The following is a 57,671-nucleotide window of genomic DNA, read 5'->3' on the forward strand; positions in this document are numbered from 1 at the left end:
GCAGACGTAGAAGTACAGTTGGATGAGTTTAAGAAGTCGCATTCCTAAAGCTAGGAAAACTTGCTTCTACGTGTTTTAGCCCATGATTCGCATTATTAATAAATACCCGAGATTCTTCCAGTTGACCAAGCACTCGACGATTTCCGTCGGTGTCTCTGCAGGACACGATATTAGCTTTTGCCAATCTACGGTCGACTTCGATGACCTCAAAGTCAGGGTGTTCAGCCGCTCGGAAGCTCAGATTTTTCAGGTCGAAATGCTGGCGTAAAAGTTTTCCATCAGTGCTGCCGGAAAAGTCATAAACGTATTCGCCAGCCACTACGCGGCCGTACTCGTTCATGACTAGTGATACCCCCTCGTCGTCAATTTCCCTGACCACGTAGGATTCACCATCAATCCGTTCGATGGCCAGCACATGATCGTATTTCGAGCTGACTTCTTCCAAAGTTATTGTTTCATCCAGCATTAATTTGTCGTACGCTGCTTCGGCCGGTGTGTAACCAGGTATTGTACGGAAAAAATCCTTTGCTTCGACGGGTTGCGCGCTCACCTCAATAAGGAGAGTCTTCAAAACTTTTTCGTTGCTGACGTGAATAGTGCCGTCAACGATCGATAGGGGAACCCCCTTAAATGTTAGCTCCGTGGTCGCGCCTGATGTTACGGGAGTTTCGGAAGGAGTTGGAATCAGGTTATCGTCCTGACAGGACTGTAACAGTCCTACTAAAAGTAGGAAAGCAGAGAGAGAGAGTCTCATAATATTAGGTTGTTTTTCTAGACTACAAATAGTTTTGTCGCAGTCCAGCATGAGGAAAAAATTCGAGGTGACAATCGTCAACTTTTGAGGGTGAAACAGAAGATTTAGTATGTAAATATACTCTAATATTAGTTGAATTGGTGAAAAATTTTATCGTTTCCACGATAAAAACTTTAATAATATATTGTGTTATGCGCGTTCAAACTGCTTTACTGGATACGGTTTTTTTAGGTATATCACGAAGGATCTTTAACATTCAAAAAAAATCAGGGTAAATAAAAATTAGAGTTCTTCGCACGAAACCTCGTTGAACGGGCTAGAGGAAGTTTGAGAATAACTAGTGAGAAACTACCGTAGCCCCTAGCGTTGTTAGCGAAAAGAACCGACTAGGTAATTTGATAAGTAAGCGACTATTTTCCTTCCTTTCTTGAATTTGGAGTCCGTAAGTTGTCTGGATGTGATACCGGGAGCTACTGTATAAGTGGGGACACCGACGTTAATCAGACTAAGAAATCCGCCCCCACCCCTTAACCGCCCGCATGTACTTCTCCAAATGCACCGCCAAAGCCAAATGCTCCGGCAACGCAAGCTTCGGGTCGACCTCCAGAATTTCCTTAGCCTTCTCCCGCGCCACCCCCAAAATAATACCGTCCTGCGCCAAATCCGCCAGCCGCATTTGGAGCACGCCGGATTGCCGCGTTCCGTCCAGCATCCCCGGCCCACGGAGGCGGAGGTCGGCCTCGGCGATCTTGAAACCGTCCGTTGTGCCAACCATCGTATCGATCCGTTGCCGGCTCTCCTTGCTCAGTTTGACGCTGGAGAGTAAAATACAGAACGACTCCTCCGCCCCCCGCCCGACGCGCCCGCGTAGCTGGTGTAACTGACTGAGGCCGAACCGCTCCGTGTGGACGATCGTCATGATCGTTGCGTTGGGCACGTTTACGCCAACCTCGATGACCGTGGTGGCCATCATGATTTGTGTCTCCCCGGCCTTGAACCGGGCCATCTCGAAATCCTTAGCGTCCGGCTTCATCCGCCCGTGGACGACGCTGATCTGGTAGTCCGGCACGGGGAAGCGCTGGACCATCTCTTCGTAAGCTTCTTCGAGGGCCAGGAGGTCGAGGTTCTCGTTTTCTTCGATGAGGGGGTAGACGATGTAGGCTTGCCGGCCCTTGGCAATTTCGTCCCGGATACGGCCGAAAACCCGTTCCCGGCGGTGGTTAGTGAAGTGGACGGTCTTGATCGGCGTCCGCCCCGGCGGAAGCTCGTCGATGACGCTGACGTCGAGATCGCCGTAGGCCGTCATGGCGAGCGTGCGGGGGATGGGCGTGGCCGTCATGACCAGCACGTGCGGTGGGTAAGGCTTGTTCTTGACCCAGAGTTTGGCCCGTTGTTTGACCCCAAAACGGTGCTGCTCGTCGATGATGGCCAAGCCGAGGTTCTTGAAAACCACCGTCGGCTCGATCAGTGCGTGGGTGCCGAGGAGGATGTCGATCTCTCCTTCTTCCAGTTGCTCCAGCAGTGCTCGCCGTGCTTTACCCTTCACGCTACCCGAGAGAAAGGCAACCTTGATGTCCATTCCTTCCAGATATTCCTGGATGCCTTCGTAATGTTGGTACGCTAGGATCTCCGTCGGCGCCATCATGCAGGCCTGGAAGCCGTTGTCAAGGGCCATGAGCATCGACATCAACCCCACCATCGTTTTACCCGAGCCGACGTCGCCCTGTAGTAACCGGTTCATCTGCACGCCGCGCCCGAGGTCGGTCCTGATTTCCCGGAGAACTCTCTTTTGCGCGCCCGTCAGCTCGAAGGGGATTTTCTCCTCGAAGAACTCCGTAAAAATCGTTCCGATGCTCCCGAAAGAGTAGCCGGCAATCTGATTTTCCCGGACGAGCTTGAGTTGTAGTAAGCGAAGTTGAAGTAAGAACAGCTCCTCGAACTTCATCCGGCGGATGGCCCCGTCCAGACTTTTTTGGTCCGGTGGCAAGTGGAGGTTCTTGAGCGCAAGCCCTCTGCTCATCAACCGTAAACCCTGCACCAGCGACCGCGGCAAAATCTCTGGCAAATCCGCCGGCTTCAATTTATCAAACAGAGCCTTGATCAACTTGCGCCGCCCCCGCGCGTCGAGTGCCCGTTTGTTGAGCTTTTCCGTGCTGGCGTAGACGGGCTCGAAGGTCGCCTGGTCGAGATTACCCACCCGCGCGGCCAGCTCCATTTCCGGGTGGGTGATGCTGAGGCGGTTGTTGAACTGCTCGACTTTGCCGTAGACGATGTACTCCTCGCCGATTTTGTACATACGGTAGAGCAGGTGGATGCCGCGGAACCAAACGAGCTCCAGTGCCGCGCCGCTCTCGTCGCGCAGCCGCCCGGTCATGCGCTTGCCCCGGCCTTCCCCGACCTGGTTCATCGTGACGAGCTTGCCCTTAATTTGTAGCGCCTCCCCGTTGGGGATGATGTCGATGATGGCGTGAAACTTCGTGCGGTCGACGTACCGAAAGGGGTAAGCGTAGAGGAGATCGCCGAGGGTGAATAGTTGCAATTCCTCGGCCAGCAGGTTCGCTTTCGCCGGCCCGACCCCGTGGAGGGTGGCGATGGGCTTATCCAGCAGAGAAACCTTGGAAGTAGCGGGGGTGATCACGGTGTAGCGGTTGTTTCAAACAAACGGCGTGAAAATACGAACGGTTTTCAAATAATTACGGGTAAAACGACGATGACTTCAGTCATCGGCCGCGGGGTTATCCCACCGACCGACGGCTGAAGCCATCATCGTCCGTTGCAAAATTTATCTACCGAATGTTTCCGCCGGACAAAGACTTGTAGAGCATGCCTTTCTGCATGGTCTCGTTCAGTTCCATTCCGTTCAAAATCGAAAGTTCCTGTAGGCGATCCTGGGGGATGCGCTGTCCGATCAAAGCCTGCTGTATTGTTTGCGTCCGATCGTTCGTGACAATTTTGATCCGCTCCGGCTGGCGGTTCAATTTGCTCTGGTCGGTTAACTGCGCGAAGCTCTGGATCGTGTATTCTATGTCGCGCTGGTAGCGGCGGAAATCAGCCTCCGCGGCCATGCCGACAATCATGTAAATATTGCCGCCGTAGCTGATGAAGCTAGCTTCTACCGCGATCGGTGGTGACTGTTGCCGCTGACCCTGCTGGGCCTGTTGCTGTGCCGTTCCGATCACGGTGTAGGCGGGTAAACCATTGATGTTGTTGCCACTCTGCTGCGCAACGCTGATGTTGTTGCCCTGAATGAACTCCTGGGCGGCGGCCCGTGGGTCCGTCCCCTGGGCGAGTTTCATTTGCATGACGGCCTTCTGGTCCGGCGCCACCATCTGCACTTGCGACGGTGCGTTGAGCAGTTGCCACTGGCGGGGGATGTTGAACTGAAACTTCAGCTGCGGGTGGTAGAAAGCGCCGTTCTCTTCGTAACCCGCGTTGGGGTCTTCCCCGTAAAGCATTCCGTCGATGCGGCGTAAGTAGCTCTCGCGGCCGACTTCAAAATTTTTGCCCGGTTGAGCGGCCTTGCGCTCCGCCGCCATTTCGAGTACTTTTCGTTCCCGGTCGAGGGGGTCGGGGTGGGTGCTACTGAAGGATGGGGCGCGGTTCTCCGCTCCGCCGCTGAGGCGATCCAACGTACCGAAAAAGCCGGCCATCTCCGTGGCGTCGTAACCGACGGCGGTGCTGTACCGGACGCCTAATTGATCAGATTGGCTCTCGGCGTCGCGGCCGTACTTCAGGAACAACATCTGCATACCCTGCATCAGGCTTTCTCCCTGGGCGGCGATTTCCGGTGAAGCGATCATGCCACCGATCAACGCGATCTGGCCCAGCGTCTGCCTGCTCTGCTGCTGTACCGTGTGGCGAGCCGTGACGTGGCCAATCTCGTGGCCAAGCACGCCGGCGAACTGCGCCTCGTTGTTGAAGTGAGCCATGATGCCGCGCGTGAAGTAGACGAATCCACCAGGGACGGCGAAGGCGTTCACTACCGAGTTGTCCACCAACCGGAACGTCCAGGGCAGGTTCGGGCGCTCCGACTGCGCGGCCATTTCATTGCCTTTTTCAACGAGAAAAGCCTGGAGCTTGGGGTCATCGTAAATGCCCATCTCCGCCACGACCTGCGGGTCGTACTGCTGGCCCATCTGAATCTCCTTTTGCTCGGAGATGATGCTGAACTGTTTTTTGCCAGTAACTGGGTTCGTCGCGCAACTTGGCAGCGCGAAAAGTGGAATTAGGAGGAAGAGCAGGTGGCTGAATCGAAGCTTGAAGGGTCGTTGCATTGGTCGTTGGTTGTGCTTGTATAGAAGTCTTATTTGTCGGGACATGTTTACCCCGCCATTTTTACCAACGCTTTACGGGGCCACCCCGGGCCTTACGAAAAAGCTAATTTACCGGCCACCCCGCTTTTGGCGTTCGTAGTCCATCACCGCGCGGCCGAGTTGGCCGAAGAAGGGGAGGCCGATCTCTTCGTATTCGTACTTTCCGTCGTTATATATCTGGTTCTCGTTGACGTGGATGGTGCCGACGAGGATAAATTCCGCGCCGGTTGCTTCGTCGGTGATGTAAGCCGCGTCGGTCAGGTAGCCGTAGGCCCAGCCGACTTTGTTGAGGATACGTACGCCATCGGGGATTACCGTCTCGTCGGGCTGGTCGCCGTACATCCAGAATTTCACGTAGGCGTCGGGCTTGTCGTAGCGGGGGGAGGTGCTTTCGCGGGGGCGCTCGGACATGGCGCGGCGAAGAAGGGCGTAGTCAGTTTGAGTGAGGTTGAAACGCTGGTCGGGGGTAAAGGCTTCGGGCACGGTTACGCGGGCGACGATGTCGTGGAGGTGGCGGAGGGAGAAGTAATTTTTGTGGCTAAAATCGAAGGGTTCGTTGATCAGTTCGCCATCGTTAGTGGTGTACCCGGCTCCTTTGAATTGATTTTGCACCCGCGCTAACGCCCGATAACACGTGTCTTGCCGCTCACCGATTTGGTAAGGTACCTTGACCCCATCAACGAACTTTACCGGGTTTAACCAAGCGTGTGTTTCCGTATCGAAACCACCCACGCCGACCCGGTGGATTTGCCGCGTGCCGTGGATGCCGACTTTAGCGAGTGACTCATTGATGTAGGTCGGGCCGAGGAACTCGAACAGCCGGTTATACGCGTCGTTATCGCTGACCAGAAAGATTTTCCGGACGTAATTCTCCACGTTCGGGTAGCCGGACGCACTGCTGGTATCCGCTGCAACGGAAGTTTGGGGCGCGGACGCCGGTGCCGTGCCGGTGCCGTGAAAAAGCAGGGTTTGTGGGCTTAGCCCGGTAACGCCAAGCTCGTTAATCTTTTGCAGCGCCAGGATGGCCGCCGGCATCTTGACCGTGCTCGCGGGGTAGAAGTAGCGCGTCGAGTCAGCCCCCCAGCGGTGGGTCGTAAACGTCACCGAACCGTCGTCGTGGCGGTGGATCTCGGAGTAAAGGACTTGAACTTCGTACTTGGCGGGGTTGGTGGCCCAGGGGCCGAAGGTGTTTTGACTATCGTGGAGGATGCGCTCTAGTGTATTCTGCCCCGGGAGCGGGGCGTAAGAGCACAGAATCAGCAGAAAAAATAAATGTCGCATACAGAAAGGTAAGGCACCGCTGGGGAACGGGTGAACAGCCCGCAAACGACCAAACGCAAAAAGGGGAGAACGCTGCGTTAGCGCCTCCCCTAGAGAATTCTTTATTGCAATTTATCAGTAGCGGCTTAAACAGCTTACTCTAACTTAAACTTAACCGGCAAATTAAATTTCACCCGCACGGGCTTGCCGTCGAGGCGACCGGCCGTCCAGTAAATTTCTTCCGATTGCATCAGGCGGACGACGCGCAGCGCTTCTTCGCCAGTGCCGGAACCGGGGTTGCGCTCGATCTTCTCGCCGGTGACGCGCCCATCTTTTTCAACTACGAAACTGATGACAGCCATACCCTCAGTATTAGCATCCTTTGCTTTTTCCGGATACCTGACGCGGTCGTAAATAAATTCTAGCATAAGCTGATCGGCGCAGGCTTTGCGGTCTAGGTAAGCGCCTTTGTCGTCACAGCCGGGCCAGAGGGGCATCTGATCGACGGCTTTGTGGATGTCATTATCGTTAGCTTCCACGGCGGGCGTGCTGTTAACTATGGGGTTGGCCGCGGGTTGTGGGTCCAGCGAAACGGCTGAGTCATTCACTTGCGGCAAAAAGCCGAGGGCGAGCATACAGAGTGCCAGGGCGATACTGAGGTAGAGGTAGGGGGAATTGGTGAATTTCATGGACGGTTGGGCGTTTGTGGACGGTAGATGCAAGTGAAACGCTTTTTGGTGGGTTAGGATTTGAAATTTTCCGTTTTAACGCTGGTGGGCGGAAATAAGTAGCTCATTTCGTCTGGTGATCGGAGGGAGAAGTGGGTAACGACCTGCCGGGCAACATTCCTGCGTCCAGGTATTCGAACCCCTTCAGTTTTGCGCAGACCATCCGCCACAGCGTTCCGTAGGGAATCACCTCGGAAAAAGTAGCGTAATAGTTCTCGTCCACCTCGGTTTCCTCAAGTCCTTTGAGGTAGGCTTTGGCGTACCGGTGGGTGCGGACGGCGTGGAAATCCGCCCTGGGTATTTGCACTAAAGACTTACAAAAGTAGTAGGCCCGCGGAGTACTCTTTGCGCCTAAATAGCGCTGGACGTACTTTTCGAACGCTTCCACCCGGTCGATGACCTGACCGTGGCGGCGGCGTACGAGCGCAAAGCAAAATTCCAGGAGGTAGACGTGGAGGTTCAGCGTATCCTTTTGGCGGGCGATGAGGTAGGTATCATTGCGCAGTTTGGCCAAGCGGAACTTGCTGCCAAAAGCGTTTTCAAGGCCCGGAACCATCTCGGTGAGTAGTTTTAGGTAAGCTTCCAGCAGCATCCACTCCTGGTAGGCCTGGGCCGAAACACTCTTCTTGAGTTTGCGTGCGTTGAGTTGCTGATAGCGTTCAATGGCTTCCGCGTACCGCTCGGCGTGAAGGGCAATTAGGATGCCGTGCTCCTGAAAACGATAGTAATTCGCGGAGCCGGGTTCGAGTTTAGACAGCAGGTTGTCCAGCCTGCCCAGCGCGCGGTCAAAATCCTGAAGTTGAGCATAAACGGTGATCTGGCCGATATAGAAAACGCTGATCTGAATGAATAGCGCGCCCTCCCCGGTGTTGAGGCGAGCAATGGCGGCTTTGGCATTCTCAATTACTGCCGTTGAATTTTTACTCAACTGATAGTAGGCCTGCAACACCACGTGACCCATGTAGACGACATTGTGAAACTTAAAGTTGGCAATAATTTCCTTTGTCTTTTCTACGTGAGGTTCGAGGAAGCGGACGATTTCCTGATTAGGAGAATCGCGGTACATCTCAATGGTATCCGCATAAAGGTCGATGAGCCACTGCTTAGCATTGTTTGCTTCCCGGTGGGCGTAATAGCGGGCTCGGAATTTCTTGCGTTTGGTATGATTTTTTTGCGCACCTAGCCCGTAAAGCGTGGCGAGTTTGCCAGCCGACTCCTCCATGATGGTCAACATTTGGTGTTTGGTCGCGTGCTTGTACACGCGTTTAAAGACCTCTACGCTCAGCTCACTGGAAGATTTTTTTAAGGAGAGAATTTGCGCGATGGCTTGCTCTCGGTACAGCGTTTTAATCGTAGCCTCTTTGGTAGAATAATCCGGCTGCAGGTCTTCCATGACCACGAGCAGGTTGAGTAGGCGGTATTTGAATTTATGCTTGAGTTTTTGGTACGGTTTGTGGGTGCCGTCGAATCCTTTACCGTAGAGAGCCGCGGCGGCGCGGTCGTCGTCGTACCGATCTTTTTCCAGGATGAGATCGAAGAACCGCTGGAGGAGGGTTCGCTCGGCGGGGTCGTCGGCGTGGCCACCGCCCAAGTATTCCAGCGCCCGGCTGGACTTGAGGAGGTCGTAAATCTCATAAATGGCCTCCATGCGTAAGGGTTTGACTAGCCGTAAAGATAAGGTTCGGGTCGCGTGCTCGTGACGTCCGGCCCCGGTCCGACCGGTTGTGATCCGTCGTTGCCACGAGTAGCTTTTTCGTGCGTTAGGAAGGACGTTTTATTCAGGGGTGCGTCTTATCCACACAATTATTCAGAAATAGTCGCGGCTTCACGGCGCGGTCGCGGGTGCCTTGTTTTTTAGAGACGGCGGGATATTACCTTATCACTGATTACGGGGCAAGGTAGCTGAACGGCAACAGTGAGCGCCGGTAGCTGGACCACAGGATGGTGCACAGTCGCGTTTCCCAAATTTGTTAGCCAGTGCGGAAGCGTTCGGCTGCCGATTTATGCGATAAACCAGGATGATCTGACGGGGAAGAAGCGATTACTAATGAACGTATTTTTCTGTAAACCAGTAATTTGCGAATAAAAGTAGTGATTTAGTATCAAAAATCAGCGGAGATTTGGTGGTGGGCCGTGACCGGAATCTCGGGAATTAGCGGCGCTACATTTGTCTTATCGAAAGGGGGGCATGGCCGCTCGGACGTGACTGGCAGTCGGAGGAAAAGCACAATCGAGAATTACCTACTGACAGTGAGCCCTTCCCATTATGACCCCTATTCATACACAAACAATTACAAACTCTAACTTAACCTCACCACCGATGAAAAAATTAGCGACTAACGCCTTACTGAGTGCACTGGTGTTGTTCCTAGTCCTTAGTGCCTACGATCTCCTCGATAATTATTTAGGCAGCGAGCCATACCAAGTAAATTATCTGCGAAACACATTCGTTGCCTTTTTCGTGGCGCTGCTGGGAAACTGAATAACTGACCTTACGCAACCAGATTATGCCACATAAACACAAAAAACACACAAGAATAAGCAAACGGTGCTTCGGCGTAGCCGTGCACCGATTTTTGTGCTTTTGTGTTTATGTGGCGAAATAATCTGCGTAACATCAGTGAATAAACTTAACTCGCTTTTGCGTAGTAGGGGTGGATTGTGAACCCCGACCCGGATGAAGGGTGGACCAAAGGTGGCGAGATTCATCGGTTAAAGAAAAATCAATAAATAAATACTTCAGGGCTCACTAATGTACCACAGCCATCAATTTAAACCATACCGAGTAATGTCACCACTCGTTGACACTTCTACTAAATAAAATATTTACGTGAATCATACTGTAAAAAAATACGGCAAAATCTGGGCGCTAATCAGCACGGGCCTTCTCTTAATCGGACAATTGGTGAGTGCGTTTACGGATTTATCTAGCTCCGCCGTTTTCGACACTTTCGGAAAGGCATTTCTTGGTGGGGTAGGTATCATTGCTATAGTCTCTATTTTCTCAAAGAAATAGCTAAAAGCTCATAAAACTAGGGATTCACCCGCAGCGGTGTCAAATTTGATCACGATACAAGTGCTAGTAAATTAATCTCCTAGCCTAACACTAGAAAATAACTAACATGAAATTCATAATCTTTTCACTTCTCTTTGTACTCAGTACCCTGCTTGGCTACTTGTACGTGTAATTTAAATTTATTATTTGTCGTAGCGTCACGTTAAGCTGGTTTAATTGGTGTACCCAGTCAGATTCTGCTGAGATCAACGCTATGCGAAAATAGCACAAGTAGATGTCGAATGTATGATCTGTTCCGCAATAAGGTTTTTGCCGCTCTTACCTTATTTACCGCCGAAAATCAACCCGATAAGTGATATGTACTGATCGCGTAGCTTTTTCCGCCCGACACTATTCTTCGAACCAACAAAATGAACGATGAAAAATTACATAAACCCTTTCGTCACCACCCTAATGATCTTCTCGTTTGGATTGCTGGTCGCGAGTGAAATATTTGATGAAAATATACTCTTTAAAGCGGGACTCGCTTGTAATACCGTAGCCATAACGGTATACGCGATTGCTGACTGGCGAACGTCGAAAAGTACTTCTGAAGGAGCAAAAACTCCATGACCATCCCCCGCTAATTAACGTGTTCGCCCATTATGGGTCGTTCAGAAATTTAACCCCCCCCCTTAAATTCAATCGATATGTCCAATCAAACTACCCCCAATAAAATGTCACCCCTAGCCATACTGGGGTACGTTGTCGTTGCGCTCATGTTCTTTTATTTCTGTTACCAGTCGGGTGGCCGGGTAGGGGAGTATTTTTATAATTTATCGGTAAAAATCTAATTTCGCTCTCGATGTAGAGGCGGGTTGGCCCGGTTGCTTTTCGCGGGCTATCACGTCGCGCTTCATTGTACTTTCCGCAGATGGCTATTCAAGCGCCTGAGTTTTGATGAAGCGTTTTGTTCACCCATCATCAACTCCGCACCCGCGACGTGGAGTAAGTCTCTTACTTAGTCGAGACGGCCGCGCCCCCATCCGTGAAAAACCACCTGAGTTAAAACCAACACCGGCCGCCCCACCCAAAAGCGAAGCGGCCGGTGCCGATAAAATTCATCCCGCTGTTTAGACGAGGAACGGAGCGATCACCAAAGAGACCACCGCCATCAACTTCAGTAAGATATTGAGCGACGGACCGGAAGTATCCTTGAACGGATCACCGACCGTGTCACCAACAACGGCGGCCTTGTGTGGCTCGGAGCCTTTGTGGTAGATCGTGCCCTGTACGGACGCGCCCTCCTCAAACATCTTTTTGGCGTTATCCCAGGCGCCACCGGCGTTAGACTGGAAGATCGCCATCATGACACCGGCGGAAGTTACCCCGGCGAGTAAGCCACCGAGCATCTGCGCGCCCATGGCGGGTTCGGCACCGAAAAGCTGTGGCGCGAAACCGACAACGACGGGGGCGAGAACGGCGATTAAACCAGGCATCACCATCTCGCGGATGGACGCCTGGGTAGAGATTTCTACACACTTCTCGTAGTCCGCTTTGCCGTCGGCGGCGTTGAAAATAGCAAGATCGGCGGGAGAATACTTGGTGGTGTCGTGTCCGGCCCGCTTCATCATTGCGAGCGCGGCTTTCAACTCGGGAATCTCGTTAAACTGGCGGCGGACTTCCTGAATCATGTCGTTGGCGGCGCGGCCCACGGCTTCCATCGAGAAAGCAGAGAACAGGAACGGAAGCATGGCACCGAGGAAGAGCCCGGCCATTACGAAGGGGTTCGCGACGTCGATACTCGTGATGCGGGCCGTCTGCATGAAGGCGGCGAAAAGCACCAGCGCGGTCAGCGCGGCCGAACCGATCGCAAAACCTTTGCCGATGGCGGCGGTGGTGTTACCGACGGCGTCGAGCTTATCCGTACGTTCACGTACCTCTTTCGGCAGACCGGCCATCTCGGCGATGCCACCGGCGTTGTCACAAATAGGACCGTAAGCGTCGATGGCCAGCTGAATGCCCGTGTTGGCAAGCATACCGACGGCGGCAATACCGATGCCGTAAAGACCGGCGAAGTAGTAAGAACCGATGATGGCCGTACAAAGCACGAGAATTGGATAGGCCGTAGAGCGCATCCCGACGGCGAGGCCGGCGATCAGGTTAGTGGCGGCACCGGTCAGCGACTGGTCCACGATACCCTGCACCGGCTTGGTGCCCGTGCCCGTATAAAATTCCGTGATGTAGCCGATGCCCAAACCGGCAACGAGGCCGAGGAGGATGGCGTAGAAGACGCCCATGTCGGTGTAAGTCGTGAGGTCACCGTTGCTGTTGACGGCCGACCAGGTGTCGGGCATTAGCGTGGTGACGGCGAAGAACGTGCCGATCAGCATGATGACGGCCGCGATCAGTTCTCCAGTGTTGAGGGCTTTCTGTGGGTCGCCACCTTCTTTTACGCGAACGAAGAACGTGCCGATGATGCTCGCGATGATGCCGATGCCGGCCACGACTAGTGGAAGCAGGACGCCGTTGAGGCCGTTCAGGTCGGTTTCGTAAAAAGCGGGCATGACCATGAACGCCGCGCCGATGACCATCGTACCGATGATGGAGCCTACGTAGGATTCGAAAAGGTCGGCGCCCATACCGGCTACGTCGCCCACGTTGTCACCAACGTTATCGGCAATCGTGGCGGGGTTGAGGGGGTGGTCTTCGGGGATGCCGGCTTCGACTTTACCCACAAGGTCGGCACCAACGTCGGCCGCCTTCGTGTAGATTCCGCCACCAACCCGTGCGAACAGGGCGATGGAAGAGGCACCGAAGGAGAAACCAGTGATGACGGTAATGACCCGCAGCATAGCAGTTTGCGCAGCTTCGGCGGTCGTCGCGTCGGTGATCAGAATGTCGCCGGCAAACTGTCCTTTGAAGAGTAGGAAGAGGGAGCCGAGGCCCAACAGTCCGAGACCAACCACCCCGAGGCCCATCACGGAACCGCCATCGAAGGCAACGCCGAGGGCCTTACCGAGGCTGGTTCGGGCGGCTTGAGTCGTACGAATATTGGCTTTCGTAGCTACGTCCATGCCGATGAAACCCGCCAGGGCGGAACAAATGGCACCGAGTACGAAGGCAACGGCGATCATGATGCTGGAGGTGCCGGGGTCCGCCGTGACGGCCAGGATGACGGCAACGACGGCGACGAAAATGGCGAGGACTTTGTACTCCGCCTTCAAAAAGGCCATGGCACCGTCGTAAATGTTTTTGCCGATGCGTTGCATCAACTCATTGCCGGGGTCTAGTTTCGATACGCCGGCGCGTTTGATGAACATAAAAATGAGGGCGAGCACACCCAGGAGGGGTACGGCAACTAGTATAGTATTAACCATAAACGTGAATAAAATTACTTGTGAGAAGAGGATTAAGTCTTCAAGTACAAGCGAACTAGATGGCCGTGGGAGTACGAACTAAAGTTGGTGTATGATCGACTGATTGGGTAATCCCTACGCTTCAAAAGGTCGTTGACCCGAAAATACCCTCCAAAAGTAACAATCCTGCGCCGCTAAGCAAACAGCGTGCTCGATTTGCGAAATCTTAATCGGGAAAACGAAACCACCACCAGAAGCCCTAAAACCAAATTACTGACCGGAACAAACCTACTTCCGCGCAACGAACGCCACGCACGCCCAGGTGACGGCGTTGCCCCGCTTGTCCATCGGTTCGTGGAGGACAAGTGGGTCGACCCAGTCAAGAATTTCCCAGCCGGATTGCCGCAGGTGATTGAACATTTTGACGGGCGGGTGGGCTGCGTGCCAGCCGTCCGGCGTTAGGAAATTGAGCGGGGTGACGGTAATTAGGCGACCACCGGGGCGGAGGACGCGGTGAAATTCGGGAAAGGCGGCGAAGGGGTCAAGCAGGCGGTCGATCAAAAAAGTGTTGACCAGCACGTCGAGGGAAGCATCGGCAAAAGGTAGGTCTTCGGCCCGGGCCAGGGCGAAAGATAAATTAGCGAGTGGGATTGTCGATAGGGTAGGCAGACCAAACCCGTAGCGCGTCAAGTTCAAAGGTATCCGGTCACCCTTTACCCAGTAATCATTTGCCTGGCGAAGCATCTGGTAACTCAGGTCGATGCCGTGCACCGACCAGTCCGGGTGCCGCCCCGCCACCTCACCCGCCAGGCGGCCCACGCTGCAACCTACGTCGGCTACCGTCAGGCCCTTGCCGTCAGGCAACCAGTGCAGCAGATAATTCAGTAAATCTTGAAAGGGGTAGCCGCCGTGCAGCTCGTCGGCCAGGTGGAGGGCGGTTTGTCGGGTAACGAGTTCGTTGTAGCGCTCGTAGACGTCGTCGGTGAATTCCTGCTCCGTCTTAGCGTAGTGGAATGGTATCTCCCGCCGCGTGGAAATGGGCTTCCTCATCGAGTAGTGAAATCACGGGTCCGTTACTGATAATCTCCTGAGTAGTATTTCGCTAACTACTTTCCGGCCGATATACTATCTCCAGCGCGGAAAGAGCAAAGACTATCTGTTACAGTTTTACCCGCGCCGGGACGGCGCATTGTCCGGGCACGGCAAGGGGCAACACGTTACTGAATCAAGCACTAAAAGAAGTCCCACAACCACAAGTATCCGTAGCGTTGGGGTTGTTGAACGTAAAGCCCCGGTTGTTGAGCCCCGTGGCCCAGTCGATCTCCATGCCGAGCAAATAAAGCGCGTGGCCGGGTTTCATTAGTACCGTCTCGCCGCCGATGGAAAAATGCTTATCGTCTTCTTCCGGCAAGTCGAAACCTAGTTGGTACTCGAAACCGGAGCAGCCGCCGCCGCGGACGCCGATGCGCAGGAAATGATCTTCCGCCACCCCGAGCTCGGCCCGCAGGCTGGTGAGGTGCTCCAACGCCGAAGGCGTGAGGGTGATGGGGCTGGTGGCGGATTTCTTGACGGCAATTTGGGTATCGGCGCTCATAAGTTGCTAATTGTGGGGGTAAAACTACGGGCTTTGCGGGAAAAGAGGCTTGGTTTAAACGCAAAACTATCCGCAGCTCGGTACAGTACCTTTACGGCCGGTTAACAACCTGCACGCAATTCTGGTTGTGTGCCCGGTAAACCGAAAATATGCCTCCCGGTAAAACCAGCCCCAAGACCTTATTATATATGGACGTCACGATCCTGACCCTCTTGCTCGCTTTTTTCGTGTTCGCCACCGTAGCTACCCTCGCCTGGCTCGTTAGCCGCACGCTCGGTACCGTCACCGAAACCCTCGCCGAACTGCGGGAAACCACCCGCCGGCAAGCCGCCCGGGATAACCAACCGGAAGCAGATAAAGATGCGGCAAATGCCCTTCGTCTGCAGGCCTGCGAACGGTTCACGTTAATGACCGAGCGGATCGCCGTACCGAATTTGCTCCTCCGGATCCCCCCGGCATCCGGCGCCAGCGCCAAAGAATATACTACCACGCTGTTGCTGACCATCCGCGAAGAATTCGAGTACAACGTGACGCAACAGATCTACGTCAGCGACGCACTCTGGTCGGTCCTCCTCCAGGCGCGCGATAACGTGAGCCAGCTTATCCTGCGCGCGGCCGAGGGGGCCGAATCCGGAACCCAGGTTGCCTCCCGCTTGCGCCTGATGAGTGCCAACCAACCGGCCGACGCGATTGCGCTCGCGCAGTCGGCCGTGCGCCGGGAAGCGACCCAGGTGCTGCTCTGAGGGCATTAGTAATCCGCTTTCGCGTTCCGGAGCTATTCACGACTTCACCGTGGCTTTTACGCCCGCCCACCCCCGCGCCGGACTTTTTCGGTTCCGTACTTCACTCGCCTGACGACAACGTTCCTCACCCTCGAAGTGTCTCCATCGGCACAACCCCGTTCCTCCGGCCCCTATGCTGAAAAAGCTCGATTGGTACATCATCGGTAAATTCTTACGGACCTTTTTCTTCACGGTCCTGATCTTCTCCATGGTGAGCGTGATCATCGACTTTAGCGAGAAGGTGGAGCGGTTCATCGAGAGCGACATCACGAAGATGGAGATCGCCTTCGAGTACTTTCCCAATTTCGTGCTCTACATCCTCGGCTTCCTGTGGCCGATGCTCTGCTTGATCGCAGTCATCTTTTTTACCGGGCGGATGGCGGCTAATTCGGAGATCATTAGCATCCTGAACGCCGGGGTGAGCTTTCGGCGCTTCCTGCGGCCCTTTATGGTGACGGCGGGGTTCCTGTCGCTGATCTACTTGGTCGGTATTCACTTCGTCATCCCAATGGGTAACGCGAACCGCACGGCGATCGAGCGGGAGCACTTCGGGCGGAACCGGGACGAGGGCAAGACGGCGAACGTACATTTCTTCGTGGCGCCGAACACCAAGGTGTTCATGACGCACTTTAGCAAGCTGGACAGCACGGCCCGCAACTTTCGCATCGAATACCTCGAGGACGGCGAGCTCAGGCGACTCACTAAAGCACGCACGGCGGAATTCCGCCCCGGCGACCCGGCGCTCGAAAACGACCCCGACGTCTGGCGGCTCACGAACTACGAGTCGCGGACGTTCGACGGCATCAACGAAACCCTGGAGTTGGACGCTTACGGCCACCTCGATACCGTCCTGAACCTCTCACCGGCTGATTTCGTGGCCTACAAAGAAGAGCAGGCGACGATGACAACGCCGCGGCTGATCCGGTACATGCGTAAGCAACAGGCGCGCGGCGCGGGTAACGTCCGTAGGTTCCAGGTGGAGTTGGCGCGGCGGACGGCCGAGCCGTTCACGCTGTTCATCCTCACGCTCATTGGCGTGTCGGTAGCGGGGCGGAAGGTGCGTGGCGGGATGGGCTTGCAGTTGGCGATCGGTATTTTTATCGGGGCGCTATTTGTCTTCGTCAGCCGGTTTGCGTCCACGATCAGTGCTTCGGTCGACATGCCGGTTTGGTTGGGCATGTGGGCGCCGAATATCGTCTTCTTTATCGCGGCGCTTTACTTCGTCTCCCGGGCGCAGCGCTGAGGGGCGCGCCATAAAATCTTTGCTCTTTTCCCGTATCCACTGCACCCGCGTCCGCGCCACTATTGCGGTCCTTATTAAAACAGGTGGCGCGGTCGCGGGTGCCGGGTTGAGGGGCGCGGAAGCCGAACCCAATACCGTCCTGACGTAAATCGAAGCGGCAAAAGCACGATAAGGCACTGCTGCGCGAATGAATACTTGCCGGCCGGATTTCATACTAAATGGCCGCTACAAGGGCCGTTTGAGCGCGCAATAAGTACGGGGGTAGACAAAAAGAGCTTAATTTCATTTATTTCTGAAAGTATAATTTGCGGGTAATTTGGCTGGTTGATTTGCAAACCGTTGAATTTCAGGTAGGTAGGTCGAAAATCGTGATTTTGGCAGCGACGGCCAAAGAACCCAACGGGTTCGAAAACTTGCATTACATCTAACTTTCCCGTAATTTTGGTTAGACAAAAAATCATAATAACCAACACACACCCCCACAAGCTGACCTTATGTCACAACTAGAATTTTTTACCGAGTTCGATCAACTCACCACCCGCCTCAACTCCTTCGCTTACAACCTGACGAAGAACTCCGAGGACGCCAAAGATCTTTACCAGGAGACCGCCTTTCGCGCCGTTACTAACCGCGATAAATTCAACCCCGGCACCAATCTGAAGGCCTGGCTCTTCACCATCATGAAGAACATTTTCATCAACAATTACCGGAAGAAAATGAAGGCCAACACCATCATGGACAACACCGAAAACTTGTACTACCTGAACTCCGGTCGCACGCAAGTTGAAAACGGAGCCGAAAGTGATATTTTGATCAAAGAGCTAACCGTGCTCATCAACGGTTTGGACGACAGCACGCGCATCCCGTTCCTCATGCACTACCAAGGGTTCAAGTATCAGGAAATCGCCGACCACCTCGAGCTTCCGCTCGGAACGGTCAAGAGTCGTATTTTCTTTGCCCGTAAGGACCTCAAACTCCAGATCGCCGGCCGTTACGGCAAATTACGAGAGACGGCCTGAGCCAGCGCCAAAAGACTGCCCTCGTCCACCCGCATAATGCGTCCGTGTCAAACGAGGACAGTCCTTAAACTTTTAAGATTTATCAGCCGGGGCCACCAAAGCCCCGGCTTTTTTGTGCGAACTTGGGGCCCCTCCCGCCGCAAAAATAAAAGCACCGATGACCGTGGACCGCTGGCACCATTTTCGTGAGAATCTACTGGGCTGGTACCGCCCCGAGCGGCGCCCGATGCCCTGGAAGGAGCATAACGACCCTTACAATATCTGGCTGAGCGAAATTATTCTTCAGCAGACGCGCGTCGAGCAGGGCACGGCCTACTATGAGCGCTTCGCGGCCACTTACCCAACCGTGCGGGACCTCGCCCGCGCGCCGGACGACGAAGTGATGAAGCTTTGGGAAGGGCTGGGCTACTATTCCCGCGCCCGTAACCTCCTCAAAGCAGCCCGGATGGTGGTCGATCAGTACGACGGGGATTTTCCGGATACGTACGTCGGGCTTCTAAAACTACCCGGCGTCGGGCCTTACACGGCGGCGGCCATCGCTAGTTTTGCGTTCGACCGGCAGGTAGCCGTGCTGGACGGCAACGTTTACCGGGTGCTCTCCCGGTACGCCGGCGTGGCGACGCCCACTGATAGCACGGCTGGCAAACATCAGTTTTCCGAGCTAGCTACCCTGGCACTGGGGGAAGCCCCCGCGGCACGGTTTAATCAGGCGATTATGGACTTCGGCGCGCTCGTCTGTACCCCACGGAAAGCAGCCTGCAAAGTCTGCCCCCTGGCGAAAGCGTGCGTGGCGCTGGCGGAAAACCGGGTTTACGACCTGCCCGTCAAAGAGAAAAAGCTCAAGCGGCGCGACCGCCATTTTCACTATTTGGTTATTAAGGACGACAGTGAACGGACGATCATTCAGCAACGCAGCGAAAAGGACATTTGGCAGGATCTCTACCAGTTTCCTTTGTTGGAGACACCCAAAAAAACGCTGGCGTCCGCGGACCTTCCGCTCCACCCCGACTGGCCGGCCTGGCTACCCGCCGGGGAGCTTACCTTCCGTAAGCGAAGCCAGCCGTTTAAGCAACAACTCACCCACCAGACGATCTACGCTACTTTCCACACTTTCCACTGGAAGTTGATGCCCGGGAGCGGGGAGGGGTTTGTCGTTACGCAAAACAAATTGTTGGATAATTTTGCATTTCCGCGGGTGATCGCTAAGTTTATTGAGGATAAGCGCCTACTTTTGGACCTCTTCTGAGCTTGCCCAAAAACTGGTTTCCGGACAAGCCCGGACGAGCGCTTTCACTTTCACCACAGAATACCGACACCATGGTCAACAAAATTACCCTCATCGGCCGTCTCGGCGCAGACCCGGAGATCCGTACCCTCGAAAGCGGCGTAGCCGTCGGTAAATTTGGCCTCGCCACCTCCGAAAACTACAAAGACCGGAGTGGCGAATGGCAGGAACAGACCGAATGGCACGACGTCGTCGTCTGGCGGCAGGCCGCCGAGCGGGCCCAGCGCTCCCTCACGAAGGGCTGCATGGTGTACGTCGAGGGGAAGTTGACGCACCGTAAATGGCAGGATAAGGAAGGCAATAACCGTAAAACCACCGAAGTGGTCGCGAACTATTTCCGGGTTCTCAACAACCCAAACAAGAGCGACGATAACCGGCCTTCTTCCGGGGAGCCCGATAACTATGCTCCGGCAGATCTTCAAACTACTACGACGACGACGCCAGCTAGCCAGCCCACGGCAGCCAGTAGTGAACCGGCTCCGACTGGAGGCGGGGGTAAGAACTTTGACGACGAGGAAGATCTCCCCTTTTAGCGTAGGTGAGCGTGACTGAAAAGAGCCCGGCCGGGTGAAATTCGAGCGTGGATGGTTCGATTCATTCTCCTCCTCCTCCGCGCGAACGGGTGAACGGGGCTTATATTTGTAACCGAACCAATCCCCCGCGGCCGCACCAATTTGGACCTTCCCGGTTTATTCTCCTTTTCCTTCCCCACAGTGTTGCTGTTTAGCATCTCTTCTCCGCTGATATTTGGCGGCTTGGGCATCATTATACTGCTCTTTTTGTCGGGTTTGGTATCCGGTTCCGAGGTAGCCTTTTTCTCGCTCAACGAGAATGATTACGAGGAATTTGCCGCTAATCCTTCACCCGCCACCACGAAGTTGATCGAGCTGAAGGAGTACCCACGTCGGTTGTTAGCCACCATCCTCATTGCTAACAACTTCATCAACATTGCGATCGTCCTGATCTCGGAACTACTCCTGACGGAGATTTTCCAGGATGGGTTTTTTAGGTCCTGGGCGAGTACGCTGTTGACCTGGATCGAAAGCTTACGGGGCCTGGATGGGAACATCCCGCTGGAAAATGTGACCCAGCTGGCGACCGTCATTCGCTTCACCATCACGATCGTGGGCGTTACCTTTTTGCTCGTCCTTTTCGGGGAGGTAGCCCCAAAAGTCTACGCCCGCATGAACCGGGTCCAATTGGCTAAGCTGATGGCCCGCCCGGTCGGGATTATGCTGAGTCTTTTTGCTCCCATATCCGCCGTCCTGGTCAACGGCGCGGCGGTGATCGAACGCCAGTTGGAAAGCCGGAGTAACGATAACTCAACCGTGAGCCAGCAGGACATCGACGAAGCGATCGACCTGACCGTCCAGCAGGAAGAAAATGGGGAGGACGGGCAGCCGCAGGATGTTTACATCCTCAAGCGGATCGTCCTGTTCGCCAACGCTACCGTTCGCCAAATCATGCGTAGCCGCGTCGACGTAGTTGCCGTAGACCAGAGCATCGGTTACCACGAGCTACTCGAGAAGGTCCGCGAACACAGCTACAGCCGCATCCCCGTTTTTGAGGATGATTTCGATAAGGTCCGGGGCATCCTGTACGTAAAGGATCTACTCGGTTACCGGTACGAAGCGGCGGATTTCGACTGGCACGGGCTCATCCGTCAGGAGATCCTTTACGTGCCGGAAAACAAAAAAGTCAGCGAACTACTCAAGCAGTTCCAGCAGGAAAAGATGCACATGGCCATCGTTGTCGACGAGTACGGGGGCACGGAAGGCATCGTCACGCTGGAAGACGTCATGGAAGAAGTCATTGGTGACATTCAGGATGAATTTGACGAGGGCGACGAGATTGTCTTTAACAAGGTCGATGATCTGAACTATGAATTTGACGGTAAGACGCTTCTGAACGATGTCTGCCGCGTGCTGGAAATGAGTACGAGCACGTTCGATGAGGTCAAGGGGGATGCGGAGTCTCTGGCCGGATTGGTGCTGGAGCACGTGGGAAAACTGCCGGAACCTAATCAGGAAATTAAGGTGGGGGAGTATACGCTGAAGGTGCTGTCGGTTACGCCGCGGCGGATTGAGGAAGTGCTGGTTACTTTGCCGGAGAGTCGTTTGGAGGTTGAGGAGAGGTAGGTATTGAGATTTCTGAATAATCTTGAGAATTACTCTACGCGTATAGCTGAATACTGTATCTATTTCTGCCCGTTTTGCCTTTCTTTTTAGAAAAAAAGAAACAAAATTCTTGTCCTTTGAGCCTGACTAGTCAATGTTTTCGTGCTTGAAAGGCTAAAATCTGTAAACTCGCCTTTTCGCTTTGTTTTTCAAGACGGCGCTTTTCGGTTATACCGTCTGGTGATTTTAGTACTCATTTTGTGGTGGCTCATACAGTACAGATTTCTTCACGCCTTTCAAGCACGAAAACATTGGCCAGGCTCAAGGGACGGCTAACAAGTACCAGAAAGCTTGGTAGGTTTCGTATCCCTGATCAACTAAGCATCATCAAATAATACCTTATACATCGTAATCCTAAATATAGAGGTCCTTCCAACTTAAATGGTAAGTAAGTAAATCACAGAAAACTTCTTCCAGAATCCTCTGGCACCCGCGACCGCGCAAATTACTAGCTTGGAAAGATTAGAATTTACGTCAAAACCTCAAGGTGGTGACAAACTACTCCCGCGCAATAAACCAAGCAAAAGTCTTACACTCCTCTATTACGTAGTTGTAATACTTAGTATCCGCATAGTCAGCCCGTAAGCGCCGGAAGTAGGAAAACGGCCTTTCGCCTCCCGGCCGGCCGGTCGCGTAATGATCATTCCGTTCCGTTTTCGCGGCGTAGTAAAGCGCCTCCGCCGCCGCTTCCCGCGTTGGCGCCCGGGTGACGGCGCGCTCGAAATAGTAGCGCGCACGGTCCATCGTGAAGTTTTCGAGGTTGCCGAGGGGCGCGCTGGGGTGGGTGAACACGGCATCCGGCGTCCGCGCCTTAGCGGCCCGGGCGGCGCTGGTTGACGAGCGGAAGGCGTCCGCAAACTTCCAGTTAAAGCTGAAGTACGACATGTTGTAGTGGGCCAGACCGATGTTGAAGTAGTTGCGGGCGGCGAGGGTGTCGTTAGCCGTGCGGCGGGCGTCGTCTTCGAGGGCCAGCAGGCGTTCCAGTAAATCAACTTTGTTGTAGCGCGTCGCGGCGGGGTCCGGTGTGTAGTTGACTTTGTCGCGAAATTGCTTGACGAACGGGACGTACGTGCCGTAGTCGTTCCGCCGGGCGGCGGGGATGCGGAGGAAATACTCCAGCGCGATCTCCCACTGGCCACGCTGCAAATAGTAAAGCCCGGTCAGGTGGTGCAGATCGGCGACGGGGTTCTTGCCGATGCGGTCGGCCAGCAAGCCCCGGTCGAAGGCGTTTCCGTTGAGGCTGTCCGTCATCCCCATCAGTTCGTTGAGCATGCTGATCTGCGGGTTCTTCGCGATGGCGTCGACGCCGTACCGCAGCAAAGCCGCCTTACCGCGCTGACCGCGCTGATTATAGACGACTTCCAACTTGTCGTTCACCATCGGCGTGAGGTAGGGGTAGCGGGCGCGGAGGTCGCTATCCTTTAGTAATTCGTAATAGTGGAGTTCTACCGCGTCGTCCACGTAGTCGAGGGCGAGCAGGTCGGCTACTTCCTGAAAGATATCGAGTTGCGCCAGCAGGCTGTCGTTGTCCGTCCGCTGGCGAAGTTGCGCGTAGGTGATGTCCGCGTAGTAGTAATCGCCGCCGAGCATCTCGACCGTCCCGCGCGCGAAAAGCCAGAGGTCGGGGCGGGCGGCGGTGCCGGCGTCGACGACTGTGTTGATGAACGCCTGGAGCTCGATCAGCCGTTTACCGGCTTCCGCCCGGGGGCGGTTGTGGTAGCGTTCGTTGCGAGCCTTTTTTGGGTTAAAATCCAGCCCCAGCAGGTCCCGTTCGAGTTCCAACAGTTCCCGCATCAGCAACGGTTCCAGCGCCCGGCTGTCCGCGTCGAGGCGGAAGATTTCTTCCATTTCCTGGACGAGGTTCGCCCGCCGGTCCTGCGCGCGCAGCACGTGGAGCATCGCCCGCTCATGATCGTTGGCACAGAGCAGACTGGTCGCCGCCCACTCCTCATCCGAACGGATTTTGAAACTCCGGTGGGCACTTTCCCGACAACTCGCGCAGCGCTCGAAAACACGACTGAACGCGTAAGCGGATTCGGGGTAGTTGCCGAGGGACTGCAAAACGCCGGCGCGGTGGCTTTCGATCCAATCGTAAAGTATGCTCGGGTCAGCCGAAATCTTGGGCATCAGGTAGGCGTGCAGCTCCAAAAAGTAGTCGTACTCCCTGAGGTAGTGCGCCAGCCGGAGCAGCTGGTAAGCGTAGCGAAGCCGAACGTAGTGGCTCTCCGTATTCTTGAAGAAGTCGAGCCCTTCGTCGATGAACGCTTCCATCTCCACCTTGGCCCCGGACTGGGTGGCAAAGGTTTTCTTCTGGCGGACGACGTAGGGTTCTACCCGCTTCGCGTAGAGTAAATACTGCGCGACTTCCCGGCAGCGGTAGTCCACTAAATGTCGCGCGAAAGAATTGCTGCGTAGTTTCCCCGGCAGGTCCCTGGCGGAGGCTTTTTCGTTCGCGCTCAGGTCCATGACGCGCTTTAGTTCGTTGATGGTGTTGCCGTAGAGCAGCCCGCGTACGTCGTCGATTTCCACTTCCTCGCAGTAGCGGTCGTACCATTCCTGCAGGTTGTCGCGCTCGCGAATGTTCTCGGCCAGGAGGCGGGTGTCCTGGTATTCCGCGCTGAAGGCTGCGTAGAACGGGTAGAGCTCGCTGTCGTAGTCGAGCAATTCCGGATTCAGGAATTTATAACCGTAATAGGGTGGGGGGCTGGGGCAATCGGCGGCGAGGGCGGTGGCGATTAGTATTCCGAAAATTAGGAGGACATACTTGGTCATGGGCGCGGTCGTCCCGACTGAGTGCGGGACTTGCTTTGGCTTCGCGGGTGCAGGGTTATTCGGGAAGAAGCAAAGATACGGGGCACGCGGGCGGAGTTATTTACCGAGGGACCAAAGCGTGAGCCGTCACCGATCACTTCTTAATCCGTCTGGCGTTCGCCGCCAAGAAACCTTCCCACCCCTTGAAGCTCGTCCCACCGCCGAGCTTCCCCCGCGTCTGGTAGTAGTGGCACATCGCTGCCCCGAGCGCATCCGTCGCGTCGTTCAGTACCCGGCTCATGTCGAGCGAAAACTCCTGTTCGAGCATCTTGCAAACCTGCTCCTTACTCGCGTTACCGTTGCCGGCGACGGCCTGTTTAATCTTTCGTGGTGCGTATTCCACCACCTTTACGTCGAGATTCATCGCCGCGGCCATGCAAACCCCCTGCGCCCGCCCGAGCTTGAGCATCGACTGGGGGTTCTTACCGAAAAAGGGACTTTCGATGGCCATCACCGACGGTTTGTGCGTCCCAATCACCTGCGTCAGCCGCCGGTGGATGGTGGACAGGCGCTCGGCGTGGTCCTTGAACTGGGCGAGTTTGAGGGTGCCGAGCTCCAGGATTCGTTTGGAGCGCGGGTGAATCTCCACCACGGCGAAACCCAGCACGACCGTGCCCGGGTCGATACCGATGATGCGGTAGGGGGCGGCGTCGGCTTTCTTTTTGGGCTTTGGGGCGGGCAATGTTGTAATTTTGGTTTAAGGTTGAGGGCATCCTGCCCGAACGTGACCGCGGTAGCTATCACGAGAACACTACCGCACGGCCGTTCGGGCAGGATGCCCTCAACCTTTCCCAAGAACCGACTAAAACGCCTAACCAACAAATAATTTGACAAAGGAGGGAAATAAACTTTTTGGTTCCGTCTGGAAAATCTGGGCGCTGCGCTTGCTGGGTGCGGCGTTGGTGTTGGCTTTCGCGTGGCATTTATACCGACTGACGCGGGAACTGGACTGGTCCGATTTCGGCCGTTCCCTCACCCGCTCTGATCGTTGGCCCTATTTCCTATTCGTGCTGGCCCTGATGCCCCTCAACTGGTGGCTGGAAGCGCGGAAGTGGCACCCACTGCTCAGCGCCTTCCTCACCTGGCCTTTTTCCAAAACCTGGCGCGCCACCATCGCCGGCGTCACCCTGAGCGCCGCCACGCCGAACCGAATTGGGGAGATCGGGGGGCGAATGACCGTGGCGACTAAAGAGGAATGGCCGGCAGTAATCGCGAGTAGTATTTTGGGTAGCGCCTGTCAGTGGATCGCTTTTCTCTTACTCGCCTGGCCGGGGCTGATGTGGACGGCAGGTGAGCTCTTGCAGGACCGCATCAACTTCCCCGTAACGTGGCTCTGGCCGGTCGGCCCCGTCTTGTTATTAGCGGGTATCTGGTTGGGTAAACCCGCTTTTGTCGGTCTATTAAAGTTTCTGAACGGTAAATGGGGCTACGACACGACGCAACTGAGCTACGGATTAGAAAAGGTTAACGCCGGGTTAATGATCCGCGCCGGCGCGTACGCGTGCGTGCGGTTCAGCGTCTACTGTGGGCAACTGTATCTCTTGCTACGGTTTTTCGGCTTGGCTTTGCCGGTGGGGAAAACCCTGGCGGGGATTGCTGGCATCTACCTCGTCCAGGCGGGGATTCCCCTGCCGCCGGGGGCTAACCTGGTTACCCGCACGGAGCTGGGTTTGTTACTTTGGGGCGACGGGCCGGAAGTTGCCGCCGCCACGGTACTGGCCTTCGCAACGCTATTTATAGTAAACGTTCTGTTGCCGTCGTTACCTGGTTACTGGTTGATCGTCCAAAAGCACAAATGATGAGATTCTTGCCCGTACTAACCCTGCTTTTTCTGCTGTTGACCGGCTCGTCCGTCGATTTGCGGGCGGGTGAAAGTTGGCGGTTTGGTTCAGAACTATTTCATCTCATCAACCCGGCACCCGCGAAGCCAAAGCAAGTCCCGCACTCAGTCGGGACGACCGCGCCCCCTATCTGGCACCCGCCAATGGCCGCACGCGACGTCTGCACAACCGACAACGACACCTTTCAGCCCGGCGAAATAATTACCTACAAGCTGTACTACAACTGGGGAATGGTGTGGCTGGCCGCGGGTGAAGTCGTGTTCAAGGTGAGTGAACTGCCCGATCAGTACCACATCACCGTGACGGGGAAAACCTACGAAAGCTACGAGTGGTTTTACGCGGTGAACGACCGCTACGAGAGCTACCTCGACAAGAAATCGCTCCTCCCCAAAATCCACATCAAGGACGTCCACGAAGGCGGCTACACCCGCTACGACCGCACGACGTTCGACCAGATCGACCAAACCGCCGTCAGCGCCCGCGGCAAAACGCGCTACGACCTGGCGGACGAACGCATCGACTTCGACGGCTGCATGCACGACCTGATTTCAATCGTCTACTGGGCACGCAACCTCCGGTACGAAGAACTGAACAGGAACCAAGAAATCCCCATTACGATCCTGATGGACCGGAAGATCTACCCCCTCAAAGTCAAATACCTCGGGCCGGAAGCCAAGACCAAAGTCAGGGGCGTCGGCCATTTCCGCACCCAAAAATTCAGCCCGCAGCTCATTGCTGGCGACGTATTCAAGGAGGGTGACGAGATGAAAATTTACGTTTCCGACGATGAGAACAGAATCCCCGTATTGATCGAATCACCGGTGGTGGTGGGGAGCGTAAAGGCGGTTTTGCACAGTTACTCGGGGTTGAAATACTCAATGACGGCTAAGGTGCGCTAGCTTTTTTGCCACAGAAGCACAGAAGCACAGAAGCACAACAAAGTAGTTTAAAACCGATATCCAGAGGCTTTCCGTGCTTCCGTGTTTCTGTGGCTAACGTATGAACTATGAAAAACTTTGCTCCAATCATCGTTGCTGCCATCCTCGCCTTCCTTTTGGGGATAGCCGTCTACGCCTTTTATGCGAGGTCGCAGGAGCAAAGCACGGTGGATGAGAGCACGGTTTTGTTGGAGCAAGTCCGCAAAGTATCCAAGCTCGTTACGGTAGAGGGCGACGTGAACGAGCTGTTCAACCGCACGCAATCGAGGAACTACACCGTCTACCTGCCCCTGCCGACCAAAGTTAGTTTCGATAAGCAAGCCTCCGTCCAGGTAACGGGTAAAATCCTCGTCGGCTACGACCTGAGCAAGATGGACATTGCCATCGACGACGCCGCCAAAACGATCACCCTCAGTAAGCTCCCCGAGCCCGAAATCCTCGCCGTGGACCACGAGATCGTTTACCGGGACCTCAACGAAAGCTGGTTCAACACCTTCACGGCCCAGGATTATTCCGACCTCAACAAGGCCGCCAAGCAACGCCTGCGCGACGGCGCCCTCAACAGCCGCCTGATGGACGAGGCGCGCGAACAAGGAAATTCCGTGCTGGAAACCATCAGCTTTTTGGCCCGGGGTGCCGGCTTTACCGTAATCGTCGAAGGCGCGGAATTAGTGGACTGACGGTCGCTAGCGGCGCGATTACTTAAGAGGGTAGGTATTTGGGGGAGCGTACGGCAATCGTACCTTGCGGATTCATAATCACATCAAGCTACTTCATAACGCGCAACTCCAGACCATGAACGCAAAAATCGGTATCCTCGGCGGTGGCCAACTCGGTAAAATGCTCTGTCAGGCCAGTGCCAGTTGGCACCTGCCCATTTACGTCCTCGACCAGAACCACTCCTTTCCCGCCGCCAACTACGCGACGGTTTTCGAGCGCGGTAACTTTCGTAAGAAAGCCGACGTGCTGGACTTTGGCCGCAAACTCGACGTGCTCACCATCGAGATCGAGCACATCGACACCGAGGCGTTGCGAATTCTGGAAGCAGAAGGCGTCAAGGTTTACCCCCAACCGGATAAGGTTGATTTGATCAAGGATAAAGGCCTACAAAAACAGTTTTACGCCGACCGGGGCATTGCTACGACACCGTTCAAACTGTACGAAGACGCCGCCGCCGTCCGCCGGGCCGTTGCGGACGGGGAGTGGAGTTTGCCGTTCGTCCAGAAGGCCCGCACCGGTGGCTACGACGGCCAGGGCGTGGCGGTAATTCGCGACGAAAACGACCTGGAAAATAAAGTCCTCGACGTTCCCTGCCTGATCGAAGAATTGGCCGACATCGATAAGGAACTGGCCGTCATCGTCGCCCGCTCCCCCAGCGGCGAGATCGCCGTTTTCCCGACCGTCGAGATGGAATTCCACCCCACCGCCAACCTCGTCGAATTTCTGATTTGCCCCGCGGCCATCGATGGAGATACGGACGAGCGGGCGGCGGCGCTGGCCCGAAAAGTAGTCGCCGAGATGGAAGTCGTCGGCCTGTTGGCCGTTGAGTTATTCCTGACTAAGTCCGGTGAGATGCTCGTCAATGAAGTGGCCCCCCGCCCCCACAACTCCGGCCACCACACGATCGAAGCCTGCATGACGAGCCAGTACGAGCAACACCTGCGGGCGATCCTGGATTTGCCGCTCGGCCCCACGGATTTGGTCCGCCCCGCCGCGATGATTAACCTGCTGGGCGCCGAGGGCCACACCGGCCCGGCTGTTTATGACGGGTGGAAAGACCTACTGGCCATTCCGGAAGTTTACCCTCATTTGTACGGTAAGGCGGTGACGCGGCCATTCCGCAAGATGGGCCACATCACGGCGCTGGGCGATACGGTGGCGGAGGCGCGGGCGCGGGTGCAGCGGGCGCGGGATGTTTGCCGGGTGGTTACGGGGTGAGGGAATACACGTAACTTGCCCAAGGTTTAGTGGGCGCGAACGCGGGGCAATTAAGAAGAGAGCAGACGGCAGTAACAATCTGCTTGTAAGTACCTGCTTAACTTCGCTACACGGATCTTTATAAACTTCGGTACATTTCAAAGTGAAACGCAAGCGAATTTAGTAGCTACTAAATTAATTATTGATTCTCGGCAAAACCGGGGTGTACGTCCCGTAGAAACCATATATTTTATATATCGTATGTTCGGCACACCATGAACTCCCCCTTTGACGTCACCCGCCCCGAGGACCGGTGGCAACCTTCCGCAACTCAACTCCGTACTGAAGAAAGCGCCCGTATTTTGCCGCCGCTAGTAGCCGAAACCCGCCGCCGCGTTCACGAATGGCGGAGCTCTGGATATCAGGGTGCATCGACAACGACACTGGCCCTCCTGGAGTACTGGTTTGAAGGCAACCATTACGAACCGGAGACGGACGATACCTTTCAGTTTTACTTCGCACAGCGAGAAAGCTTCGAGACCATTGCCTGGCTCTACGAGACTGCCAAATACCGCGAAAAATACGACATGGTCAGGCTCGCCGGCGATAGCCTCGTCAGCCCCAATCACTTTGAGGAAGACTGGACGCGCTACGTCATCAAGATGGCTACCGGAACGGGAAAGACCAAAGTGCTGGGGCTCGTACTGGTCTGGTCCTATTTCCATAATTTGTACGAAACGGATAGCCCGTTGAGCCGCAATTTTCTGCTCATCGCACCCAACATCATCGTATTAAACCGACTGCTGAAGGATTTTGCGGGGTTGAAGTATTTTTTTGACGATCCTTTTCTTCCCCCAAACGGCCACTACGGTCATAACTGGACGGATGATTTTCAACCCACCCTGCACGTTCAGGACGAAGTCAGGCCAATCTCCGACCGGGGGAATATCTTTTTGACCAACATACACCGGGTTTACATCGATGAGGATCGGCAACCGACCGTCGAGGAGCAGTTTTTGGGATTAAAGGTGAAACCCGACGCGGACAAGGGAAAGGGTTTCGATCTTCGCCAGGTACTGGACAGTGACAAACTGAGCGACATCGTCGTGCTGAACGACGAAGCCCACCACATCCACGATAAAAAGCTTGCTTGGTATAAGGCCATTGAAAGCCTTTACGATCAGTTCCGCCAACGCGGCGTACCGGGCCTCCGGATGCAAGTGGACGTGACGGCCACGCCCAAACACGATGACGGTACTATTTTTATCCAAACGGTAGCGGATTACCCACTCGTCGAAGCCATTAAGCACGGCGTCGTAAAAACACCCGTCCTGCCCAGCCCCGAGAGCCGCAGGCGGGTACGCGAGCGGGACAGCGCCGACTTCGTGGAACGCTACCGCGACCACCTGCAACTCGGTTACATCGAATGGGAAAAACAATTCGACGAAATTGGCCACGACAAGGTGCCGATCCTGTTCATTATGACCATGACGACCAGGGAGGCCGACCAGGCTAAGGAATTCCTGGAGATGAACTACTCAAAAATGCGGGGCCGCGTGCTGAGCATCCATACTAACAAGGACGGAAGTATCAGCGAATCCAAAAGCACTAAAAACCAGGCCGTGCTGGAGGGGCTCCGCACGGCGGCCGACCAGATCGACCGCGCCGATAGTCCGTTCCGCGCCGTCACGTCCGTCATGATGCTGCGCGAAGGGTGGGACGTGCGTAACGTAACTACTATCGTCGGGCTGCGTCCTTACAGTTCAAAATCTAAGATTTTACCCGAGCTGGCCATCGGGCGGGGCTTGCGTAAAATGTATCTGATCGGCGTTCCGGAGTCGCTCGTTGTCGTCGGGACGGAGCACTTCATCAACTTTATCGAGGAGTTGCAGCATCAGGGCGTGGAGTTTCGCCATGCCGATCTGGGTGCGCGCGGTACCCGGGCCCAGGCTCCGCTGCTAATTGAAATCGACCGGGAAAAATCACCGGAGCAACTGCATGAACTAGACATTCCGCTGCCCATTCTCGAGCCGCGCATCGTCCGGGATTATAGCCGGCTGAGCGAGTTGGACGTGAGCGCGGCAAGCCACCAAATAGCCCAGCTCCACGATTATGTGGGCGACGTGCGCGAAATCATTTTCAATAATTTCCACGGAGAATTTAATCACTTGACGGAGCTACCGGACTTCGTGCCCAACTGGCGTAACGTACTGAGTTTTATCACGCAGGGCATCCTGAAAAGCAACCGACTATTTAGTGGCTTCGATCTGCTGTACCCAGAAGTCGAAGCGTTCGCCCGTCGTCAACTATTTGCTAAAATCGTCGACCCGGAAAACGAGCAAGTACTAAAAAACCTGGCCAACCCCGGCGTCAAAAAGATCATCTACGACGTATTCAACTCGGCGATTAGCGGCCTAATTATCAAGGATAAAGAAACCACGGAGATCGCCGGCTACACCACCTTGCTCGACACCCGCCCCATCGCCAAAGCTTTCGAGCAGTTCATCACCTCCAAAAAGTCTGTTTTCGGCAAAACGATCGGTGACAATGAGATGGAAAAGTCTTTCGCCGCGCTTTGCGAGCACGACTTTGACGACGTGAAAGCCTACGCCAAGAATACGATAGGCCAGGGCGGCGTCAACTTTCACGTCGAATATCAAAACGAAAAAGGTGGCATCAGCCGCTTCTATCCCGACTTTCTCGTCAAACTTCAGGGCGGCAAGACCATCTACGTCGTAGAAACTAAGGGCCGTATGGACGCCAACGATAAGCGCAAAATCATTCGGCTGGTCAAGTGGTGCGACGACGTTAATGCGCTACAACAAGCGTACCGCTACGAGCCGCTCTTCGTGAGTTGGGACGATTGGGTGCTACACGCAAGTAAGGCGCGGAGCTTCCGGGATATGATCGACGTATATGCTAGGGCTACGCGGGATTTGGCGGGCGCGGGCGCGGGTGCAGGGTGAGTGGAAGATGAGCAGAGAAGAGCACCTGAACGTGAACGCTGGTATCGGACGAAACCCCTTCTTCCGCAAAAACGGCGGAAAATGAGAAACTGGGCTTTGGGTTTCGTACGGATGAGAAACTCGGGTTCATGTCTACAAAAAAAACTAATTTTTGTGCCGTTATTCTGGAAGTGCACAAAAATTGTAACTAACGGTCATTATTGTAGTCTAATTCAGTTTATATGCACAATAAAAGATAATTTTTGTACACATTTTCCGTATCTTCACAAAAATTGTAACTATTTTCCATGCTAAATTCATACAAAATACCCGTACTTCCCCTGAGCGACAAGTTTCTGGATGCTGAGATTTTGTTGGCAATGAATGCCGCTAGTCGCAAATTAGCGGAGCTAAAGGGGATCGCAAGGACACTACCGAACGAGCGGATTCTCACTACAACCCTGATTCTACGGGAGGCCCAAAACAGTTCCGCGGTTGAAAACATCATTTCTACTAAGGAGGAGATATACCGTGCGGAGTTGAAGTTAGACGGTCAGGTATCATCCGCTACCAAGGAAGTTCTCCGTTACGCGGATGCGCTTCGATTTGGTTTCGAAAGAGTCAGCGAACATGGCATCATAACGAGGAATACGATAATTGCTATTCAGGGCCGCCTGGAATTCAATAACGCGGGCATCCGCCGCACGCCGGGAACGAAACTGATGAATAGCCAAACGGGAGAAGTCGTTTATGAACCGCCTCAACATCCCGACCACATTGAGACATTATTGGACAACCTCGTCAATTATATGAATGATGACCTCTTCGGTGGCCTCGACCCACTGATCCGTATGGCAATTCTTCACCACAACTTTGAAAGTATTCATCCATTTTACGACGGTAACGGACGCACCGGAAGGATTCTGAATATTTTATACCTAGTTAAAGAGAAGTTGCTCGATTTGCCAATACTTTATCTGAGTGGGTACATCATTAAAAGTAAGGGGGAATACTACCGTTTATTGCAGGGGGTAAGAGATGAGGGGCTATGGAAAGAATGGATCATTTATATGCTTAACGGCGTGAAAGAAACCGCGCACGATAGCATAGAATTGATCGGAGAAATAAGTAAGCTGATGCACACCTATAAAATTGAAATCCGAGCACGCTATCCCAAAATGTACAGTCAGGACTTGATCAATAATTTATTTCGCCAACCTTATACAAAACTAGAATTCTTAGCAAAAGAATTAGTCATTCACAAAAATACCGCGCGCACGTACACGAACCAGCTGGTTGATGATGGATTTCTGAGTCGCCACAAAGTTGGAAGAACCACTTACTTTGTGAACGACCGTCTTTTTACGCTCCTTTCCCGCTAGCCTCATTCTACCCCACAGCACATGCCCCAACTATCCTAAGCCGACCAGGACCGCCTAATCAACCTGATCAAAACCAACCAACCCCTCCCCAAAGAAGACCTTTACCGCCTTGCCGCCGACGAAGAAGACGTCTTCCTGTTCTGGAACGGCCGCCACGAAGAAGTCACCCGCGCCGTCCTGCCCTTCCACCACATCGAGCACATCGACGAGCCGCGGCGGGAAGCCAAATCGGAAGGCAGCAACTTTTCCCTGTTCGACCACAAGGGCCGCCAACGCACCGGCTGGCACAACAAACTGATCTGGGGCGATAATAAACTGATCCTCTCCTCCCTCGCCCACGGGCCACTGCGCCGGCAGATCGACGCCGAGGGCGGTCTCAAACTCGTTTACATCGACCCGCCCTTCGCCGTTGGGGCGGACTTTAGCCACCAGATCGAGATTGGCGGGGAACAGGCGACGAAGACCCAAACGGTGCTGGAGGAAATCGCCTACCGGGATACCTGGCAGCGGGGGATCTCTTCTTACTTATCGATGATGTACGAACGGTTGAAGCTTATTCATAGTTTGATGGCGGATGATGGGAGTATTTATGTTCATGTAGGCTGGCAGGTCGCTAGTTATGTTCAAATGATTTTGGACGATATATATGGTCATGATAATTATAGGAACACAATTACTTGGAAGTGTTCCCACGCTCACGGAGATTCAGGGCAAGGTGCCGAACATTACGGTCGGATCACAGACTACGTTTATATCTTCACGAAAAGCGCAAAAGCAACTTGGAATTCTCAATATGGCGAATATTCTGAAAAAATCCTTGCGAGAGACTACAAATACAAAGACGATGTAGGAGTATATCGACATACACCAGTAGATGGTCCTGGGGGAGCTGCAAAAGGAAATCCGTTTTACGAGTTTCAAGGCGTAAGAGGGTATTGGCGGTATTCAGAGGAGAAGATGCAAGATTTGTACGAAAAAGGTCTGATTGTGGTATCATCTACTGGTAAATCGTTGAGCAAGAAAAAATATTTAAAAGATGCCAAAGGAACACCGATAACTGATCTCTGGGATGATGTAAATCGAATTAGTCCAACTTCAAATGAACGTGTTGGCTACCCAACCCAAAAACCAGAAGCCCTCCTGGAAAGAATAATAAAAGCCTCCTCCAACGAAGGCGACCTAATCGCCGATTTCTTCTGCGGCAGCGGCACCACCGCCGCCGTCGCCGAAAAACTCAACCGGAAATGGATCGCCACCGACCTCGGCCGCTTCGCCATCCACACCACCCGCAAACGCCTCATCGGAGTGCAACGGGAGTTGAAGGAATCCGGGAAGGACTTCCGGGCTTTCGAGCTGCTCAACTTGGGTAAGTACGAGCGCCAGTTCTTTCTCCAAAAACTCAGCGAGGAGCAGCAGCGGAACATGGAACGGAGCTACCTCGGCCTGATCCTCAACGCCTACAAGGCGGAAACGACGGAAGGGGCCGGAGTTTTGCACGGAACCAAGGGCGGTAGCGTCGTCCAAGTCGGCCCACTCGACGTGCCGGTGACGGAGACCCGGGTCCGGGAGGTGGTGGCCGATTGTGTCCGGCTGGGCTATACGCGGGTTGATATTCTGGGTTTCGAGTTCGAGCAGGGTTTGAGCCCGCGAGTCATTCAGGAGGTGGCGGAGAGCGATAGCGTGCGGGTGAGCCTCAAGTATATCCCCAAGGATGTGTTTGACAAACGCGCCGTAGATAAGGGGCAGGTGAAGTTTTACAGCGTTAGCCACTTGCGGGCCAGCTTTGCTGTTTTACCCCCTTCCCCGGCACCCGCGGCCGCGCAAAATTTTTCCCCTGACCCCTCCGGGGGAGTAGGATACAGAGCTGAGGTTACGGTCACCCTCGAAGACTTCGTGACCGCCTACACCCAGGAGGACCTGGCCGAAGTAGAAGCCAAGCTGAAAAAGGGCAAGAGCGCCGTGGTGATGGACGGCGGCCAGATCATCAAAGTCAGCATGGACAAACGCGGCGTGCAGAACCGCGAGATCCTCACTAAAAACTGGCACGACTGGATCGACTACTGGAGCGTGGATTTTGACTACGACTCCAAAAAGGAAACGATCCGCGTGCAGGACGACGCCGGCGACGTGGAGGAGCAGTGGACGGGCAATTACGTATTCGAAAACGAATGGCAGAGCTTCCGGACGCGGCAGGACCGGAGTCTGGAATTTACGACGAGCCCGCGGGGATACACCGAGGCGGGGACGTACCGGGTGATGGTGAAGGTGGTGGATATTTTGGGGGTGGATACTAGCCAGTTGTTGGAGGTGGTGGTGGGGTAAGTTCTCTTCCACACCTCAAGCCTCCCAGTACCGCTCTACCGTCCGGTCCATTTCCAGGAGTGTTTGTCGCAGCAGCACGCCCGCCAGTGTACGGTGCATCCGCGCCCACCACCGGTCGTTTCCTTTCACCTGTTTGGTGCATTCGGCGATCAAAATATCCTCACGGAACCCCGTCCATATTCCGGCGACGGAGAGCAAATTGCCGTACAGTACGGGAGCCACTTCCCGGCGGTTGATCCGGCTGATCTCCCGACGGTCGTAACCGGTTGACCGTAGCGTACCGACGATGTCCGTAAGCACGGATTCTGAAAGCTCGGTATCCAGGTAGAAGTAGGAAAGTTCCGTCCAAACGACGTGCCGGGGTTCTTTACCCAAAGTAAAAGACTTGCGTTGATTGCCTAAACATCCACCTTAGCATACTTAGCATTAGCCTCAATAAACGCCCGCCGCGGCGGCACCTCGTCCCCCATCAACATCGAAAACACCCGGTCCGCCTCCGAATTCTCTTCAATGGCGACTTGCTGTAGCATCCGTGTGTCCGGGTCCATGGTCGTTTCCCAGAGCTGGGTCGCGTTCATCTCGCCGAGGCCCTTGTAGCGCTGGACTTTGACCTTCTTGTTTTCGTCGCCTTTTTGGTAGTGGGCGATGGCGTCGCGGCGCTCCTCTTCACTCCAGCAGTACTGAAATGAGGTGCCCCGGCTCACCTGGTACAGTGGCGGTTGGGCGATGTAGATGTAGCCTTCCTCCACGAGCTTATGCATGTAGCGGAAGAAGAAAGTGAGGATCAGCGTCACGATGTGGCTACCGTCGATGTCGGCGTCACACATGATGACGATCTTGTGGTAGCGTAGCTTGTCCGTATTCAGTACCCGCTCGCCGAATTCATTCTCCTCGATGCGGACGCCGAGGGCGGTAAACATGTTTTTGATTTCCTCATTCTCGTAGATCTTGTGCTCCATGGCCTTCTCTACGTTGAGGATCTTACCGCGCAGCGGCAGGATGGCCTGAAACTTCCGGTTGCGACCCATCTTGGCCGTTCCGCCGGCCGAATCTCCCTCGACGAGGAAGATCTCGGAGCTCTCGGGGTCTTTGTTGGAACAGTCGGAAAGCTTGCCGGGCAGACCGGTGCCCGTCAGGACGTTCTTCCGCTGCACCATTTCCCGCGCCTTGCGGGCGGCGTGGCGGGCGGTGGCGGCAATGATCACCTTGTCGATGATGCGCTTGGCCTGGATGGGATTTTCCTCCAGCCAGTGACCGACGGACGTGCCTACGGCGCGGCTGACGATGCCGGTTACTTCGGAGTTGCCGAGTTCGCCTTTCGTCTGGCCCTTAAACTGTGGTTCGGGGACTTTCACGGAAACAACGGCCGTCAAGCCTTCCCGGAAATCCTCGCCACTAATCTTGAATTTCAGTTTCTTGAACAGGCCGTTCTCATCACCATATTTCGTGAACAGGCGGTTGACGGCGCGGCGGTAACCGTTGACGTGCGTGCCGCCTTCGCGGGTCTTAATGTTGTTGACGAACGAGTACACGTTCTCTTGATAAGTCGTGTTGTACTGCATCGCGACTTCGATCTCGACGTTGTCTTCCTTCGACTTTACGTAGATCGGTTTCTCAATGATGCGGGTTTTGCCCTCGTCGAGGTACTCGACCATTTCGGCCAGGCCGCCTTCGCTGTAAAAATCTTTGCGCAGGAAAGAGCCGTCGTCTTCCTTCACCCGGTGGTCGGTCAGGCTGAGTTTCAGGCCGCTGTTTAGGAAGGCGAGTTCCTGCATCCGCGTCGCGAGCGTTTCGAACTTATAGACGAGGCTGTCGAAGATCGTGCCGTCGGGCTTGTAGGTGATTGTCGTGCCGTTACTGTTCGATTCGCCGACGACGTCGACGGAGCTGGTCGGTTTGCCTTCGGAATAGGTCTGGACGTACACTTTACCGTCGCGGCGCACCCGGGCTTCCAGGAAGCTACTGAGGGCGTTCACACAACTTACACCGACGCCGTGGAGGCCGCCGGAAACTTTGTAGGTGTCTTTATCGAATTTACCACCGGCGTGGAGGACGGTCATGACGACTTCGAGCGCCGACTTTTGCAACTTCTTGTGCATGCCGACGGGGATGCCCCGGCCGTCGTCCGTCACGGCAACGGAATTGTCTTCCAGGATCTCGACGTCGATGGAGCTGGCGTAACCGGCAACGTGCTCGTCGATGGAGTTGTCGACGACTTCCCAGACGAGGTGGTGGAGGCCCTTCGTATCGGTGCTACCGATGTACATCCCCGGGCGTTTCCTGACGGCCTCGAGGCCTTCGAGCGCGGTAATGTTGTCAGCACCGTACGCGCCCTTAACCACTTCATTTTTATTTTCTGCCATAGTTACAAAAGTACAAAAATCGTGCCACAAAACCTAGCGTTTTGGGGGTCCGGAAGTGGCTTTGTTTGGGGCTATGTCGGCCGGTAATTTAACTGCGTTGTCGCCTAGGGCAGTGGGCGCGGCCGCGGGTGCGGAGGGGTTAGTGGAAAAGCAGAGACGGCTGGGTATAATCCTGAGGTTAAAAGCCAATTCTCCTTGCTCTCCGGTGATACTATCTTGCACCCGCGACCGCGCATAAAAAAGCCCCCGACCAGCGTGACTGATCGGGGGCTTTGCAAGCATACGGAGCGTCAAATTAGAACATCACGCCGAGCGTAATGACGAAAGAGTTGACCTTTCCGCGGCTATCGTCTTCCTGCGCACCACGGCCCGGCCGGGTAACGGAGGTGTCGTTGTCCGTCGTCACGTCCGCAAAGCCGGATTGGTAAGCGATGCCCGCGATGAGGCCCGTGCTTTCGGAAATGGCGTATTCGACGCCACCGCCGATGCTCCAGCTTAAGTTGATGGCGTTGACTTCGCTGGAAATATTGAAGCGTTCGTCCTCACTCAGGCCGGCGTAACCGCCGATTTCGCCGCGGGATTGGGTGAGGATACCTAGGTGCAACGCGGGGCGCACGTAGTAACTGAGGTAGCCGAAATCGCGCGTCCGCAGCGTGAGGCCGAGGGGGATTTCGAGGTACTGGAGGCTGTATTTGTAAGCCGATCCACTGGTCGTGTCGCGCGGGGTGGTGGCGGGCAGTACCTCGTTGAGGGGCTCCTGCCAGATGTCTACGCGGGAGAATTCGTCGTCGTAACGTAGCGTCCCGCCGGCGTTGAAGTGAAATCCGATGCCGGAGTGAATGCTGTACTGATCGGCAATGTAGTACTCTCCGATCAGGCCCAACTTGAGGCCGAGGTTAGTACCGTCGCCGTTGATGAGGTTATTATTGGAGCTCATGCTACTGAACGTGGGGCTGAGCTGGACGCCAAACTTAATGTCACCGTTCAACTGGGCGGAAAGCGTTCCGAGGCCAAAAAAGAGGACGAGAGTAGCGAGCAGGGCGCGGGGCGCGGTAAAATTTGTGTGCATAAGTAACGTTATTTTGTGGCGTTTTTGGCCGCCCACCAAGAATTAAGGGGTAACGAGACGAACCGAGTGCGGTCAGGTCATCGTTAATTAGGTTTCGTATTAAACAGCCCCGCCGCCGCCGTGTTTGCTAGCCCAACGCCCATGATGAATAATTTAACGGTCTTTTCTCTACTAATCACCCTTGTTTGCCTGACCGCTTGCGTACCGGATGAACCCCCGCCGCCGGACGTCAGTGCCATCAACGCCCCCCTCGCGCTGGTTCGTTTCGACCGGGCCATGTTTAACATCGACACCACCGACGTAGCGAATGAACTCGACCGGCTGGAACGCGATTACGGTGAATTCGCTAAGCTCTACTTGCGGCACGTCGCCCCGATTCGCCGCGGTGATTTCGGCCCGGAAGAGCAGCTTGAGATTGCCAAAGCTTTTCTCCGTCACGAACCTTTACGCCGGCTCGATTCCATCGTCCAGAAGCGCTTCGACGACGACGCCATGGAAGCGCAACGACGGGAACTACAGCAAGCACTGAAGTACTACCACTACTACCTTCCGGACGCCCCGCTGCCGGATACGCTGACGGCGTTTCTGTACGAATTTGGCTACGCCGCGCTGATTTATGGCGATACGGACTTAGGTGTGGGGCTGGATTTCTTTCTCGGGCCTGAGTTCGACTATTCGCAAGTTAACACGCAGGAAGCGGTTTTTTCCCAGTACCTGGCCCGTACCTACCGGCCGGAGTACATGACCCGTAAACTGCTGCAAATCCTCATTGAAGACCACCTGCCCCGCCCCCGCTCCGGGCGCCTGCTCGACTACATCGTCTACGAAGGCAAAAAGCTTTTTCTCCTCGACCGCATTCTTCCCGAAGTAGCCGACGAGATCATCTACGAAGTGACCGCAGACCAAATGGACTGGCTACGCGACAACGAAATCCCGATCTACGCCCACCTGCAAACGGAAGACCAGCTCTACTCTACCTCCACCGACCTGATCCGTAAACTCACCCAACCCGCCCCGACCACCCAGGGGATGCCCGCTGCAAGCCCCGGCCGCGCGGTAAACTATCTCGGCAAACGGATCGTCGACGCCTACGTCACCGCCAACCCGAACGTTACCATGACGGAACTGATGCGGCTGGAGGACGGGCAGGTTATTTTGGCGGGGGCTCGGTTTAAACCGCGGGGGTGAGGGGCAACCCGGCTGCCGAGCGGCACTTAACTTAGGTAATCAAAATCTACACCTTCCCCATCAACTCCAAAATAGGCCCACTCAAATACCCACGCCGTCCTTCCTTTGTGCGCCAGTACCGTACGCTGTCCCGCAAGTGCTCAAACATCATCACGTAAACTCCTTCAACGGTAGTAATTGATTGGACCCCTGACCAAATGCGACCGTCGGTCAAGTGATCTAGCTCTCCGTCAGCGTCCATCATTTCGAGTATGAGGATTAAGTCGGCGATCAAATCCTTACGTCGCTGAATCGCAGCGTGTGGTTCCGGCGCTTCCTTATCCGTCTGCTTAATAGTAAAGAATGCGTGGAAAGCATCATAAACGTACTCTACGTCTCTGTCGATCCAGCCCGGTGTTCGGTGGTCGAAACCGCCAACTACTCTTTCAATGATTATTATTACGGGAAGGAGCCAATCGTTGGGCTGTTTCATGTCGTAAAGATTTGACGGCTACGGAGTCATTCAAGTTTCCGATAAAGATAGAAATAGCAAGGATCATTCCTTCAAGTTTACGGCTCGCGCTAGTCTACCCATCGCAAATTACAGTAGAATCGATAGCACCCAACCAAACCCAAAAATCCATACCTTACACTAACCAAAATTCAACCCTCATGTCCAACATCCTAACCACCACCAGAGCCATCCCCCTCGTCAACCTGGCTGACTACGAGCACGGTAGCGATGCCGTTCGCCAGGCCTTCGTCGACCAACTAGCCGATGCCTTTCGCGGGATTGGCTTCGTCGGTGTCACCGGCCACGGCATTCCGAAGCAGCTCATCGACGATTTTTACGTCGCCGCCAAGAAGTTTTTTGCGATGGATACGGACGGTAAGGGCAAATACGAGATCCCCGGCGCAGCCGGCCAGCGGGGCTACACGGCCTTCGGTAAGGAAAAAGCCAAGCAGAGCCAGGTCGCCGACCTTAAGGAGTTTTTCCAAATCGGTCAAGAAACCATCAACATGACCACCGAGCAGCGGAACCCGGACGTGGCCGAGGTCCCCGAATTCATGACGCTCGGACGTGAACTGTACCGCCAGTTCGAGGTGAAAGGAAACGTCCTCCTCGAAGCCATCGCCAGCTACCTGGAACTACCCGCCAACTACTTTTCTACGTACACTAAGGACGGCATTTCCATCCTCCGTGCCATTCACTACCCACCAATTTCCAGCGAGCCGGCCAGCGCCATTCGCGCCGAGCAGCACGAGGACATCAATCTGATTACCCTGCTCGTCGGGGCCAGCGCGGGAGGTCTCGAGCTCCTCAACGCCAATGGTGAGTGGCAGGAAGTCGTCCCGGAAAACGACGAGATCGTCATCAACGTTGGGGACATGCTCCAGCGCCTGACCAACAATCACCTCAAATCCACCACCCACCGCGTCGTCAATCCCCCCCGTGCGGAATGGCATAAACCACGCCTCAGCATCCCGTTTTTCCTCCACCCGCGCCCGGAAATGTCGCTCGACGTGCTCGCTAGCTGCGTTACGGCGGATAACCCCCGGCACTATGAAGCCATTACGGCCGGCGGTTACCTCGATCAGCGCCTGCGGGAGATTGGGCTAAAAAAATAGTCTGTGGTCTAAAGTCTATGGTCTAGCAGCGTCAAGACCATAGACTCTAGACCACAGACCGAAATACCTGACGACTAAAAGACTCGGAATGAAACAGATTTCCTCCGGTAGACGTTATTTTTGTTCCCTGAGTCCGAACTCGACCCCCGGCTGCTTCGGCGGCTACTAAATACGAACCGTATGAACACGCTACTTTTCCTCAACGCGATTGGCCCGGAGATGATTCTGATCTTCTTCGCTATCCTACTCCTTTTCGGTGGTAAGAAAATTCCTGAGTTGATGCGCGGCATCGGCAAGGGCATCCGTGAATTTAACACCGCCAAGGGGTCCCTCGAAAAGGAACTCAAGGACGGCATGACCGAGCAGGAACAGCGCGAGCGCGACGCCCGGGAACTCACCGAGCTCCGTGAGCGTGAACTGCTGCGTAAGCGGGAGGAGTCGTTCATTACGCGCGACGAGAAGTAAGCATCGTAGCCGCGTTTTTTTTGTTGCGCGGTCGCGGGTGCTGTGTTTTTCTAGAAAATAAGTCTTCCTCTTTATTGCCGTACAAATAAAGAAGCCCCGTAAACCAATGTGTTTACGGGGCTTTTTACGTATGGGGCCAGTGGGCAAAACCACTAGCGGTTAAAATAACCGCCCATCATTTTGGTGCCCATGCCGAGGATGTCGTCCATGATCTGTCCGTCACCGTCGCGGTCCAGGATCGATCCGGCAAGGCCGAGGTCCGGTGCATTCTGGCGGGGGTTGGCTTGGCTGCGGGTGACCATGTCGGTCAGTGCGCCGCCGAGGCCACCGGCATCGGTGTTGGTTTGCCGTTTGGCTTTACCCATCATGCCGAGGAGGATGGGGGCGAGGGTGGCCATGAGGGGAAGCACTTTACTCAGGCTAAGGCCACTGTTCTCGCTGATCTCGCGGGCCGTTTCTTCTTTCCGGCCACCGAGCACGTGGTCGAGAATGCCACCACCGTTCATCGTTTTGCGGAATTGTGGGGGTATCTGCTCGGACGTTCCGGCCTGCCGGCCACCAAGCAACCCACCGAGTAGATCACCCATGCCGCCGCCGTCGCTACCCTGCGTTTGGCGCATCATGCCACCGAGCAGGCCGCCTAGTCCGCCACCGCCCTGGGGCTGCCGTGCTTTGCCGCCGCCGGTCAGGCCACCGAGGATGCTGCCGAGTAGACCGCCGCCGCTGCCACCACTGCTGCTCTGGCCGGTAGTCATTGCGTTAACGAGGTCCATGAGGCCACCGCCGGTGGGCATGCCCTGCCCGGGCGCCTGGCGACCCTGCTGCATCATGCCGCCGATCATGTCGAGAATGCTGCCGTCGTGGTCGCGATCGAGCGCGCCGGCGAGGGAGTTGGCCCCGTCGGGTGTGGAGGCATTACGGGCCATGGCACCCATCATGGCGCTGATCGTAGCGCTGGTAGCTTTGGTTGTTTGGACTTTGTCGGCACCCGTCTGTTGGGAAAGCACGTCGATGAGTCCGCCGTCAATTTGCGTGCGGAGTTGCTGTTGGAGTAATTGTGAAAAGTCCATGATCGGTTGTTTAAGATGAAAGATTGGTGATGGTAAATCGGGGGCAACGCTACGAAGGCTACTGAGCGACGTATTAGGGTCGATGAGTAAATCGGTCGTTAGGGTAACCGGCCCCACTAACCAATTATAACTGACAAAACACCCTACCTGTTTACCTTCACGCCCATGCTACTACCCTTTCACGAACCGGGGCGACTGGAAGCCGGCTGCGACGAGGCTGGCCGCGGCTGCCTGGCCGGGCCCGTGTTTGCCGCCGCCGTCGTGCTGCCCCCCGGCTTCAACGACCCCGAACTAAACGACAGCAAGCAACTGAAAGCGGGCGAGCGGGATGTTTTGCGCGCGCGGATTGAAACGGAGGCGTTATGTTGGGCCGTGGCAAGCTATTCTGTGGAGGAAATCGACCGACATAATATCTTTCAAAGCAGTTACCGGGCGATGCACCGTGCGGTCGACCAACTTGCCGAAGTACCTGACTTTTTGCTGATTGACGGCAAGTTTTTTATTCCCTACGGTGAAATGCCCTACCTGTGCGTCATCAAGGGGGATGGTAAGTACCAGAGTATCGCCGCGGCGGGCATTTTGGCAAAGACGCACCGGGATGAATACATGCAGGGCCTGCACCGGGAATACCCTCAATTTTCCTGGAATACGAATGCCGGTTACCCAACGAAGGCTCACCGTAGTGCAATCGAGACGCACGGGGCTACGGTGCACCACCGGAAGAGCTTTCGGCTGTTGGCGGAGGGGCGGCCGCATTCTTTGTTTGGGGAGGGGTAGTAAGTTAAGGTTGAGGGCATCCTGCCCGAACGTAGCGGCGGTAGCTGCGTCAGTATCGCTATCCGTCCGTTCGGACTACAAGTCCTCAACCTCAGGAAACGCTGCCGCACATCCGTTCGGGCAGGATGCCCTCAACCTTTAAGAGAGCTACTACACGTCCGTTCGGGATACACCGTTGAAGATATTAGCGAATCTCACCCTTCAACCCTGCACCCGCGACCGCGACACATTTGTTAGTCTCGCACTTAGTCGGGGCGCCCTAATTTGCGGTAAGCGCTACCGCGGAATCTCAATCCCCCGCACAATCTCTTCAATCACGTCCTTACTCCCAAAACCCTCCATCTCCCGCTCGGGCGTCAGGATAATCCGGTGGTTGAGGACGGGGTAGGCGACCTGCTGAATATCATCCGGCGTAACGAAATCACGACCGGACAGCGCGGCAACGGCCTTCGCCAAACGCAGGATGCCGAGGGAGGCGCGGGGGCTGGCGCCGAGGTAAAGGTCTGGATGCGTGCGGGTGCGGTGGACGAGGGCGGCAATGTAATCGAGTAACTCGTCGCGGATGAAGATTTTCTCCACGAGCGCGCTGAACTTGGCGACTAATTGCTTGGTGAATACCGCCTTCACGTTCTTCTGCTGCGTTTGTTTGAAGTCGCTGCGGAAGCGGTAGAGAATTTGCTTTTCCTCCTCCTGGCTGGGGTAGTCGATGATGATCCGTACGAGGAAACGGTCGAGCTGGGCCTCCGGTAAGCGGTAGGTACCTTCCTGCTCGATGGGGTTCTGGGTGGCGATGACGAAGAAGGGAGATTCCATTTCGTAGGTGTGCCCGTCGACCGTGATCTGCTGTTCGGACATCACTTCGAAAAGCGCCGCCTGCGTCTTGGCGGGCGCCCGGTTAATTTCGTCGATCAGCACGATGTTACTGAACACCGGCCCCTTCGTGAACTCGAATTCAGATTTGCCCATGTTGAAGATCGTCGTGCCCGTCACGTCGCTCGGCATCAGGTCGGGCGTAAACTGGATGCGGCTGTAGTCGGCCGCGATTGTCTTAGATAGCAGGCGGGCGGTGAGTGTTTTGGCAATGCCGGGAACGCCCTCCACCAGCACGTGACCACCGGCGAGCAGGGAGGCGATGAGGAGATCAATAAATTCTCGTTGTCCCACGACTAGTTTGCCAATCTCCCCGCGCACGTTATCCGCCGCCACCCGTAATTCTTCCAGTTCAATACGGTCCTGCGGGGCGAAGCCGGGGTTGGTGGAAGCGGTAAGCTTTCCCTCCGCGTCCGGGAAAGTTTCGCTTGCCCGGGGGGAATGTTCTGGAGTGTTCGGGCCGGGTTGCGCGGTCGCGGGTGCGGGGGGATTGGTGGACGGCCGGGCGGTTGCGTCAGCACTTTTGGGCGCGTAGGGGTTGCTTTCTTCCTGGTTTTCGTGGTCGTTTTCTAACATTTGCTTACGGGGTGTTTGCTTTTGCTCCTAGTTTTTTCCGTCGTTGACTTGAGGTAGTGGCCTTGAGTTGAAAAAGGGGTTCGATGGCGCGGTGGAAACGGATGAGGGCCGTTTCGTCGATGCTGTTTTTTTCGTGAATGATCTTTATTTCGATGTCCGCCCGGCGAATCACCGCGGGGGAAGCGCCGGTCAGCTCGGCAAAGTTGGCGGGCAAGGGCTCCGAGGGCTGCCAGCGAATACCGTAGCCGTCCTGAAGGAAAAAGCGCAGGCTGCGCAGTTCCTGCCGGGCGAGGGCGGCGTGGTTTCCCTTCTGGTAAACGAGCCGGCTCAGGGTATCGATAAACCGCTTACTCGAATTTTCTCGCTGGTTGATGATGGGAATGATGCGCTGGCGGCGTTTCCCCCGGAAAAATACGTAGAGCAGAACGGCTACCACAATCAGGTACCAAGCCAGGGCGAGCGCGGGCTGGTTCTGCACGTAGCTGAGGGTTTCGTTGCCGCTCAGCAGGTTCCGCCCCCGAAAGTTTCGCGGTTGGTTTGCCTGGTTCTTGGCCTGCCGTCGCTGGCGAGCGATGGCGGGGGCGATCCGGGAGGCCTCGTCCCAGTAAATCGGCCCCTCGTCGAGTGCTACGGCCAGGGCGGCTTCCGCGTACCGGTGGGAAGTGGAGTCGACCAGGTAGTAGTTGGTGAAAAACTTCGGTTGGGTGTTGAAGTAGAAGTAGCCCGCCCCCCAGTTGAGGCGGACGTAGGCAATGTGGTTCGTATCCAAGGTGCCGATGGATTCGTTGTCGATTTCGGGGTCGCACAGCAGGTGTTCTTCTACGTAGTTGAAACTGGTCTTGCGTGGCTTATGCTTGTAGATGTTAACCATCTCGAACGTGTCCGTAACGCCGGTGAGGGTAAGGCTTACGGTATCCCGGTAGCGGGGTCTGCCTTTTTCGTCGTCCAGGTATTTGGAAGAGTAATTGATGCCGTAGTCGTATTCGTAATAACAATCCGACCCGTAGAGCATCTCGGCGAGTTCGTTCGGTAGCTCGTCGGCGGCGATGAAGGCGTTGTTGCCGCGTTCCACGAAGTCGAGGAGGTGGGTGATGTCCCGCTCGTTGTAGTAGGCGTAGTTGCCGACAAATACGTAGCTGCCTTTTTCCGCTTCCGTCAGCGCGGGCAGGCTATCCTGGAGCATGGTCATCTCTCCCGGCCGCGCGTCCAGAAGTTCGTGCAGCACGTACAGGTCGAAAGGATTTTCGTCGTCGTATGCGTAATTCTCGTTCCAATCCAGCCCACAACCGGAAACGGTGAGCATGAGCAGTGCGAGCAATGCCAAAAACCTCCGTCCGCTGGTCGCTGGTTTACGCATTGATTGAGGGAGCTTGTTTGGTTGATTCGACCCGGCCGGTCAGGGTAGAGAACTTGCGTTTTACGAGCCGGTAGCTGAGGGCGTCAATGACGTATTTACCGTACCAAAAACGCTCGTAGTCGACGGTTACCCCCCGGAAATCGCCCAGTAGCGCGGACTGGCTCAGCTGCGCTTGGTAGTCGCGGTTGCTGTAGTCGCGCCGGTACTTGATGAGGCCCCGGTCCCGTAAATCTTTGAGTAACTGAATGTAGAGCAGCCGTACGGCAATATCGAATTGCCCAGCCTTCTCGGCCCGCTCCTGCAAACTAAGCGACACGCCACTGGCCACCAGTGCCTCTTCCTCAATCTCTTCGATTTTGATCTCGTCCCGTCCGTCTCCGTCGCTTCTGGTGCGTTTGCGGAGTTCTACGTCCCCCAACATACGGTAAACAAGCCCACCCAGTAACAGAAGCATGACCCCGATGATGGCGTAAGCGGCGGCGGGCGGTAGGTCAAAAGCTTCGAAAGTCCAGGGCTCGAACGCTAAAGATTCCTCTTCTTCCTCCTCCGCTGGTTTTGGAAATTGGATTTCTTCCCGCAGTTCCCGGTGACGGTCCGGGGGGAAGACGCTTTTGCGAGCTGTCTCTTGGCCAGCTCCGACGAAGCTGGTGAGGAAAAGTAGGGTCATCAAACCACCGGTGCGCACGAACGACTGGTAGCGTAGCTGGTAACGGCGAAGAAATTGTTGTGGAGCGTTCGTCATTCGGTCGGGCGTGGAGCTAAGGTACGAACGATCGTGGGGTACCGATGGACCCGGAGGGTGAAGTTGGCGCTTTGCTTACCGGAGGTGAAGACAAATCCGAACACGAAAATTAGTCATCTGCCGCTACGATCTTGACAAACAAACGAGGGCCGCCCTGCCTTTTAAAAACAAATATTCTATTCTTTATATTTAAGTCCGCAGAATTATTGTTATCCTACGGCCCAATAGATGACTAACAACCGGTTGGCCGGCCACTTGCCGCCACCAGCCACCAAAACCACCCAATAGTTATGAGCAAGTTCGACGAAAAAATGATCGCCTACGAAGCCGCCCTCGATAAGGTAGACATCAAGAACGACAAGGAGCTACTCCGAAAAGTAGCCAAAGGCCTCGGCCCGTCCATCTACAACAACGACAGCAACAAAGTAGCTTGCTCGGACAAAGCGGAAGTGCAGCGCGTCGTTGACAACCTCGTCGTCAAGAAGCTCGGTCTCGACAAGGACAAGGGAATGGAAGCCGTGCAGGCCGTCTGTAAAAAGTACGTAGAGCGGGCAAAGCACCGGGCGGTATTCTATTACCTCGTGGTCAAAGAATTGGGCGCGGAAGATCACTATGCGTAGGTTCTCTTGACTGATCGTTAACCAGGCTAATCGTTATTAAAGAAAGAACCCGTCCCTGCGAAAGTAGGGGCGGGTTCTTCCGTACAGTAAATTGCTAATTTTACGGCATGAATAGTACCAGTAAGGAGCGGTTAACCACGTTCATGCTAACGTTCACTAACGTCATCTTCTTTGTAAAGTACGGTAGCCGTGTCCTGGATGGTGGGTATTTATACCTGGCTGGTATTGCCTACGCACTGGTTTACGTGTCGTTATTGACTAACCCTCGGCTCGGCAAACTAACCTCGAGGTTCAGCAGCACGCTATTTTACTCGTCTGTTGTTGCGTTGGTTAGTACGATTGTGTTCGCTCAGCTGTTTGTTGATCCGTTGACGTTGAACGTCGACCGGTGGAGCGTCATTTCTAGTTTCCTTGAAAAAGGACTAAATAATCAATATCCGTACGGTGCCATATCACATTTGGGGAATCCACCAGGACCTATGCCAGTGTACTTTATACTGGCTTTCCCCTTTTACATCGTCGGTGGTCTATGTGTTTTGTCCGGCCTCGGGTACTTAGCTACTTTGAGTTTCTTGAGGCGGTTTGACCACGAAAATTCGGGTAAGTACTACTTATCATTATTGCTGTCCCCCTGCGTGTACTGGGAAATAGCGACCCGGAGTAACGTAATGACGTATTCCGTACTTGTCCTGATGGGCCTCACGTTCTTTAATCTACTGGATAAGACTCACTGGAGTAGAAAATTAGCGCTGAGTGCGGTATCCGTCGGGCTTCTTTTAGCCACGCGCTCCGTATTCATAATCGCATACATGATCTATTCGGTAGCAAACTTTCAACCGCGAAAAGCCATACTGCACGTTAAGTACTGGGGGCTGGCGGTTTGTGCCTTCGCATCCGCTTTTCTACCGTTGATCTTAATTTGGCCCGACGAATTTTGGACAATCAATCCATTCATCGTCCAGTCCGAATATCTGATGCCTCGCTGGATCATTTTATCGTACTTACTATTCATCGGTACCGTCGTGCTTTTTGCTAAGTTCAAAGACAGCCCATTCTACAGTGGCCTCTTTCTGTTCTTGCTGATTGGCATTTACTCCACCTATTTAATTTTTACCGTGGGCTTTCAGACGGCCTTCTTTGACAGTAAAATTGACATTTCTTACTTTATCTTTTCCGTACCCTTCCTGTACTTGTCGCTGGCAAATAGCGTCAAAAATAAAATTTCTGCGAGTGAGAATACGGTAACACCAGCTTGAACTTATCCGGTCATAGTTAACTACCTAACCACCCCCGGCCTGACGTCTAGCTCACCCTACGGCAACGTCACCCGCCCCTCAATACGCTCCGCTACCACCCGAAAAACTTCCCCCGCCACCGTTTCCGGCAGCAGAATGTTACCCGGCGGCGCTTCCCCCACCCAGCTACTCGTCAGGGTAGCGCCCGGCGCTACTAAAGTACACGGCACCCGCGTCCGCGCCAACTCTGCCCGCCAGCCCAGGAACAAGCCCCGGAGTGCATATTTAGTGGCAACGTAGGCGGTCATGTGGTCCTTCCAGTTGTCCGTCCCCGTCGAGCCGATTACGACCAAGTGGCCGGCGTCGCGAGCGATCAGATTAGGTAAAAGGCGGCGGGCCAGGCGGTGATTTCCGAGCACGTTAAGGGGGTAAAGACGGGCAAAAATATCGTCTTCCGTACCGAGGAGCGGCCCCGGCGAATAGGCTGCCGCGTTGAGTAACACGACGTCGTAGTCCGCTACCGGAACCAAGGCCACGCCGGCTTCCGTACTCAGGTCGGCGACGATCGTATCGGCACCGATCACGGCGGCTAGTTCCGCCAGGTCATCCGTGGACCGGGCCACGGCCGTTACCCGCCAACCGTGGTCGGCGAACAGTTCCGCGCACGAGCGGCCGATGCCCCTGGTGGCCCCGGTGATGAGAATGTGCTTCATGTTGTTTCGTTGAGAACGGTGGCGCGCGGGTCCGCCACGACTTCGCCACGCAGTGTTTTGTTAAGTACGCCAACCTCCACGCCGCCCCAGTTATCCCCGCAGTCATTGTGCAGAATTGCGTCGGGACCAAGGACGAGCCTTGCCCCCGGCTCCACCAGAATTTTGGCACCCAGCGGCAGGTGAAACCGGTTGTTGACCGTCAGCGTAAAGCCCGCCCTGACGAGCACGTCAGAATTAAAGTCCCGCGCACCGTCGAAGGTCACGTTTTCATCGATGACGACGCGCTTTTCCGGGCGGTACTCACACCAGTCCCGGCGGACCCAGCGGCGCTGCTTGCTGGTGGGGTCGGCCATGCGGGCCTGCATCCGGCCGATCTGGCAGGGGGTGAGGGCTTCCTGGTTGGGGCTGTAATCCATGAGGTTGTTGCTACTTACGCCGGGGCCTCTTTTCTTGAGTTTCCAGCTCAGGTTGGCGTGGGCGGGCGTGTCGTCACAGCCATCGCTTTTTCCCCAGGCGTGCCACAGACCCAGCGCGTGGCCGACTTCGTGGGTGAAAACCTTACGGAGTTCCCAGGCGGGCGATTTACCCGAAAGCGGATCGGTAAGCTTGACCGCGTCGCCCAGGAAGATACCGCTGCCCGGGCTCGGTGGGCCGACCGGTTGCGGGCCGGCCCAGGGCGGCCCCATGAGGAAAATGTTGAGCTCCCGCTCGGTTCGGACGGCGTACTTCTTGACTACCGCCATGTCGCCCCGGTTGCGGCCTGGGTTGTCGTGGCGGTAGTCGTAAAGCTCGTCGTCGTAGTGCTCGTAAATGGCCGGCCGGCCCGTAGCCGGGTCGGTCGCTAGCTTAAATTGAATGCGCGTGGGCAGGGCCGGCACGTCCATCGAGTCGGGTTGCAGCCAACTGCGGGGGTTGTTATTAAATTTTTTGTTGCTGAAACTCAGTAGGTAGGTGATGTATTCGGTGGCCTTGGCCCCGTAAAAATCGTAGACCGTGTCGGCACTGTTCATCACGTGGAAATTCAGCAGCACGTTGCGGACGGGTAGGTAATCCGCGTGGGTCGTATCCGGCAGGTAGGCGGTGTTATCGTAATTGCGTTGCCGTGGGAATTCAAAGTTGAGCGGTCGTTGAATGCTGTCGAATCGGTGGCGCACGTACTCGAAGTCCCCCGCCGCTACCCGCTTGCTCATGACTTGCGGGGTGGCCAGCGGGCTACGGCAGGCGAAGATCAGCAGGGGGAACAGGAGTAAGGGGAAATAAACAGATCTCATCGGTGTTGCTTGGGGCGCGGTCGCCGGTGCTGGGTGAATCGGGAAGGAGCGTAACGAATTAGGCCGTAAGAACGCACTACTTTTTAATCTTCCATAAAAACGCTGCCGACGGAAGAAAGTAGGGACACAAAGGACACATAAAAAGATAAAAGCACCTGAATATAGGGGGAAATCCACTTCTCCAAATCTCCAATTGCGTGGTTTCATTTGTGCCTCGTGTATTAAAGGATCCATCCCCCCCCAAGCTTAGTTCAACCGCCAAAAGAACGGCGTAAACAACACCAGCACCGTGTAGATCTCCAGCCGCCCGATAATCATAATGCCGGAAAGAAACAGCTTAATGTGGCCGGGCAGCCAGGCGAAGTTGTCCACCGGACCAACTTTACCGATCCCCGGGCCGACGTTCCCCAAACTAGTGGCCATCGCACCCAGGGCCGTCCTAAAGTCGAGCCCCATTGCGGCTAACAGAACGGACCCAACGACGAAGATCAGTAAGTACAGTAGCAAAAAGTTAAATACGTGGTTGATCACTCGGCCCTGCACGATCTCTCCATTCAGCCGCAAAGGCACGATTGCCGCAGGGTGCACGATACGCTTGAATTCCAGGTAGGAATTTTTTAGAAACACCAAATGCCGGATGATCTTGATACCTCCCGACGTCGAACCCGCGCACGCGCCCAAAAATAACAACACGAAACAGATAATCGTCAAACTAGTCGACCAACTCGTATAGTCCGCCGAGACGAAGCCTGTCGTCGTAATTAAGCTCACGATTTGAAAAAAGCTATCCCGGAATGACTGCTCCAGGTCGGTCGCTCCGGTTGCGTAGTAGACCCGGACGGTAAAGAGTACGACCAGTAATAACACGACGAGCGAATAGGCCTTTAATTCTTCGCTCTTCCAGACATCCGAAAACCGCCCCTTGAACGACAGGTAGAGCACCGTATAATTCACCCCGGCCAGGAACATGAACAGGATCAACGCGTACTGAATCACCGGGCTAAAATCCCCCGCGCTCGCGTTGCGCGTGCTGAATCCCCCCGTCGCCATCGTCGTCAGCGCGTGATTTACCGCCTCGAATTTATTCATGCCGAGCGCCCAGAGCACGAAGAAAAGCACGGCCGTCAGCCCGACGTAGATGAACCACAGTCGTTTGGCCGTCTCGCTAATTCGGGGGTGGAGTTTGTCGGAAGTCGGCCCCGGTGCCTCGGCCGCAAACAACTCGATGCCGCCAATGCCGAGCAACGGAAAGATCGCCACCGTCAGCACGATAATGCCCATCCCCCCGATCCACTGGGTCAAACTCCGCCAGTAAAGGATGCCTTTCGGCTGTATCTCGATGTCCGTCAGCACCGAAGCGCCCGTTGTCGTCATTCCCGAGACCGTCTCGAAAATTGCCTCCGGAAAAGTAGGGATCACGCCGCTGAACAGGTACGGTAACATCCCCGAAGCCACCATGCTGACCCAGCTGAGTACCACGATCATGTATCCCTCCCGCTTTCGAATGGGAATGCCCTGGGGGTTCTTGATCAGAAAACAAATGCCGCCGGAAAGTAAGCTGAGCGCTCCGGCCAGTAGGAGGGGCATGGGGTCTTCCCCATAATAAACACTAAACGGGACGCCGGTCCACATCATCACGCCGACGACGGCCAGAAGAATGGCGATTACGCGGGCTACGGGGCGAAAGTTGATCATCGGGGCGGGTCAGTCTGATTAGCGACGAAAAGAGCGTAGCTACCTCCGGCGGGTTAGCGGAACAACTCTTCCAGCCGTTTGATCGCCGAAGGTAAAGCAAAGACGATTACCCGGTCGCCGATTTCCATCTGCGTATCTCCATTGGGAATCAAGGTTTGCTCGCCCCTAATCACACCACCGACCAGGGCCGTCTCGGGAAAATGTAACTTACTCAGGGGCTTTTTCGTGAGTTGATTCGACTTAGTCAGCACGTACTCGATCACCTGCGCGTCCACTCCCTGCAAACTGGTAATGGCCTCGATGTTGCCCTTGCGGATGTGGTGAAAAATACTGTTGGCCGCCAGTAACTTTTTGTTGATGAGCGTATCCACGCCGATGTTCTGGCTGATGTGCGTGTACTCTTTGTTCTCTACCTGGGCGATTGTCTTATACACGCCGTGGTTGCGGGCCGTGAGGCAGGAAATGATGTTCGTCTCGGAGTTGCCGGTCAGGGCGATGAAAGCATCCATCCGGTCGAGGCCTTCCTCCTGGAGAAGGTCGATATTGGTATAATCTCCCTTAATTACCAGGACGTTGGTCAGCTGCTCGTTGATGTACTGGCAGCGGCGCCTGCTTTTCTCGACGATCGTAACACTGTAATCGTCCTGTAGAATCCGGGCGGTAGATATGCCTAGTTCGGTACCGCCGAGGATGAGAATACTCCGGACGGTTTTCCGCTTCTTACCGACGAAGTCTTCCACCAGCTGCTTCTTTTCCGGCTTGGTGATGAAGTAGATGTGGTCGCCCCGGCGCAGGGTAGTAAAGCCTTTGGGGATGATGGTGGTGTTGCCCCGCAGGACGGCAATGGGGCGTAGGTCGACCTTCGCCCGTAAGCTCTTGATGTCGCTCAGGCGAACGCCGACGAGTGGAGAGTCATCGTCGAGCGTCGTCCCCAATAGGACGAGCTTACCATTTTCGAATTCAAAAATATCCGTGAAGGAGCACTGCTTGATGAGGCGTAAGATCTCCTGCGACGCCAATTGCCGGGGGCTGATGATCTGGTCAATACCGAGGGAACAGATGGTGGACTCGTTGGCCGCCGTGGTATATTCCTCATTATCGACGCGGGCCACGACGTGGCGGCACCCCAGCTTTTTGGCCAGGATGGCCGACATCATGTTCGTCTTTTCCGAAGTTGTGACGGCCAGGAGCAGGTCGGCGGATTGGACGCGGGCGTTGGAGAGGGTCTGGATGCTCGTCGCGTCGCCCCGCACGGTCAGCACGTCGAGGTGGCTGCCGGCGTAGTCGAGCACTTCCTCATCGTTATCGATGAGGATGATGTCCTGGTTCTCGGTAGCCATCAGTTTGGCCAGGTGAAAACCAACGTCTCCGGCTCCGGCAATGACAATCTTCATGGGTAATTAGGTTGAGTGACGCGCGGGCAAAGGTCGCTAAAATTAACCTGCGCGGGCAACTAGGAGCCAGCCAGGCGGAAAAGCACTTGGCTGGGGCGCGGCCGGGTTGTTATGTTCGCCGGCGGGCAAACATCCGTTCGTTGCAAACGTCTATCTAGTGGAGTAGTTGACCCCTGCGTAGTTTCGTGCCGGTCAACCGTTTACCGCTTACTGACGCCCCCGGCTACGATGGAAAAAACCCACAAAATTTTGAACGACCCCGTCTACGGGTTCGTAAGTATTCCGTACGGCATCCTCTTCGACCTCGTGGAGCATCCTTACTTTCAACGTCTGCGCAGCATCAAGCAGGTAAGCCTGACGCACTACGTCTACCCCGGCGCGCTCCACACGCGTTTTCACCACGCGCTCGGCGCCCTCCACTTGATGACGCAGGCGATCGATAGCTTGAAGCGCAAGGGCATCAAGATCAACAAACGCGAAGCCGAAGCCGCCAAGATCGCCATCCTGTTGCACGACATCGGCCACGGCCCCTTTTCCCATACGCTGGAAAACACCCTCATCAAAGCTCACCACGAAGACCTGTCGCTACTGTTCATGGAGCGGCTCAACGAGGAATTTCACGGCAAACTGACGCTGGCGATCAAGATATTCAAAGGCAAATACAAGAAGCACTTCCTCCACCAACTCATTACCGGCCAGCTCGACATGGACCGGATGGACTACCTCAACCGCGACAGTTTCTTCACCGGTGTGGCCGAGGGTGTCATCGGGTACGACCGGATCATCAAGATGCTCAACGTGGCCGACGGCCGGCTGGTCGTGGAAGAGAAAGGCGTCTATTCCGTCGAGCGTTTCCTGACGAGCCGGCGGATTATGTACTGGCAGGTGTACTTGCACAAAACGGTCGTCTCCGCCGAGCAAATGTTGAAGCTGGTACTGAAACGAGCGCGGGAGCTCTACGATCAAGGCATCGAAGTCTGGTCGCCGCCAACGCTGGCGTACTTTCTGAGCAACAAGATTTCCGGCAAGGACTTCCGGGAGCGCCGCAACGAACTCCTCGACAGCTTCGCGGCGCTCGACGATACCGATATTTCCGCGGCCGTCAAGGCGTGGCAGCAACACACCGATCCGCTGCTGGCTTACCTGAGTTACGGTTTGATCAACCGTCGCTTGTTCCGGCTCGAGTTCTCTGACGCGCCTTTTTCCGACGAGTATCAGCACCTTATTCGCGAAACGCTTCGGAATCACCCTGACCTACCTCCCGGGGCGGAAGACTTCCTGATCGTAGGGGCGGAATCGAATAGCGCTTATTCGACGCTGAAGGATGAGATTATGATCCTGCGTAAAAACGGGGAGGTGGTGCCAATGTCGAAGATTTCAACTTTTGGTCTGGCCCCAAGGACGTTCACAAAATACTTTCTCAGCTACCCCAAGGAAATTAGCGAGTTGGTAGATAAGGGCACCCCGACTAAGTGCGGGACTAACTAACGTGTCGCGGACGCGGGTGCAATGGAAGGTGGTGAAGAGCAGTAATATGAATGAGCACGGCGGTAATCAGGTAAGCATTTTGAAATTCCGAAACGGTAAGTTCACCCAACAGCCCGACGAACTCGCCCCCGAAACCCCGCTCCAAATCCAACTACTCGGCACCAGCGACCACGCCCCAAAATCCGTCGCCATCACCATGCGCACCCCCGGTCGCGACGCCGACCTTGCTCTCGGCTTCCTATTCTCCGAAGGCATCCTACAGCACGCCGACCAAGTCCTGTCCGTCGAGCACCGCGACGCCGATACCGAAAGTGGCCAGAACACCCTCATCATCAAAACCGCCCCCGGCACTAGCGTCGATTGGGCACGTCTGGAACGCCACGGCTATACGTCAAGCAGTTGCGGCGTGTGCGGGAAGACCTCCCTGGAGCAAGTCCACGCCGCACTCCCATTCCCCGAACCGCTTGCACGTTGGAAAACATCTCCCGAGGTAATTATTGACGGCCCGGAGAAACTCCGCACCGCTCAGCAGAACTTCGCCCGCACCGGAGGAATTCACGGCGTCGGGCTACTCAATCTCGCGGGAGAATTAGTCCACCACGCCGAAGACGTAGGTCGCCACAACGCCATGGACAAAGTGATTGGCCATGCTTTCCGTGAGGGCTGGTTACCGCTCAACGAGCACTTGATCGTCCTGAGCGGCCGCGCTAGCTTTGAGTTGATTCAGAAAGCGGCAATGGCGGGCGTTCAGTTCGTGTTGTCCGTTGGTGCACCTTCGACCTTAGCCGTTTCGTTGGCGGAGGACCAGGGAATGACGCTTTGTGGTTTTGTGCGGGGTGGGGGCTTTAATTGTTATTGTGGGGTGGGGCGTGTTGAGATTACCTAGCGAGAAAATCTTTTTTGAAAATCTCAAATTCTTCCCATTCTCTTTCGATGAAGCGTTTGAACATGCGCTCACTTACATCCGATTTTAGGACGCTTATTCCGACGTCAATGAGCCGTAACCCCGTTTGAGTAAGAATGATATTGTCATACTTCAACCCCGGCGTGCCACTGGGTCGACATAAGTCACGATGCACAAATCCCGAATCGTGCAGCGCTTTTAATTCATCCTCGAATACATCTAGCCAGAGCAAACGTATTTGATCTTCATAAGCACGAAATTCCATAGGGTAAAGCCGTTCCATAACCAGCATATCCTCATTGAGATCTTCGTTGATATCCAGCCGAATAAACCTGGCGCACAGATCATTGACTTGATTAGCAAACTTGAGCTTTGTCGCTTCGGACCCTATGTCAGATCTGGTGTCGTCACTAAAGAGTTTACCTACCTCGGTAGTAGAAAGCGCAATAACTACATTGTTCGCACCTGCGGAGAGCCTTCGTGGATATCTTTTAGCCATATCATACTATACGTATTGACGAACCGCATTGTTAATCCACCAACAAAGCCTCCCGGTCCAGCACCTGCTGCCGCATGTGCTCCGGTAACTCCCGGTATTCGT

48 protein-coding genes (1 of these 48 running past the window's edge) are annotated in these 57,671 nt (G+C 55.1%); 22 read left to right on the plus strand and 26 right to left on the minus strand.

The window, feature by feature from the left end:
• Positions 1-28 precede the first annotated feature (28 nt).
• The 6 genes from GGR27_RS16635 to GGR27_RS16660 all read right to left on the minus strand — a co-directional run bounded on the left by GGR27_RS16635 (position 29) and on the right by GGR27_RS16660 (position 8,703).
• Positions 29-754 carry a hypothetical protein gene (locus GGR27_RS16635; RefSeq protein ID WP_168039414.1) on the minus strand — a complete coding sequence of 242 codons (726 nt, stop codon included), beginning with the start codon at positions 752-754 and terminating at the stop codon, positions 29-31.
• A 505-nt stretch (positions 755-1,259) separates the two neighbouring features.
• Complete coding sequence (gene recG / locus GGR27_RS16640) at positions 1,260-3,392, minus strand: ATP-dependent DNA helicase RecG (RefSeq protein WP_320060365.1); 2,133 nt, start codon at positions 3,390-3,392, stop codon at positions 1,260-1,262.
• Positions 3,393-3,540: 148 nt separating this feature from the next.
• Positions 3,541-5,028 carry a M48 family metalloprotease gene (locus GGR27_RS16645; protein WP_245184722.1) on the minus strand — a complete coding sequence of 496 codons (1,488 nt, stop codon included), beginning with the start codon at positions 5,026-5,028 and terminating at the stop codon, positions 3,541-3,543.
• Positions 5,029-5,136: 108 nt separating this feature from the next.
• On the minus strand, positions 5,137-6,348 hold the full coding sequence (locus GGR27_RS16650; protein ID WP_168039416.1) for a serine hydrolase: 1,212 nt from the start codon (positions 6,346-6,348) through the stop codon (positions 5,137-5,139).
• Between the two features lie 134 nt (positions 6,349-6,482).
• Positions 6,483-7,016 carry an energy transducer TonB gene (locus GGR27_RS16655; RefSeq protein WP_168039418.1) on the minus strand — a complete coding sequence of 178 codons (534 nt, stop codon included), beginning with the start codon at positions 7,014-7,016 and terminating at the stop codon, positions 6,483-6,485.
• A 103-nt stretch (positions 7,017-7,119) separates the two neighbouring features.
• Positions 7,120-8,703 carry a hypothetical protein gene (locus GGR27_RS16660; RefSeq protein WP_168039420.1) on the minus strand — a complete coding sequence of 528 codons (1,584 nt, stop codon included), beginning with the start codon at positions 8,701-8,703 and terminating at the stop codon, positions 7,120-7,122.
• A gap of 672 nt (positions 8,704-9,375) precedes the next feature.
• Here GGR27_RS16660 and GGR27_RS16665 point away from each other — a divergent pair.
• Entirely contained in the window at positions 9,376-9,537 is a 162-nt protein-coding gene (locus GGR27_RS16665; protein WP_168039422.1) for a hypothetical protein, read from the plus strand.
• Between the two features lie 1,646 nt (positions 9,538-11,183).
• On the opposite strand, the gene GGR27_RS16670 is transcribed toward GGR27_RS16665, so the two are convergent.
• The 3 genes from GGR27_RS16670 to GGR27_RS16680 form a co-directional block, all read right to left on the minus strand.
• Positions 11,184-13,430 carry a sodium-translocating pyrophosphatase gene (locus GGR27_RS16670; protein ID WP_168039424.1) on the minus strand — a complete coding sequence of 749 codons (2,247 nt, stop codon included), beginning with the start codon at positions 13,428-13,430 and terminating at the stop codon, positions 11,184-11,186.
• Between the two features lie 267 nt (positions 13,431-13,697).
• Positions 13,698-14,459, minus strand: a complete 762-nt coding sequence (locus tag GGR27_RS16675; protein ID WP_168039426.1) for a class I SAM-dependent methyltransferase — start codon at positions 14,457-14,459, stop codon at positions 13,698-13,700.
• 175 nt (positions 14,460-14,634) lie between these two features.
• Entirely contained in the window at positions 14,635-15,003 is a 369-nt protein-coding gene (locus GGR27_RS16680; protein WP_168039428.1) for a HesB/IscA family protein, read from the minus strand.
• A gap of 149 nt (positions 15,004-15,152) precedes the next feature.
• Between GGR27_RS16680 and GGR27_RS16685 the strand changes: the two genes are divergently transcribed.
• From GGR27_RS16685 to gldE, 6 genes are all read left to right on the plus strand, one after another.
• Positions 15,153-15,746 carry a DUF7935 family protein gene (locus GGR27_RS16685; protein WP_168039430.1) on the plus strand — a complete coding sequence of 198 codons (594 nt, stop codon included), beginning with the start codon at positions 15,153-15,155 and terminating at the stop codon, positions 15,744-15,746.
• A gap of 172 nt (positions 15,747-15,918) precedes the next feature.
• Positions 15,919-17,028 carry an LptF/LptG family permease gene (locus tag GGR27_RS16690; protein ID WP_168039432.1) on the plus strand — a complete coding sequence of 370 codons (1,110 nt, stop codon included), beginning with the start codon at positions 15,919-15,921 and terminating at the stop codon, positions 17,026-17,028.
• 494 nt (positions 17,029-17,522) lie between these two features.
• Positions 17,523-18,047: an RNA polymerase sigma factor gene (locus GGR27_RS16695; RefSeq protein WP_168039434.1), complete on the plus strand. Its 525-nt coding sequence runs from the start codon at positions 17,523-17,525 to the stop codon at positions 18,045-18,047.
• A 157-nt stretch (positions 18,048-18,204) separates the two neighbouring features.
• Positions 18,205-19,293 (plus strand): A/G-specific adenine glycosylase, encoded by a 1,089-nt coding sequence (gene mutY, locus GGR27_RS16700; protein WP_209037975.1) that lies wholly within the window; start codon positions 18,205-18,207, stop codon positions 19,291-19,293.
• Positions 19,294-19,364: 71 nt separating this feature from the next.
• On the plus strand, positions 19,365-19,865 hold the full coding sequence (locus GGR27_RS16705) for a single-stranded DNA-binding protein (RefSeq protein WP_168039436.1): 501 nt from the start codon (positions 19,365-19,367) through the stop codon (positions 19,863-19,865).
• A gap of 222 nt (positions 19,866-20,087) precedes the next feature.
• Positions 20,088-21,470, plus strand: a complete 1,383-nt coding sequence (gldE, locus tag GGR27_RS16710; protein WP_245184723.1) for a gliding motility-associated protein GldE — start codon at positions 20,088-20,090, stop codon at positions 21,468-21,470.
• 537 nt (positions 21,471-22,007) lie between these two features.
• Here gldE and GGR27_RS16715 read toward each other — a convergent pair.
• On the minus strand, positions 22,008-24,281 hold the full coding sequence (locus GGR27_RS16715) for a hypothetical protein (RefSeq protein ID WP_168039440.1): 2,274 nt from the start codon (positions 24,279-24,281) through the stop codon (positions 22,008-22,010).
• Between the two features lie 133 nt (positions 24,282-24,414).
• On the minus strand, positions 24,415-25,002 hold the full coding sequence (gene ruvC / locus GGR27_RS16720; protein ID WP_168039442.1) for a crossover junction endodeoxyribonuclease RuvC: 588 nt from the start codon (positions 25,000-25,002) through the stop codon (positions 24,415-24,417).
• Positions 25,003-25,147: 145 nt separating this feature from the next.
• On the opposite strand from ruvC, the gene GGR27_RS16725 reads away from it, so the two are divergent.
• The 6 genes from GGR27_RS16725 to GGR27_RS16750 all read left to right on the plus strand — a co-directional run bounded on the left by GGR27_RS16725 (position 25,148) and on the right by GGR27_RS16750 (position 33,343).
• Positions 25,148-26,119: a lysylphosphatidylglycerol synthase domain-containing protein gene (locus GGR27_RS16725; protein WP_168039444.1), complete on the plus strand. Its 972-nt coding sequence runs from the start codon at positions 25,148-25,150 to the stop codon at positions 26,117-26,119.
• Between the two features lie 8 nt (positions 26,120-26,127).
• Positions 26,128-27,060, plus strand: a complete 933-nt coding sequence (locus GGR27_RS16730; protein ID WP_245184724.1) for a DUF3108 domain-containing protein — start codon at positions 26,128-26,130, stop codon at positions 27,058-27,060.
• A 107-nt stretch (positions 27,061-27,167) separates the two neighbouring features.
• On the plus strand, positions 27,168-27,779 hold the full coding sequence (locus GGR27_RS16735) for a DUF4230 domain-containing protein (protein ID WP_168039448.1): 612 nt from the start codon (positions 27,168-27,170) through the stop codon (positions 27,777-27,779).
• 115 nt (positions 27,780-27,894) lie between these two features.
• A complete protein-coding gene (locus GGR27_RS16740) occupies positions 27,895-29,037 on the plus strand; it encodes a 5-(carboxyamino)imidazole ribonucleotide synthase (RefSeq protein WP_168039450.1) in 1,143 nt (380 codons plus the stop codon).
• Between the two features lie 254 nt (positions 29,038-29,291).
• On the plus strand, positions 29,292-31,982 hold the full coding sequence (locus GGR27_RS16745; protein ID WP_168039452.1) for a DEAD/DEAH box helicase: 2,691 nt from the start codon (positions 29,292-29,294) through the stop codon (positions 31,980-31,982).
• A gap of 287 nt (positions 31,983-32,269) precedes the next feature.
• Positions 32,270-33,343 (plus strand): Fic family protein, encoded by a 1,074-nt coding sequence (locus tag GGR27_RS16750; RefSeq protein ID WP_168039454.1) that lies wholly within the window; start codon positions 32,270-32,272, stop codon positions 33,341-33,343.
• Between the two features lie 54 nt (positions 33,344-33,397).
• On the opposite strand, the gene GGR27_RS20170 is transcribed toward GGR27_RS16750, so the two are convergent.
• The gene (locus GGR27_RS20170) at positions 33,398-33,772 is read right to left on the minus strand and encodes a hypothetical protein (protein ID WP_245184725.1); all 375 of its coding nucleotides are present in this window, start codon (positions 33,770-33,772) and stop codon (positions 33,398-33,400) included.
• Between the two features lie 9 nt (positions 33,773-33,781).
• Here GGR27_RS20170 and GGR27_RS16755 point away from each other — a divergent pair, with 9 nt between their 5' ends.
• Positions 33,782-35,665: a site-specific DNA-methyltransferase gene (locus GGR27_RS16755; RefSeq protein ID WP_320060367.1), complete on the plus strand. Its 1,884-nt coding sequence runs from the start codon at positions 33,782-33,784 to the stop codon at positions 35,663-35,665.
• A 15-nt stretch (positions 35,666-35,680) separates the two neighbouring features.
• On the opposite strand, the gene GGR27_RS16760 is transcribed toward GGR27_RS16755, so the two are convergent.
• The 3 genes from GGR27_RS16760 to GGR27_RS16770 all read right to left on the minus strand — a co-directional run bounded on the left by GGR27_RS16760 (position 35,681) and on the right by GGR27_RS16770 (position 39,097).
• A complete protein-coding gene (locus GGR27_RS16760) occupies positions 35,681-36,040 on the minus strand; it encodes a DUF7079 family protein (RefSeq protein WP_168039456.1) in 360 nt (119 codons plus the stop codon).
• A gap of 23 nt (positions 36,041-36,063) precedes the next feature.
• Positions 36,064-38,028, minus strand: coding sequence for a DNA topoisomerase (ATP-hydrolyzing) subunit B (gene gyrB / locus GGR27_RS16765; RefSeq protein WP_168039458.1), 1,965 nt, complete (start codon positions 38,026-38,028; stop codon positions 36,064-36,066).
• A gap of 295 nt (positions 38,029-38,323) precedes the next feature.
• Positions 38,324-39,097: a porin family protein gene (locus GGR27_RS16770; RefSeq protein ID WP_168039460.1), complete on the minus strand. Its 774-nt coding sequence runs from the start codon at positions 39,095-39,097 to the stop codon at positions 38,324-38,326.
• A 141-nt stretch (positions 39,098-39,238) separates the two neighbouring features.
• On the opposite strand from GGR27_RS16770, the gene GGR27_RS16775 reads away from it, so the two are divergent.
• Complete coding sequence (locus GGR27_RS16775; protein WP_168039462.1) at positions 39,239-40,285, plus strand: gliding motility protein GldB-related protein; 1,047 nt, start codon at positions 39,239-39,241, stop codon at positions 40,283-40,285.
• 46 nt (positions 40,286-40,331) lie between these two features.
• On the opposite strand, the gene GGR27_RS16780 is transcribed toward GGR27_RS16775, so the two are convergent.
• Complete coding sequence (locus GGR27_RS16780; protein ID WP_168039464.1) at positions 40,332-40,757, minus strand: hypothetical protein; 426 nt, start codon at positions 40,755-40,757, stop codon at positions 40,332-40,334.
• 179 nt (positions 40,758-40,936) lie between these two features.
• On the opposite strand from GGR27_RS16780, the gene GGR27_RS16785 reads away from it, so the two are divergent.
• Together GGR27_RS16785 and GGR27_RS16790 are read left to right on the plus strand one after the other, a co-directional pair.
• Positions 40,937-41,893 (plus strand): isopenicillin N synthase family dioxygenase, encoded by a 957-nt coding sequence (locus GGR27_RS16785; protein WP_168039466.1) that lies wholly within the window; start codon positions 40,937-40,939, stop codon positions 41,891-41,893.
• Positions 41,894-42,073: 180 nt separating this feature from the next.
• Positions 42,074-42,358, plus strand: coding sequence for a Sec-independent protein translocase subunit TatA/TatB (locus GGR27_RS16790; protein ID WP_168039468.1), 285 nt, complete (start codon positions 42,074-42,076; stop codon positions 42,356-42,358).
• A 152-nt stretch (positions 42,359-42,510) separates the two neighbouring features.
• Here the strand turns inward: GGR27_RS16790 and GGR27_RS20325 are convergent, their stop codons facing one another.
• On the minus strand, positions 42,511-43,428 hold the full coding sequence (locus GGR27_RS20325) for a DUF937 domain-containing protein (RefSeq protein ID WP_168039470.1): 918 nt from the start codon (positions 43,426-43,428) through the stop codon (positions 42,511-42,513).
• Between the two features lie 165 nt (positions 43,429-43,593).
• Between GGR27_RS20325 and GGR27_RS16800 the strand changes: the two genes are divergently transcribed.
• A complete protein-coding gene (locus GGR27_RS16800) occupies positions 43,594-44,205 on the plus strand; it encodes a ribonuclease HII (protein ID WP_168039472.1) in 612 nt (203 codons plus the stop codon).
• A 276-nt stretch (positions 44,206-44,481) separates the two neighbouring features.
• On the opposite strand, the gene GGR27_RS16805 is transcribed toward GGR27_RS16800, so the two are convergent.
• Genes GGR27_RS16805 through GGR27_RS16815 form a run of 3 tightly spaced genes read right to left on the minus strand, consistent with a single transcriptional unit; the run spans position 44,482 to position 47,750 of the window.
• Positions 44,482-45,651: an AAA family ATPase gene (locus GGR27_RS16805; protein ID WP_245184726.1), complete on the minus strand. Its 1,170-nt coding sequence runs from the start codon at positions 45,649-45,651 to the stop codon at positions 44,482-44,484.
• 4 nt (positions 45,652-45,655) lie between these two features.
• Positions 45,656-47,008, minus strand: coding sequence for a DUF4350 domain-containing protein (locus tag GGR27_RS16810; protein ID WP_168039474.1), 1,353 nt, complete (start codon positions 47,006-47,008; stop codon positions 45,656-45,658).
• Entirely contained in the window at positions 47,001-47,750 is a 750-nt protein-coding gene (locus tag GGR27_RS16815) for a hypothetical protein (protein WP_168039476.1), read from the minus strand. The genes GGR27_RS16810 and GGR27_RS16815 overlap by 8 nt, the downstream gene beginning before the upstream one ends.
• 290 nt (positions 47,751-48,040) lie before the next feature.
• Between GGR27_RS16815 and GGR27_RS16820 the strand changes: the two genes are divergently transcribed.
• Both GGR27_RS16820 and GGR27_RS16825 read left to right on the plus strand, forming a co-directional pair.
• A complete protein-coding gene (locus GGR27_RS16820) occupies positions 48,041-48,370 on the plus strand; it encodes a DUF2853 family protein (RefSeq protein WP_168039478.1) in 330 nt (109 codons plus the stop codon).
• A 107-nt stretch (positions 48,371-48,477) separates the two neighbouring features.
• Entirely contained in the window at positions 48,478-49,626 is a 1,149-nt protein-coding gene (locus GGR27_RS16825; RefSeq protein WP_168039480.1) for a hypothetical protein, read from the plus strand.
• Positions 49,627-49,682: 56 nt separating this feature from the next.
• On the opposite strand, the gene GGR27_RS16830 is transcribed toward GGR27_RS16825, so the two are convergent.
• The 4 genes from GGR27_RS16830 to trkA form a co-directional block, all read right to left on the minus strand.
• Positions 49,683-50,318: an SDR family NAD(P)-dependent oxidoreductase gene (locus tag GGR27_RS16830; RefSeq protein WP_168039482.1), complete on the minus strand. Its 636-nt coding sequence runs from the start codon at positions 50,316-50,318 to the stop codon at positions 49,683-49,685.
• Positions 50,315-51,589 carry a M43 family zinc metalloprotease gene (locus tag GGR27_RS16835; protein ID WP_168039484.1) on the minus strand — a complete coding sequence of 425 codons (1,275 nt, stop codon included), beginning with the start codon at positions 51,587-51,589 and terminating at the stop codon, positions 50,315-50,317. The genes GGR27_RS16830 and GGR27_RS16835 overlap by 4 nt, the downstream gene beginning before the upstream one ends.
• Before the next feature lie 246 nt (positions 51,590-51,835).
• Positions 51,836-53,284, minus strand: a complete 1,449-nt coding sequence (locus tag GGR27_RS16840) for a TrkH family potassium uptake protein (RefSeq protein WP_168039486.1) — start codon at positions 53,282-53,284, stop codon at positions 51,836-51,838.
• 53 nt (positions 53,285-53,337) lie between these two features.
• A complete protein-coding gene (trkA, locus tag GGR27_RS16845) occupies positions 53,338-54,678 on the minus strand; it encodes a Trk system potassium transporter TrkA (protein ID WP_168039488.1) in 1,341 nt (446 codons plus the stop codon).
• 228 nt (positions 54,679-54,906) lie between these two features.
• Between trkA and GGR27_RS16850 the strand changes: the two genes are divergently transcribed.
• Both GGR27_RS16850 and fdhD read left to right on the plus strand, forming a co-directional pair.
• Entirely contained in the window at positions 54,907-56,166 is a 1,260-nt protein-coding gene (locus GGR27_RS16850) for an HD domain-containing protein (RefSeq protein WP_168039490.1), read from the plus strand.
• A gap of 79 nt (positions 56,167-56,245) precedes the next feature.
• The gene (gene fdhD, locus GGR27_RS16855) at positions 56,246-57,052 is read left to right on the plus strand and encodes a formate dehydrogenase accessory sulfurtransferase FdhD (RefSeq protein WP_245184728.1); all 807 of its coding nucleotides are present in this window, start codon (positions 56,246-56,248) and stop codon (positions 57,050-57,052) included.
• Here fdhD and GGR27_RS16860 read toward each other — a convergent pair.
• Both GGR27_RS16860 and mqnC read right to left on the minus strand, forming a co-directional pair.
• On the minus strand, positions 57,045-57,569 hold the full coding sequence (locus GGR27_RS16860; RefSeq protein WP_168039494.1) for a protein kinase family protein: 525 nt from the start codon (positions 57,567-57,569) through the stop codon (positions 57,045-57,047). The genes fdhD and GGR27_RS16860 overlap by 8 nt on opposite strands.
• Positions 57,570-57,600: 31 nt before the next feature.
• A protein-coding gene (gene mqnC, locus GGR27_RS16865; RefSeq protein WP_168039496.1) for a cyclic dehypoxanthinyl futalosine synthase crosses the window boundary here: on the minus strand, positions 57,601-57,671 show its 3' end. It continues 1,072 nt past the right edge of the window; only the last 71 of its 1,143 coding nucleotides appear in the window; its start codon lies off the right edge, out of view — the gene reads right to left on this strand; its stop codon occupies positions 57,601-57,603.

The organism is Neolewinella antarctica (assembly GCF_011927835.1).
GTDB lineage: Bacteria > Bacteroidota > Bacteroidia > Chitinophagales > Saprospiraceae > Neolewinella > Neolewinella antarctica.

Excerpts from the sequence above, each read along its gene's own strand:
- GGR27_RS16665 (WP_168039422.1), top strand. The coding sequence starts at position 9,376 with ATGAAAAAATTAGCGACTAACGCCTTACTGAGTGCACTGGTGTTGTTC.
- GGR27_RS16650 (WP_168039416.1), bottom strand. The coding sequence starts at position 6,348 with ATGCGACATTTATTTTTTCTGCTGATTCTGTGCTCTTACGCCCCGCTC.
- mutY (WP_209037975.1), top strand. The coding sequence starts at position 18,205 with ATGACCGTGGACCGCTGGCACCATTTTCGTGAGAATCTACTGGGCTGG.
- GGR27_RS16805 (WP_245184726.1), bottom strand. The coding sequence starts at position 45,651 with ATGTTAGAAAACGACCACGAAAACCAGGAAGAAAGCAACCCCTACGCG.
- GGR27_RS16775 (WP_168039462.1), top strand. The coding sequence starts at position 39,239 with ATGATGAATAATTTAACGGTCTTTTCTCTACTAATCACCCTTGTTTGC.
- GGR27_RS16750 (WP_168039454.1), top strand. The coding sequence starts at position 32,270 with ATGCTAAATTCATACAAAATACCCGTACTTCCCCTGAGCGACAAGTTT.
- GGR27_RS16645 (WP_245184722.1), bottom strand. The coding sequence starts at position 5,028 with ATGCAACGACCCTTCAAGCTTCGATTCAGCCACCTGCTCTTCCTCCTA.
- GGR27_RS16685 (WP_168039430.1), top strand. The coding sequence starts at position 15,153 with ATGCCTCCCGGTAAAACCAGCCCCAAGACCTTATTATATATGGACGTC.
- GGR27_RS16830 (WP_168039482.1), bottom strand. The coding sequence starts at position 50,318 with ATGAAGCACATTCTCATCACCGGGGCCACCAGGGGCATCGGCCGCTCG.
- GGR27_RS16675 (WP_168039426.1), bottom strand. The coding sequence starts at position 14,459 with ATGAGGAAGCCCATTTCCACGCGGCGGGAGATACCATTCCACTACGCT.
- GGR27_RS16820 (WP_168039478.1), top strand. The coding sequence starts at position 48,041 with ATGAGCAAGTTCGACGAAAAAATGATCGCCTACGAAGCCGCCCTCGAT.
- GGR27_RS16660 (WP_168039420.1), bottom strand. The coding sequence starts at position 8,703 with ATGGAGGCCATTTATGAGATTTACGACCTCCTCAAGTCCAGCCGGGCG.
- gyrB (WP_168039458.1), bottom strand. The coding sequence starts at position 38,028 with ATGGCAGAAAATAAAAATGAAGTGGTTAAGGGCGCGTACGGTGCTGAC.
- GGR27_RS16850 (WP_168039490.1), top strand. The coding sequence starts at position 54,907 with ATGGAAAAAACCCACAAAATTTTGAACGACCCCGTCTACGGGTTCGTA.
- GGR27_RS16790 (WP_168039468.1), top strand. The coding sequence starts at position 42,074 with ATGAACACGCTACTTTTCCTCAACGCGATTGGCCCGGAGATGATTCTG.
- GGR27_RS16670 (WP_168039424.1), bottom strand. The coding sequence starts at position 13,430 with ATGGTTAATACTATACTAGTTGCCGTACCCCTCCTGGGTGTGCTCGCC.
- GGR27_RS16825 (WP_168039480.1), top strand. The coding sequence starts at position 48,478 with ATGAATAGTACCAGTAAGGAGCGGTTAACCACGTTCATGCTAACGTTC.
- GGR27_RS16680 (WP_168039428.1), bottom strand. The coding sequence starts at position 15,003 with ATGAGCGCCGATACCCAAATTGCCGTCAAGAAATCCGCCACCAGCCCC.
- GGR27_RS16715 (WP_168039440.1), bottom strand. The coding sequence starts at position 24,281 with ATGACCAAGTATGTCCTCCTAATTTTCGGAATACTAATCGCCACCGCC.
- GGR27_RS16835 (WP_168039484.1), bottom strand. The coding sequence starts at position 51,589 with ATGAGATCTGTTTATTTCCCCTTACTCCTGTTCCCCCTGCTGATCTTC.
- GGR27_RS16770 (WP_168039460.1), bottom strand. The coding sequence starts at position 39,097 with ATGCACACAAATTTTACCGCGCCCCGCGCCCTGCTCGCTACTCTCGTC.
- trkA (WP_168039488.1), bottom strand. The coding sequence starts at position 54,678 with ATGAAGATTGTCATTGCCGGAGCCGGAGACGTTGGTTTTCACCTGGCC.
- GGR27_RS16815 (WP_168039476.1), bottom strand. The coding sequence starts at position 47,750 with ATGACGAACGCTCCACAACAATTTCTTCGCCGTTACCAGCTACGCTAC.
- GGR27_RS16860 (WP_168039494.1), bottom strand. The coding sequence starts at position 57,569 with ATGGCTAAAAGATATCCACGAAGGCTCTCCGCAGGTGCGAACAATGTA.
- GGR27_RS16655 (WP_168039418.1), bottom strand. The coding sequence starts at position 7,016 with ATGAAATTCACCAATTCCCCCTACCTCTACCTCAGTATCGCCCTGGCA.
- GGR27_RS16635 (WP_168039414.1), bottom strand. The coding sequence starts at position 754 with ATGAGACTCTCTCTCTCTGCTTTCCTACTTTTAGTAGGACTGTTACAG.
- GGR27_RS16695 (WP_168039434.1), top strand. The coding sequence starts at position 17,523 with ATGTCACAACTAGAATTTTTTACCGAGTTCGATCAACTCACCACCCGC.
- GGR27_RS16740 (WP_168039450.1), top strand. The coding sequence starts at position 27,895 with ATGAACGCAAAAATCGGTATCCTCGGCGGTGGCCAACTCGGTAAAATG.
- GGR27_RS16735 (WP_168039448.1), top strand. The coding sequence starts at position 27,168 with ATGAAAAACTTTGCTCCAATCATCGTTGCTGCCATCCTCGCCTTCCTT.
- GGR27_RS16705 (WP_168039436.1), top strand. The coding sequence starts at position 19,365 with ATGGTCAACAAAATTACCCTCATCGGCCGTCTCGGCGCAGACCCGGAG.
- GGR27_RS16840 (WP_168039486.1), bottom strand. The coding sequence starts at position 53,284 with ATGATCAACTTTCGCCCCGTAGCCCGCGTAATCGCCATTCTTCTGGCC.
- GGR27_RS16800 (WP_168039472.1), top strand. The coding sequence starts at position 43,594 with ATGCTACTACCCTTTCACGAACCGGGGCGACTGGAAGCCGGCTGCGAC.
- GGR27_RS16810 (WP_168039474.1), bottom strand. The coding sequence starts at position 47,008 with ATGCGTAAACCAGCGACCAGCGGACGGAGGTTTTTGGCATTGCTCGCA.
- GGR27_RS16785 (WP_168039466.1), top strand. The coding sequence starts at position 40,937 with ATGTCCAACATCCTAACCACCACCAGAGCCATCCCCCTCGTCAACCTG.
- GGR27_RS20325 (WP_168039470.1), bottom strand. The coding sequence starts at position 43,428 with ATGGACTTTTCACAATTACTCCAACAGCAACTCCGCACGCAAATTGAC.
- GGR27_RS16780 (WP_168039464.1), bottom strand. The coding sequence starts at position 40,757 with ATGAAACAGCCCAACGATTGGCTCCTTCCCGTAATAATAATCATTGAA.
- GGR27_RS16690 (WP_168039432.1), top strand. The coding sequence starts at position 15,919 with ATGCTGAAAAAGCTCGATTGGTACATCATCGGTAAATTCTTACGGACC.
- GGR27_RS16745 (WP_168039452.1), top strand. The coding sequence starts at position 29,292 with ATGAACTCCCCCTTTGACGTCACCCGCCCCGAGGACCGGTGGCAACCT.